This window comes from Pseudonocardia wallangbongensis, from assembly GCF_054486945.1.
This window is the reverse complement of the sequence record NZ_JBRERS010000005.1, coordinates 396,776-452,344: the sequence shown is the minus strand read 5'-3', so window position 1 is coordinate 452,344 and position 55,569 is coordinate 396,776. Positions and strand designations below refer to the sequence as shown.

The 55,569-nt window shown below is 72.9% G+C and carries 60 protein-coding genes and 1 tRNA gene (1 of these 61 running past the window's edge); 43 read left to right on the top strand and 18 right to left on the bottom strand.

The features are described from left to right. Positions 1–119: 119 nt before the first annotated feature. Positions 120–902 (bottom strand): alpha/beta fold hydrolase, encoded by a 783-nt coding sequence (locus tag ACU436_RS21170; protein WP_459027813.1) that lies wholly within the window; start codon positions 900–902, stop codon positions 120–122. Between the two features lie 60 nt (positions 903–962). Next, the gene (locus ACU436_RS21165; protein WP_459027811.1) at positions 963–2,327 is read right to left on the bottom strand and encodes a sulfatase-like hydrolase/transferase; all 1,365 of its coding nucleotides are present in this window, start codon (positions 2,325–2,327) and stop codon (positions 963–965) included. A gap of 240 nt (positions 2,328–2,567) precedes the next feature. Here ACU436_RS21165 and ACU436_RS21160 point away from each other — a divergent pair, with 240 nt between their 5' ends. Both ACU436_RS21160 and ACU436_RS21155 read left to right on the top strand, forming a co-directional pair. Further along, the gene (locus ACU436_RS21160) at positions 2,568–3,458 is read left to right on the top strand and encodes an aminoglycoside phosphotransferase family protein (protein ID WP_459027809.1); all 891 of its coding nucleotides are present in this window, start codon (positions 2,568–2,570) and stop codon (positions 3,456–3,458) included. Between the two features lie 70 nt (positions 3,459–3,528). Further along, positions 3,529–4,164: a LysE family translocator gene (locus tag ACU436_RS21155; RefSeq protein ID WP_459027807.1), complete on the top strand. Its 636-nt coding sequence runs from the start codon at positions 3,529–3,531 to the stop codon at positions 4,162–4,164. Here ACU436_RS21155 and ACU436_RS21150 read toward each other — a convergent pair. Both ACU436_RS21150 and ACU436_RS21145 read right to left on the bottom strand, forming a co-directional pair. Continuing rightward, positions 4,161–5,048: an alpha/beta fold hydrolase gene (locus ACU436_RS21150; protein ID WP_459027805.1), complete on the bottom strand. Its 888-nt coding sequence runs from the start codon at positions 5,046–5,048 to the stop codon at positions 4,161–4,163. The two genes, ACU436_RS21155 and ACU436_RS21150, sit on opposite strands and share 4 nt — an antisense overlap. Then, positions 5,045–5,476, bottom strand: a complete 432-nt coding sequence (locus ACU436_RS21145) for a nuclear transport factor 2 family protein (protein WP_459027803.1) — start codon at positions 5,474–5,476, stop codon at positions 5,045–5,047. Before ACU436_RS21145 ends, ACU436_RS21150 begins: the two co-directional genes overlap by 4 nt. 50 nt (positions 5,477–5,526) lie before the next feature. Between ACU436_RS21145 and ACU436_RS21140 the strand changes: the two genes are divergently transcribed. The 5 genes from ACU436_RS21140 to ACU436_RS21120 all read left to right on the top strand — a co-directional run bounded on the left by ACU436_RS21140 (position 5,527) and on the right by ACU436_RS21120 (position 9,124). Beyond that, positions 5,527–6,168: a TetR/AcrR family transcriptional regulator gene (locus tag ACU436_RS21140; protein ID WP_459027801.1), complete on the top strand. Its 642-nt coding sequence runs from the start codon at positions 5,527–5,529 to the stop codon at positions 6,166–6,168. An 18-nt stretch (positions 6,169–6,186) separates the two neighbouring features. Then, positions 6,187–6,579, top strand: coding sequence for a hypothetical protein (locus ACU436_RS21135; RefSeq protein WP_459027799.1), 393 nt, complete (start codon positions 6,187–6,189; stop codon positions 6,577–6,579). Positions 6,580–6,620: 41 nt separating this feature from the next. Beyond that, positions 6,621–7,247, top strand: a complete 627-nt coding sequence (locus tag ACU436_RS21130; protein WP_459027798.1) for an ATP-binding protein — start codon at positions 6,621–6,623, stop codon at positions 7,245–7,247. 260 nt (positions 7,248–7,507) lie between these two features. Next, positions 7,508–8,500, top strand: coding sequence for a serine hydrolase (locus ACU436_RS21125; RefSeq protein WP_459027797.1), 993 nt, complete (start codon positions 7,508–7,510; stop codon positions 8,498–8,500). Between the two features lie 39 nt (positions 8,501–8,539). Then, positions 8,540–9,124 (top strand): nucleotidyltransferase family protein, encoded by a 585-nt coding sequence (locus ACU436_RS21120; protein ID WP_459027795.1) that lies wholly within the window; start codon positions 8,540–8,542, stop codon positions 9,122–9,124. Here ACU436_RS21120 and ACU436_RS21115 read toward each other — a convergent pair. Then, positions 9,113–9,874, bottom strand: a complete 762-nt coding sequence (locus tag ACU436_RS21115) for a dienelactone hydrolase family protein (protein ID WP_459027793.1) — start codon at positions 9,872–9,874, stop codon at positions 9,113–9,115. The two genes, ACU436_RS21120 and ACU436_RS21115, sit on opposite strands and share 12 nt — an antisense overlap. A gap of 90 nt (positions 9,875–9,964) precedes the next feature. Here ACU436_RS21115 and ACU436_RS21110 point away from each other — a divergent pair, with 90 nt between their 5' ends. Beyond that, positions 9,965–10,474, top strand: coding sequence for a GNAT family N-acetyltransferase (locus ACU436_RS21110; RefSeq protein WP_459027791.1), 510 nt, complete (start codon positions 9,965–9,967; stop codon positions 10,472–10,474). 798 nt (positions 10,475–11,272) lie between these two features. On the opposite strand, the gene ACU436_RS21105 is transcribed toward ACU436_RS21110, so the two are convergent. Beyond that, on the bottom strand, positions 11,273–12,256 hold the full coding sequence (locus ACU436_RS21105) for a serine/threonine-protein kinase (protein ID WP_459027789.1): 984 nt from the start codon (positions 12,254–12,256) through the stop codon (positions 11,273–11,275). 210 nt (positions 12,257–12,466) lie between these two features. Here ACU436_RS21105 and ACU436_RS21100 point away from each other — a divergent pair, with 210 nt between their 5' ends. Beyond that, positions 12,467–12,940, top strand: a complete 474-nt coding sequence (locus ACU436_RS21100) for an ATP-binding protein (RefSeq protein ID WP_459027787.1) — start codon at positions 12,467–12,469, stop codon at positions 12,938–12,940. A gap of 100 nt (positions 12,941–13,040) precedes the next feature. Here the strand turns inward: ACU436_RS21100 and ACU436_RS21095 are convergent. After that, positions 13,041–13,113: transfer RNA gene (locus ACU436_RS21095), tRNA-Lys, on the bottom strand. A 412-nt stretch (positions 13,114–13,525) separates the two neighbouring features. On the opposite strand from ACU436_RS21095, the gene ACU436_RS21090 reads away from it, so the two are divergent. From ACU436_RS21090 to phoU (ACU436_RS21060), 7 genes are all read left to right on the top strand, one after another. Continuing rightward, positions 13,526–13,987, top strand: a complete 462-nt coding sequence (locus ACU436_RS21090; protein ID WP_459027785.1) for a superoxide dismutase — start codon at positions 13,526–13,528, stop codon at positions 13,985–13,987. A gap of 21 nt (positions 13,988–14,008) precedes the next feature. After that, positions 14,009–15,145, top strand: a complete 1,137-nt coding sequence (dusB, locus tag ACU436_RS21085) for a tRNA dihydrouridine synthase DusB (protein ID WP_459027783.1) — start codon at positions 14,009–14,011, stop codon at positions 15,143–15,145. Positions 15,146–15,202: 57 nt separating this feature from the next. After that, positions 15,203–15,973: a GGDEF domain-containing protein gene (locus ACU436_RS21080; protein ID WP_459027781.1), complete on the top strand. Its 771-nt coding sequence runs from the start codon at positions 15,203–15,205 to the stop codon at positions 15,971–15,973. 132 nt (positions 15,974–16,105) lie between these two features. Then, on the top strand, positions 16,106–18,745 hold the full coding sequence (locus ACU436_RS21075) for an LCP family glycopolymer transferase (RefSeq protein WP_459027780.1): 2,640 nt from the start codon (positions 16,106–16,108) through the stop codon (positions 18,743–18,745). A 244-nt stretch (positions 18,746–18,989) separates the two neighbouring features. Beyond that, entirely contained in the window at positions 18,990–19,541 is a 552-nt protein-coding gene (locus ACU436_RS21070; protein WP_459027778.1) for a dihydrofolate reductase family protein, read from the top strand. Positions 19,542–19,745: 204 nt separating this feature from the next. Beyond that, complete coding sequence (gene phoU, locus ACU436_RS21065; protein WP_459027776.1) at positions 19,746–20,402, top strand: phosphate signaling complex protein PhoU; 657 nt, start codon at positions 19,746–19,748, stop codon at positions 20,400–20,402. A gap of 64 nt (positions 20,403–20,466) precedes the next feature. Continuing rightward, complete coding sequence (gene phoU / locus ACU436_RS21060; RefSeq protein ID WP_459027774.1) at positions 20,467–21,126, top strand: phosphate signaling complex protein PhoU; 660 nt, start codon at positions 20,467–20,469, stop codon at positions 21,124–21,126. A 24-nt stretch (positions 21,127–21,150) separates the two neighbouring features. Here phoU (ACU436_RS21060) and pstB read toward each other — a convergent pair whose 3' ends face one another. From pstB to ACU436_RS21030, 6 genes are all read right to left on the bottom strand, one after another. Next, positions 21,151–21,930: a phosphate ABC transporter ATP-binding protein PstB gene (gene pstB / locus ACU436_RS21055; RefSeq protein WP_459027772.1), complete on the bottom strand. Its 780-nt coding sequence runs from the start codon at positions 21,928–21,930 to the stop codon at positions 21,151–21,153. A gap of 13 nt (positions 21,931–21,943) precedes the next feature. Then, complete coding sequence (gene pstA, locus ACU436_RS21050; protein WP_459027770.1) at positions 21,944–23,032, bottom strand: phosphate ABC transporter permease PstA; 1,089 nt, start codon at positions 23,030–23,032, stop codon at positions 21,944–21,946. Beyond that, positions 23,032–23,934 carry a phosphate ABC transporter permease subunit PstC gene (pstC, locus tag ACU436_RS21045; RefSeq protein WP_459027768.1) on the bottom strand — a complete coding sequence of 301 codons (903 nt, stop codon included), beginning with the start codon at positions 23,932–23,934 and terminating at the stop codon, positions 23,032–23,034. The genes pstA and pstC overlap by 1 nt, the downstream gene beginning before the upstream one ends. Positions 23,935–24,119: 185 nt before the next feature. Next, on the bottom strand, positions 24,120–25,244 hold the full coding sequence (gene pstS, locus ACU436_RS21040; protein WP_459028181.1) for a phosphate ABC transporter substrate-binding protein PstS: 1,125 nt from the start codon (positions 25,242–25,244) through the stop codon (positions 24,120–24,122). A gap of 241 nt (positions 25,245–25,485) precedes the next feature. Continuing rightward, positions 25,486–26,352 (bottom strand): mycothiol synthase, encoded by an 867-nt coding sequence (mshD, locus tag ACU436_RS21035; protein ID WP_459027766.1) that lies wholly within the window; start codon positions 26,350–26,352, stop codon positions 25,486–25,488. A 239-nt stretch (positions 26,353–26,591) separates the two neighbouring features. Further along, positions 26,592–27,383: a winged helix-turn-helix transcriptional regulator gene (locus ACU436_RS21030; protein ID WP_459027764.1), complete on the bottom strand. Its 792-nt coding sequence runs from the start codon at positions 27,381–27,383 to the stop codon at positions 26,592–26,594. 145 nt (positions 27,384–27,528) lie between these two features. On the opposite strand from ACU436_RS21030, the gene ACU436_RS21025 reads away from it, so the two are divergent. The 7 genes from ACU436_RS21025 (at position 27,529) to ACU436_RS20995 (ending at position 31,561) form a co-directional block, all read left to right on the top strand. Then, positions 27,529–28,389, top strand: a complete 861-nt coding sequence (locus tag ACU436_RS21025; RefSeq protein WP_459027762.1) for an alpha/beta hydrolase family protein — start codon at positions 27,529–27,531, stop codon at positions 28,387–28,389. Then, positions 28,386–29,183: an LmeA family phospholipid-binding protein gene (locus ACU436_RS21020; protein WP_459027760.1), complete on the top strand. Its 798-nt coding sequence runs from the start codon at positions 28,386–28,388 to the stop codon at positions 29,181–29,183. The genes ACU436_RS21025 and ACU436_RS21020 overlap by 4 nt, the downstream gene beginning before the upstream one ends. Before the next feature lie 54 nt (positions 29,184–29,237). Beyond that, a complete protein-coding gene (locus ACU436_RS21015; RefSeq protein WP_379588785.1) occupies positions 29,238–29,312 on the top strand; it encodes a putative leader peptide in 75 nt (24 codons plus the stop codon). Between the two features lie 139 nt (positions 29,313–29,451). Continuing rightward, positions 29,452–30,303, top strand: coding sequence for a sulfurtransferase (locus ACU436_RS21010; protein WP_459027758.1), 852 nt, complete (start codon positions 29,452–29,454; stop codon positions 30,301–30,303). Further along, the gene (locus ACU436_RS21005) at positions 30,303–30,602 is read left to right on the top strand and encodes a DUF1416 domain-containing protein (RefSeq protein ID WP_459027756.1); all 300 of its coding nucleotides are present in this window, start codon (positions 30,303–30,305) and stop codon (positions 30,600–30,602) included. Before ACU436_RS21010 ends, ACU436_RS21005 begins: the two co-directional genes overlap by 1 nt. A 210-nt stretch (positions 30,603–30,812) precedes the next feature. Further along, positions 30,813–30,944: a hypothetical protein gene (locus ACU436_RS21000; protein ID WP_459027754.1), complete on the top strand. Its 132-nt coding sequence runs from the start codon at positions 30,813–30,815 to the stop codon at positions 30,942–30,944. Continuing rightward, positions 30,941–31,561 (top strand): heme-binding beta-barrel domain-containing protein, encoded by a 621-nt coding sequence (locus ACU436_RS20995; protein WP_459027752.1) that lies wholly within the window; start codon positions 30,941–30,943, stop codon positions 31,559–31,561. The genes ACU436_RS21000 and ACU436_RS20995 overlap by 4 nt, the downstream gene beginning before the upstream one ends. Position 31,562: 1 nt before the next feature. Here the strand turns inward: ACU436_RS20995 and ACU436_RS20990 are convergent, their stop codons facing one another. Next, positions 31,563–32,858, bottom strand: a complete 1,296-nt coding sequence (locus ACU436_RS20990) for a hypothetical protein (protein WP_459027750.1) — start codon at positions 32,856–32,858, stop codon at positions 31,563–31,565. 45 nt (positions 32,859–32,903) lie between these two features. Continuing rightward, positions 32,904–34,811, bottom strand: coding sequence for a hypothetical protein (locus ACU436_RS20985; RefSeq protein WP_459027748.1), 1,908 nt, complete (start codon positions 34,809–34,811; stop codon positions 32,904–32,906). 260 nt (positions 34,812–35,071) lie between these two features. Between ACU436_RS20985 and ACU436_RS20980 the strand changes: the two genes are divergently transcribed. The 4 genes from ACU436_RS20980 (at position 35,072) to ACU436_RS20965 (ending at position 38,289) form a co-directional block, all read left to right on the top strand. Further along, positions 35,072–35,455 (top strand): Fur family transcriptional regulator, encoded by a 384-nt coding sequence (locus ACU436_RS20980; RefSeq protein ID WP_459028179.1) that lies wholly within the window; start codon positions 35,072–35,074, stop codon positions 35,453–35,455. Next, positions 35,452–36,516 carry a CAF17-like 4Fe-4S cluster assembly/insertion protein YgfZ gene (gene ygfZ / locus ACU436_RS20975; protein WP_459027747.1) on the top strand — a complete coding sequence of 355 codons (1,065 nt, stop codon included), beginning with the start codon at positions 35,452–35,454 and terminating at the stop codon, positions 36,514–36,516. Before ACU436_RS20980 ends, ygfZ begins: the two co-directional genes overlap by 4 nt. A 139-nt stretch (positions 36,517–36,655) precedes the next feature. Then, positions 36,656–37,846, top strand: coding sequence for an MFS transporter (locus ACU436_RS20970; protein WP_459027745.1), 1,191 nt, complete (start codon positions 36,656–36,658; stop codon positions 37,844–37,846). A gap of 239 nt (positions 37,847–38,085) precedes the next feature. After that, positions 38,086–38,289: a DUF3073 domain-containing protein gene (locus ACU436_RS20965; RefSeq protein WP_459027743.1), complete on the top strand. Its 204-nt coding sequence runs from the start codon at positions 38,086–38,088 to the stop codon at positions 38,287–38,289. Positions 38,290–38,346: 57 nt separating this feature from the next. Here ACU436_RS20965 and ACU436_RS20960 read toward each other — a convergent pair whose 3' ends face one another. Next, positions 38,347–39,075 carry a GntR family transcriptional regulator gene (locus tag ACU436_RS20960; protein WP_459027741.1) on the bottom strand — a complete coding sequence of 243 codons (729 nt, stop codon included), beginning with the start codon at positions 39,073–39,075 and terminating at the stop codon, positions 38,347–38,349. Between the two features lie 121 nt (positions 39,076–39,196). Here ACU436_RS20960 and iolC point away from each other — a divergent pair, with 121 nt between their 5' ends. The 13 genes from iolC to ACU436_RS20895 all read left to right on the top strand — a co-directional run bounded on the left by iolC (position 39,197) and on the right by ACU436_RS20895 (position 51,763). Beyond that, positions 39,197–40,147 (top strand): 5-dehydro-2-deoxygluconokinase, encoded by a 951-nt coding sequence (gene iolC, locus ACU436_RS20955; RefSeq protein ID WP_459027739.1) that lies wholly within the window; start codon positions 39,197–39,199, stop codon positions 40,145–40,147. Then, a complete protein-coding gene (locus ACU436_RS20950) occupies positions 40,137–41,012 on the top strand; it encodes a Cgl0159 family (beta/alpha)8-fold protein (RefSeq protein WP_459027737.1) in 876 nt (291 codons plus the stop codon). The genes iolC and ACU436_RS20950 overlap by 11 nt, the downstream gene beginning before the upstream one ends. Then, positions 41,009–41,878 (top strand): 5-deoxy-glucuronate isomerase, encoded by an 870-nt coding sequence (gene iolB, locus ACU436_RS20945; RefSeq protein WP_459027734.1) that lies wholly within the window; start codon positions 41,009–41,011, stop codon positions 41,876–41,878. The genes ACU436_RS20950 and iolB overlap by 4 nt, the downstream gene beginning before the upstream one ends. Next, positions 41,875–43,737, top strand: coding sequence for a 3D-(3,5/4)-trihydroxycyclohexane-1,2-dione acylhydrolase (decyclizing) (gene iolD, locus ACU436_RS20940; protein ID WP_459027732.1), 1,863 nt, complete (start codon positions 41,875–41,877; stop codon positions 43,735–43,737). The genes iolB and iolD overlap by 4 nt, the downstream gene beginning before the upstream one ends. Next, positions 43,734–45,230, top strand: a complete 1,497-nt coding sequence (locus ACU436_RS20935) for a CoA-acylating methylmalonate-semialdehyde dehydrogenase (protein WP_459027730.1) — start codon at positions 43,734–43,736, stop codon at positions 45,228–45,230. The genes iolD and ACU436_RS20935 overlap by 4 nt, the downstream gene beginning before the upstream one ends. Before the next feature lie 2 nt (positions 45,231–45,232). Then, positions 45,233–45,592 carry a hypothetical protein gene (locus tag ACU436_RS20930; RefSeq protein WP_459027728.1) on the top strand — a complete coding sequence of 120 codons (360 nt, stop codon included), beginning with the start codon at positions 45,233–45,235 and terminating at the stop codon, positions 45,590–45,592. Between the two features lie 53 nt (positions 45,593–45,645). Continuing rightward, positions 45,646–46,638, top strand: a complete 993-nt coding sequence (locus ACU436_RS20925; protein ID WP_459027726.1) for a substrate-binding domain-containing protein — start codon at positions 45,646–45,648, stop codon at positions 46,636–46,638. A gap of 63 nt (positions 46,639–46,701) precedes the next feature. Continuing rightward, the gene (locus ACU436_RS20920) at positions 46,702–47,763 is read left to right on the top strand and encodes an ABC transporter permease (RefSeq protein ID WP_459027724.1); all 1,062 of its coding nucleotides are present in this window, start codon (positions 46,702–46,704) and stop codon (positions 47,761–47,763) included. Positions 47,764–47,767: 4 nt separating this feature from the next. Beyond that, on the top strand, positions 47,768–48,583 hold the full coding sequence (locus tag ACU436_RS20915) for an ATP-binding cassette domain-containing protein (RefSeq protein ID WP_459027722.1): 816 nt from the start codon (positions 47,768–47,770) through the stop codon (positions 48,581–48,583). Between the two features lie 16 nt (positions 48,584–48,599). Continuing rightward, on the top strand, positions 48,600–49,622 hold the full coding sequence (locus tag ACU436_RS20910; RefSeq protein WP_459027720.1) for a Gfo/Idh/MocA family oxidoreductase: 1,023 nt from the start codon (positions 48,600–48,602) through the stop codon (positions 49,620–49,622). Next, a complete protein-coding gene (locus ACU436_RS20905; RefSeq protein ID WP_459027718.1) occupies positions 49,619–50,620 on the top strand; it encodes a Gfo/Idh/MocA family protein in 1,002 nt (333 codons plus the stop codon). The genes ACU436_RS20910 and ACU436_RS20905 overlap by 4 nt, the downstream gene beginning before the upstream one ends. Beyond that, the gene (locus ACU436_RS20900; RefSeq protein WP_459027716.1) at positions 50,617–51,498 is read left to right on the top strand and encodes a sugar phosphate isomerase/epimerase family protein; all 882 of its coding nucleotides are present in this window, start codon (positions 50,617–50,619) and stop codon (positions 51,496–51,498) included. Before ACU436_RS20905 ends, ACU436_RS20900 begins: the two co-directional genes overlap by 4 nt. Before the next feature lie 91 nt (positions 51,499–51,589). Next, entirely contained in the window at positions 51,590–51,763 is a 174-nt protein-coding gene (locus ACU436_RS20895) for a hypothetical protein (protein ID WP_459027714.1), read from the top strand. Positions 51,764–52,534: 771 nt separating this feature from the next. On the opposite strand, the gene ACU436_RS20890 is transcribed toward ACU436_RS20895, so the two are convergent. Continuing rightward, positions 52,535–52,828 (bottom strand): hypothetical protein, encoded by a 294-nt coding sequence (locus ACU436_RS20890; protein WP_459027712.1) that lies wholly within the window; start codon positions 52,826–52,828, stop codon positions 52,535–52,537. Between the two features lie 105 nt (positions 52,829–52,933). Between ACU436_RS20890 and ACU436_RS20885 the strand changes: the two genes are divergently transcribed. Beyond that, positions 52,934–53,128 (top strand): helix-turn-helix domain-containing protein, encoded by a 195-nt coding sequence (locus ACU436_RS20885; RefSeq protein WP_459027710.1) that lies wholly within the window; start codon positions 52,934–52,936, stop codon positions 53,126–53,128. A 106-nt stretch (positions 53,129–53,234) separates the two neighbouring features. Here ACU436_RS20885 and ACU436_RS20880 read toward each other — a convergent pair whose 3' ends face one another. Further along, entirely contained in the window at positions 53,235–54,224 is a 990-nt protein-coding gene (locus ACU436_RS20880; RefSeq protein WP_459027708.1) for a LacI family DNA-binding transcriptional regulator, read from the bottom strand. A gap of 77 nt (positions 54,225–54,301) precedes the next feature. On the opposite strand from ACU436_RS20880, the gene ACU436_RS20875 reads away from it, so the two are divergent. Continuing rightward, a complete protein-coding gene (locus tag ACU436_RS20875; protein WP_459027706.1) occupies positions 54,302–55,444 on the top strand; it encodes a phytanoyl-CoA dioxygenase family protein in 1,143 nt (380 codons plus the stop codon). Next, positions 55,444–55,569, top strand: the 5' portion of a protein-coding gene (locus ACU436_RS20870; protein ID WP_459027704.1) for an SDR family oxidoreductase. Its footprint extends 651 nt past the window's final position; the window shows 126 of its 777 coding nt (coding positions 1–126); the start codon lies at positions 55,444–55,446; the stop codon falls past the right edge of the window. The genes ACU436_RS20875 and ACU436_RS20870 overlap by 1 nt, the downstream gene beginning before the upstream one ends.

The window sequence follows — 55,569 nt, the reverse complement described above, 5'->3', positions numbered from 1 at the left end:
TTCACACACCCAGCAGTGGCTTCGCACAAGGCCGGCCATGTGTCAAGTCGGTACTGGGTGTGTGAAGTCTTGTCGGCGAGGGCTGACAGCACCGCCGGCGACACCACGCCCGGCGCGGGTCACGACGTGGCGGCTGCAACCAGGCCGGCGAGCTCGTCGGCCATCGGCTCCGGCCGCCAGCCATGTCGGGCACCGGGCACCTGCTTCCAGCTCGCATCGGGAACGGCCTTCGCGATCGACTCGGCAGCCGGACGCATGATGTCGTAGGTCTCGGCGCCGACCATCGCCAGCGTCGGGACGCGGATGCCGCCGAACAGCTCCGCGTGCGGGGCGGACTCCGCCCAGGCCAGCGAGTCGGCGTCGGCCTTGAGGCTGCCGGCCTGGTCGACCATGGCCGGGGTGCCGAGGACGTACTCCAGCAGCTCGGGGGGCATGTCGCGCATGTAGTGGCGCAACGCGCCCTCGAGGTCGCCCGCGTCGATGTGGCGGTTCACGGTCTCCGCCCATTCGCGCGCCCCGCTGTGCGGTGGTGCCAGCGGCGCCTCCCACAGCGCGAGCCCGGAGACGGGCAAGCCCGCAGCGGCGGCGTACAGGGAGATGGAGCAGCCGGAGGAGTGGCCGCAGAGCACCGCCCTGCCGCCGACGACATCGATGAGGGCGGCGATCGCGGCGACCTCGCGGTCGAGTGCGACCGCGCCGGGAACGAAGCTCTCCCCGCGTCCGACGCGGTCGTGGACGATGGTCGTGGCGCCCCGCCGGGAGAGCAGTTCTGCCGTCTCGGTCGTTGTGGGGTCGATGGCACGCCATGGTCCGGCGCCCGCGACGAAGATCAGCGCAGGGCCGCTGCCCCGGCGGTCGTAGGCGATCCGGTCCCCGGCGGCCGTCGTGACGAACTCACTCATGGACACTCCTTGCCGTTGGTCGACCTGTTCGCCCGTACAGACGCTCCGCGACCGTGAGATTCATCGGACGCCGGCGCGCCGCCGGTACGGCAACAGGTCGGCGGCCACCGCATCCCACCCGGCAGCCAGCTCGGCGACGACGTCCGGGTGCCGGCCCGCGAGGTCGTCGCCCTCCCCCGGGTCGGCCGCCACGTCGTGGAGCGCGTCCGGAGCCGATCCGGATCGCAGCAGCTTCCACGGACCCCGCCGCAGCGCACCGCCCGACCGGGTGCGCCAGAACAGGTCCCGCCCGGGCGGCGGAGCGGCGTGGAGGAGGTGCGGAACGAGGCTCGCGCCGTCGAACGGGTACGCCGGTGCGGCCCGTGCACCGGCCAGCTCGACGAGCGTCGCCGTCCAGTCCTGGCTGATCGTCGGCACGTCGCTGACCAGGCCCGGCCGGATGCGCGCCGGCCACCGCAGGATCGTGGGCACCCGGATGCCGCCCTCGTACAGGCTCCCCTTGTTCCCCCGCAGCGGCCGTTGGTACGACCACCGCTCCCCGCCGTTGTCGCTGGCGAACAGCACGATCGTGTCGCGCTCGGCGCCCGACTCCCGCAGCGCGTCGAGCAGCCGCCCGATCCCGGCGTCCATCGCCTCCACCATCCGGGCGAACGTCTCGCGTGACCCGCCGCCGCGGTGGCCGAGCGCCTGCCGCTCACCCGCCCGCAGCCGCGCGGTGAGGTCCTCGCTGACGGCGATGTCCCCCGGCGCCTCCCACGGCCAGTGCGGCGCGGTGAAGTTGACGTCGAGCAACCACGGGCCACCGTGGTCGGCGCGCACGAAGGCCGCAGCGCGGTCGGCGATCAGGTCCGTGTAGTAGCCCGGCACGTCGACCGGCACGTCGCCCTCGTAGAGGTCCGGCCCGCGCGCCGTCAGCTTGGAGTAGTAGTCCAGGGCTCCGCCGGCGTTGCCGAAGAACGTGTCCCAGCCCGACCTCGTCGGCCCGAACCACGGCAGGAAGCCGCAGTGCCACTTGCCGACCATCGCGGTCGTGTAGCCGGCCTCCTTGAGCAGCGAGGCGAGCGTGGGGTGCCCGGGCGGGATGCCGTGCCGCTCGTCCGGACGGCTGATCGGCTCCTGGAGCCCACCCTCCAGCCGCCCCGGGTACCGGCCGGTGTAGAGCGCGAACCGCGTGGGCGAGCACACCGGCGCCGCCGCGTACGCCGAAGTGAACCGGACGCCGTCGGCCGCGAGACCGTCGAGGTGCGGCGTGCGGACGTGCGGCGACCCGTAGCAGCCCAGGTCCGCCCACCCGAGGTCGTCGGCGAGCACGACGAGCACGTTCGGCCGGGACGGGCGGGCGCCCGCGCTCCCGGCCGCGGTGGACGCCAGTACGGCGCCCATGCCCGCGGCGATCAGGCGTCTCCTGGTGATCCCGCCCCGCATCTCCCCGATCCGTTCCTCGCCACCCGCAGGGACCCGCCGGTGCCCCCGACGCTGCCGGCGGGTCCCTTTCCGGGCCGCGTCCCGGCCCCCCAGCCCCGGACGCGACGTGCCTTCGGTGACCGGCACGGACGACCTTGCCGGGCCTTCCTGTCGACCGCTTCTCGCCCGCCTGTGCACGACCTGTGCGGGAACGCGAAATCCCGTCGCGCCGCGGATCCCGGCCCGCCACGATGGCTCGCGATGCACCGCGACGCGATCGACGCCGCCCTTGCGGCTCAGCTGGTGACCACGCAGTTCCCGGATTGGGCGGATCTCCCCGTCGTCCCCGTGGACCAGCCGGGCTGGGACAACCGCACGTTCCGTCTCGGCGACGCGATGTCCGTGCGGCTCCCGAGCGCGGCGGCATACGTGGCCAGCGTGGAGAAGGAGCACACCTGGTTGCCGCGGCTGGCGCCGCAGCTCCCGCTCCCGGTCCCCGTGCCCCTCGCGCTGGGGGTGCCGGGCGACGGCTACCCGTGGCCGTGGTCGGTCCGGCGCTGGATCGGCGGGCGGGTCGCCTCACGGGCGCGGATCCGCGACCTCGTCCCGTTCGCCCGCGACCTCGCCGGGTTCCTCGTCGCGTTGCAGCGCGCGGATGCGACCGGCGGCCCGGCGGCCGGCGACCACTGCTTCCACCGCGGTGGATCCCTGCGCGTCTACGACGCCGAGACGCACGAGGCGATCGCCGCGCTCGGGACGCGCATCGACGGCTCCATCGCCACCGACGCATGGCAGACCGCGCTGAAGGCCACGTGGACCGGCCCACCGGTGTGGTTCCACGGCGACGTCGCGGCCGGCAACCTCCTCCTCGACGACCGGGGCGACCTCGCCGCCGTCATCGACTTCGGCACCTGCGGCGTCGGCGACCCGGCCTGCGATCTCGTGATCGCCTGGACCCTGCTCGAGGGCGAGAGCCGGTCGCAGTTCCGGCGCCTGATGCCGGCCGACGACGCCATGTGGGCCCGCGCCCGTGGCTGGGCGCTCTGGAAGGCCCTGATCACGATCGACAACCCGTACGCGGGGCCGTGGGTCGCGGAGGAGTCGGCCCGGGTCGCGGAGGAGGTGCTCGCCGAACACCGCTCGGCGCGATGAGTCTGCGACGCGCTCGCGATGCCGCGCGTCCAGGGTGCCGCCGGAGCCCGGAACGTGCTGACATGGAGGCATGGTGTCCCCCGACCGTCTACTCGCCTTCGCGGCGATGTCGTTCCTGCTCATCGTCGTGCCCGGCCCGAGCGTGCTGTTCACCGTCGGGCGCGCCCTTGCCCTCGGCCGGCGCGCCGCCCTCAGCTCCGTCGCGGGCAACGCGGTCGGTGGCTACGTGCTCGTCGTGGCGGTGGCGTTCGGGGTCGGGGCGCTCGTGGAACGCTCGGTCGTCGCCTTCACGGTGCTGAAGCTGGCCGGCGCCGCCTACCTCGTCCACCTCGGCATCAAGGCATGGCGGCAGCGCGGGTCGCTCCCGGTCACGGTCGGCGGCGAGGCACCGCGGGGCGGCGTCCGCACCCTGTGGGAGGGCTTCACGGTCGGCGTGGCCAACCCCAAGACGATCGTGTTCTTCGCGGCGGTGCTGCCGCAGTTCGTCGACCCGGACCTCGGGCACGTCGTCGGTCAGATGATGCTGCTCGGCCTGATCTTCGTCGGGATCGCCCTCGCCTCGGACAGCGCGTGGGGCCTGAGCGCGTCCGTCGCCCGCGACTGGTTCGCCCGTTCCCCCCGCCGGCTCGCCGCGATCAGCCGGGTCGGCGGGCTCTCGATGATCGGACTCGGCGTCACGGTGGCGGTGACGGGGCGGAACGACTAACCAGCGCTCAGCCAGCCGTCGAGGAGTTCGGCGGTGCGCTCGGGTTGGTCCTCGGCCGTGTACGTGTACGCGTCGTTGATCGTCCACAGCTCGGCGCCGAGCGCGGTGGCGTACCGCTCGGCGTGGTCGAGCGGGAAGACGTGGTCCTCGGCGGCCCACGCGAGGAGCACCGGCCTGCCGAACGATCGCCGCAGCGTCTCCGCCGCGACCCTCGTGAAGCGCGGCGAGACGGCACCGATCGCCTTGCGCCCGTCGTCCCTGATGGCCGCCCGGGTGAGCACCGGGCGCACGTAACTGCGCATCGCCTGCGCATCGATCGGCCGCTTGGCGAGCCGGCCGTACGTGTTCGGCAGCCGCCACGTCGCCGGCAGCCGCAACGGCTGGTAGAGCGCCCGGTGCGTGGCCGGGCGCCGCGCCGCGGCCTTGAGCAGCCCGAAGCCGCCGGGGCCCGGCGGCCACGAGCACTCCGGGGTCTCGCAGGAGTTCAGCACCAGGCGGGCGATCCGCTCGGGGCGATCCGCGGCGGCGACCTGGGCGTACGCCCCGCCCGAGTCGTTGCCGACCAGCGTGACGTCGCGCAGGTCGAGCGCGTCGAGGACGTCCCCGACGAGCCGGGCGATCCCCGGCGGGGACAGGTCGGCGTCCGGCGCCATCGGCACCGCGTGTGAGCCCAGCGGCCAGTCCACCGCGATGCAGCGGTACGCGTCGGCGAGCAGCGGGACCAGCTTGCGCCAGATGTTGGCGTTCACCAGGTAGCCGTGGACGAAGACGAGGACCGGACCGTGCCCTACGTCGTGGTAGCGGATCGGCCCGCCCGGCAACCGAACCTCGCGTGCCGGGCCCAGCCGGGGGTCCCGCCACGTCTCCGCGTCCCGCGCGGTCACCGGCCCAGGAGGAGCCGAACAGCACCGAGCCACGCCGCCGGGCGGAGGAGCAGCGCGAGCGCGACCGGCGTGGGGTCGAAGAAGGCCTCGCGCCGCAGCACGCGCCCGTCCGGGCCGATCTGCAGCTGGTCGAAGCTGCGGAAGGTCAGCGGCTTGCCGCCCACCGTGCCGCGGAGCCGCACGTCGATGAACACGACGTCGTCGCGCCCGGCCCACGTCATCACGTCGCCCCGGAGGTCGGGCGCGAGCCGGAGCAGGCGACGCGCCGCCTCGTGCCAGACGGCCCGTCCCCGGCCGGACGGCAGCAGCGGCTGGACGAACTCCGCGTCCTCGGCGAGCAGGTCGTCCCAGGCATGCGGGTCGGGGCGGTCCCATCCCTTCTCGAAGAGATCGACCACCTGTTGGTGCACGCTCGGCCAGTCGGCCATGATCGGACCGTATCAGCTTTTGCAACGGTTGCAACAGAAGGTCGAGGCGCATGGCCGATCATCGGAAGGAACGGACCACGACCGCGCTGCTGAAAGCGGCGGAGACGCTCTTCCGGGAGCGGCCCGTGGACGACGTGACCGTGGAGGAGATCGCCGGGTCGGCGGGCGTGGCCGTCGGGTCGATCTACAACCACTTCGGCTCGAAGGCGGGGCTGCACGCCGCCCTCGTCGAGCGTGCGCTCCGGGCCGACCGCGACTTCATGGACCGGGCGTACGGATCCGCCGGCTCACCGGTCGAGCAGATCCACGCCGCGGCCGAGCAGTACCTCGCGTTCTACCTCGCCCACCCCGAGCACTTCCGGATGCTCGCCTTCCCCGGCACACCGGGCCGGTACGCCGCGGGTCAGGAGCTGTCCGAGCGGTTGGCCCGATCGGTCGACGAGCAGAACCAGCGGCTGGTCGAGGCGATCCGCCGCGGCGTCGCGGCAGGCGAGCTGCGCGCCGTCGACCCGGACCAGGTCGCGACCGTCCTGTGGGCGGCGTGGAACGGCATCATCAGCCTCGCCTGGCGCCCCGACTCGTTGCGCCGCGACCACGCCCAGCTGCGCACGCTGCTCGAGACCGCCACGGACGTCGTCGCCGACGGCCTCCGCGCACAGCGCCCCGGCGCTATGGCAGCCTGGGAGACATGACCTCGATCAGAAGGGCCCGTGCCGCGTAGGCCTCCAGCCCGCGTGCGGGCGCTCAACCGGCGCCGGTCCCGCCCCACCCCGATCCGCGGCGTACCGATCTCCACGAGCCGCGCCCTCGACCGGCTCGACCGGCCTCGGCTCACCTCCCTCGCGATCAACGACGAGCTGATCGTCTGGGGTCGCGTCGCGCAGAAGCCACGGGCCGTCCTCGCGAGGGAGGGCAACGACTGGATCCGCTTCGTCGGCCCGCTGGCGCGCGACCCGCTCGAACAGGCTATTCGCGCCCTGCCGCGACGACAGCGCGCGCCACTCCGTCGCCGAGTCGCCCGGCTCGACGCCCTGTTCGAGGAGAAGACACTCAACAACCCCCTGGCGGACCCGGCGCTGCCCTGGTGGTCCAGGCGGTGGTGAATCCTCGCGGAATCCCGCGGCCACGATGAGAAGGTCTCGTCGTGCCGCCCTCCGCTCGCCCGTGGCAGAGCACCACGCACCGCTGGGATCAGGCCGTCGACGAGCAGCACGTCGAGGAGATCCGCAGCTCGCTCGGCGTGTTCGCCGCCGGCGGCGTCACGCACCTCGTCCTGGAGGTCGTCGCCTACGCGGCGGACGAGGCCGCAGCCCAGGGCGTGGCCGGGCGGTGCGCCGTGCAGCTGCACGCCGACGGCTGCGTGCTGGTCAGCGACAACGGCCGCGGGACCGACACCCGCGTCGACCCCTCCGGACGCCCACTGCGGAAACCGATCATGGGCACGAAGGACCTCCGGTTCTTCGACTCACCCGACCCGCCCGGGCTTCCCGACGGCCGGCCGCGAAGGGGCATCTCGGTCGTCGCGGCTGCCAGCGAGTGGCTCGTCCACACGAACCGGCGCCGAGACGGGGCGTGGACGCAGGAGTACCGGCACGGCCGCCCGGCGGTCGAACTGGCGGCTGTCCCTCCGAACGGGACGACCGGCACGACCGTCCACTTCCGCCCGGACGACTCGGTCGGGACGGCGGCGGACGCCGATACGAGCGAGATCGCCGCGCTCACGCTCGCCTGGCGCCCGCACCTCGCCGTGCGGGTCGAGGACCTGAGGTGAGCGATCCTGCCGTCCCGGCAGCGGTAGAAGACGTGCTCGACGAATGAGATCGGCCGACCGGTGGCCGGTATCCGCCAAGGCGACTTCGACTCCAACTCCTGCCACAATCCCGATCGATGGTGGCGGATCGCGGCTCGAGGCTCCGGCGACCCGCCCTCCTGCTCGCCCTCATCCCTTCCTTCGTCATCACCGCGTGCGTCGGCCCGCCGGAGAGTCCGCCGGACGGCCCGTGCCCAGCGGCCGCGTCGAACGTGGCGACCGTGGACGGCTGGGTGGGCTACCTCGCCGCTCACCCTGCTGACGTCGCGCTGGTCGTCGACGACGGGCGCGGCACCCGCGTCGAACACCGGCCGCACGAGGTGCAACCGATGGCGTCGGCGAGCAAGGCGCTGAACATGGTCGCCTACGCTCGCGCCGTCGCCACGGGCGCCGTTTCCCCTGACGAACCGGTGCGGGTCGGCGACTGGGAACGCTGGGCGGTCGTCGGAGGCGGCGAGGACGCCCACACCCGCGCCCTGGACAACCTGGGCATAGCACGAGACGGCACGCACGCCCGCGATCCGGATCGGACGGTCACCCTCGACCAGCTGGCCAACCAGATGATCATCTGGAGTGACAACGCCGCGCCCGACTACCTGCGAGACCGGCTCGGAGACCAGGCGCTCGTCGACGCCGCCGAGTCCGTCGGCTGGGATGATCCGGAGCTCCCGAGCACGACGGGCCTCATCGCGTCGTTCTTCGCCCCGGAGCTCCTGCCCGCATCCACCGACCGCGCCGCACGGCGGACCGCGGAATGGCAGATCGCTCGTCGGTACGCCTACGACCCCGGGTTCCGGGCCGACCTGGACTCACGCCCGGTCCCGGCGGGTGCGGACGAGCCGGAGTTCGTCGACGGCGGGCCCGGCGGGACCGCTGCCCAGCTCGCCTCCCTCTGGTCGGCCGTCGGGCACGGCACCTTTCCCGGTGCCGACATCGCACGCCGGATCGCCGAACAGGATCCCGACCCGGGACCGGGCCTCCTCGGCGTCGGTGTCAAGGGCGGGAGCTCGCCGGGTGTACTGGCGCGCGGAACGGAGATCCGCCGCGACGACGGCACCGTCGGCGTCGCGGTACTCCTCGTCCGCAGGATGAGCCCGGACGACACGGCCACGATCACCCGGTCCAGCCAGGCGTTCAACGACTTCCTCACGGCTGCGGTGCAGGACCGGTCGACGTTGGAAGCGCTGCGCTGCTGGGCCCCGCAGCCCGGATGATCTCGATCCTCGACGGGGCGCTGCACCAGACTGCCGATCGTGGATCAGCGTGCCCGCTTCCTCGACCTCGTCCAGCGGAACCCGGTCAACGCGGCGATCCTCGAGCGCGGGCCCACGCTCGGCGCGCCGGACTGGTGGCTGACCGCCGGCGCGGTGTTCCAGACCGTCTGGAACGTCCTCGACGAGCGCGATCCCGGCGCCGGGATCGCCGACTACGACCTCTTCTACTACGACGCCTCGGACCTGTCCTACGAGGCCGAGGACGTGGTGATCCGCAGGGCCGCCGCGCTGTTCTGCGACCTCGGGGTGCCGGTGGAGGTCCGCAACGAAGCGCGCGTGCACCTCTGGTACGAGTCGCGCTTCGGTGTCCCGGGGGTGCGGTTCACCAGCTCGGCGGACGCCATCGATCACTTCGCCTCGACCACGTGCTGCTTCGGCGTCTCCCGGACGCCGGGCGGCGAGCTGGTCGACTACGCGCCCCACGGGTACGCGGACCTGTTCGGGATGCGAGTGCGTCCGAACCCGCGACTGGCGCCGCACACGGTCTACGAGGCGAAAGCGCGGCGTTGGCAGCGGGAATGGCCGAGCCTGGTCGTCGATCCCTGGCCCGGCTCATCCCGGTAGGGGAACGCACTCGGCCAGGAGGTCGACGATGTCGCGCCAGGCCCGCTCCGCGTGCATCTGGTGGTAGCCGACGCCGGTCAGCACGGTCTGGCCGTACGTTCCGTCGGATCGCAGCGTGCCGTCCGGGTTGGTGGGCGGGTGGTGGAAGGCGTGCAGGGCGCCGCCGTAGACCGTGAGGCGCCAGTCGACGCCCGCGGCCTGCATCTCGGCGGCGAACGCCTCCCGCAGCCCGGGCGGCTGGATCGGATCCTCCGACCCGACGCCGGCCCACACCGGGCAGCGAATCCGTGCTGCCTCGCCGGGCCGGCCCGTCAGCACCGCGTTGACCGTCCCGATCGCGCGCAGCTCGACCCCGTCGCGCCCGAGTTCCAGCGCGATCGCGCCGCCGGTGCCGTAACCGATGGCGGCGATCCGATCGGGGTCGGTCCGCGGTTCGGCGCGCAGGACGTCGAGCGCCGCGTGGCCGATCCCCCGCATGCGGTCGGGATCCGCGAGGAGCGGCATGCAGCGCGCGAGCATCTCCTCGGGGTCGGCGAACCACTTCCCGCCGTGGATGTCGAAGGCCAGCGCCACGTACCCGAGCTCGGCGAGGGCGTCGGCACGCCGACGCTGGAAGTCGTTGAGCCCCGTCCCCTCGGGCCCGACCAGGACCCCGGGCCGGCGGTCGGAGCCGGCGGGGATCGCGAGGTGCCCGACCATCGTCAGGCCGTCGGCCGGGTATGTGACCGTACGCGTCGTGACCTGTGCCATGAGCTGGACGCTAATGACCACCGAGGCCGGTCGGGCCGGGGTTCACCACCAGCAGAACGACGATCGGCGGACCCGGAAGGAGACGTCACGATGAGGCCCCGAGTCCCCGCACCGACCCGGCGGCTCTCCTTCACCGAGATGACACCGGACGACATCGACGACATCGCCGCGCTCCTCGGCGACCCTCTGGTGATGCGGTACTACCCGCGACCGAAGGACCGGGAGGAAGCTCGCGCCTGGATCGACTGGAACCAGCGTCTCTACCGGGAAGAGGGCTTCGGGCTCTGGCGGGTCACCCTCCGCGCGACAGGGGAGTTCGTCGGCGACTGCGGCCTGACGCCGCAGACGATCGAGGGCGTGACGGACATCGAGATCGGATATCACGTCTGCCTCCGCCTCCAGGGACACGGCTACGCCACGGAAGCCGCGGCAGCGTGCCGGGACCACGCCCGGGATCTGGGCATCAGCCGCCTGATCGCGATCATCCATCCGCGGAACACGCCGTCGCAGCACGTGGCGGAGAAGATCGGCCTCGGCTACGAGCGGCCGGCCTCGGCCCGCACGGGCCAACAGGTGTCCGTCTATGCGACGGCCCTGTGACGGGGGAGCGCTCCTCCGCACGCCCTTCACGACGAGCCGATGGCGCCCCGACCGCGCCTGGACCTGATCTCGCGCCACTCCGTCGTCTGGTGGCAGCGCGGGCCGTCCGCACCTTCGAGGATCGGCCGGTCCCGCGCGAGACCGTGCACGCCATCATCGACGTGGCGCGGTGGACCGGCTCGGCGCGCAACCGGGTCGCCGGAGGGTCCTGTTTCAGCCGACGTCGACACGAACGAGCGGAGTCTCGGCACATTCACGTCACGACGCGCTGCGGCGCGAATTCCCGCGGCCGCTGTTGCGCCATACGGGTCACATCGATCCAGCAGCACAAATCGCACTCCGCAACATGGGTGCCGATGATGTCGGCAGAAGTTCCGGGAGGCGGCATGTCGCGTTTCCGTGGGACGTTGGACGGGTATTCCACCGCTACGCGCGGCCAGTGGTCCCCCACCTCGTTCTGGCCATGCGTGGGATGTCTCGCCGCCCGGCGGTCCCCTCCCTCGGGCGGCGAGACGTCGCCACCGGCGGGCAGAACCGAGACCCACCACGATGCCCTGGCCACCACCGAGTCGGGCGCGGTTGCGGTCTGCCTATGACACGTCGCCCACCTGGTCGTCCCGGTACTCCGTGTCGAGCGGGCCGGGGTTCGCCAGAATTCGCTTCTTCTGCGCCGAATGAGGAGGCCCGACCGGCTCACCGCCCTCACGCATGGTGTCGTTCAGCGGGCTTCTGCTTTGCATTTCCCGGTCGGACAATTCGCGGGCCGTGCTGTCGGCGCTGTTCGCTCGCGGACGTGGTTCACAACCCACGGCTGGTGGCACTGCGACCGGCGGTACCGAAGGTGAGTCCGCGGAGCTGGTCGACGATCAGACCTTGCCGCCGCTGCAGATACCGGTGCCGGCGGTGGCGGCCCGCCGGTGTGACCGCCGGTGGCGCCGTCAGCTTCCTGGCAACCTCGGCGGCGGCCGGACGCTGCTCGGGATCGTCAGCGGTCATGGCCCGGATGAGCCGGCCGGGATTGGCCGGCACCGCCTCGGGAACCACCGGTGGCCGCTGTAGCCGCGCCAATGCCGACTCGACCAGCGGGCCCGGATACTCCCGGCGCCCGGTCAATGACTCCAGCAGCACGAGACCCAAGGCGTAGACATCGGCGGCGGGGCCGACACGTTCCCCGCGAACCTGCTCGGGGGACAGGTAGGCGGCCGTTCCGACCATGGCGCCGTTCGCCGTCGTGGCGGTGCGGTCGACCGAGACCGCGATCCCGAAGTCCGCCAGCCGCGCCCGCCCCTGGTCGAGCAGAACGTTCGCCGGCTTGACGTCGCGGTGCACCACCCCGCTGGTGTGCACGTACGCGAGTGCGTCGGCCAGCTCCGCGCCGATCCGACACACCATCCGAGGCGGCAGCACAGGGCCGGCGTGGATCCGCTCCGCCAGACTCGGTCCCTCCGCCAGATCGGTCACCACCCACGACACCCCTTGCTCGACGCCCGCGTCCCGCAACCGCACCAGTCCTGGATGACGCAACCGGGCGAGCAACGACAACTCCTGGGACTGCCGGCGCACATCCTGCGCTGACGCCCCGGGTCGAAACTGCTTGACCGCGACCACCGCTCGCGACCGCAGGTCGCTGGCCCGGCGGACCACCGCCGACGAGCCGACCCCGATCACCGGCCCCAGCGCATACCGGCCGTGCAGCACATCCCCTGGCACGGCCATGCCGGGTCCGGTCGTGTCAGGCGTAACCGCATCAGGCTGCTGCTCCAACTCATGATCGACGGTCATGCCGATCCGTCCCCCACCAGGTGACCACGTATGCGCCGCTGGGCTAGCCGCCCGGTCGAACGGTGTGGCAGCCGGGTCGAGCGGTCGTTCGTCGGCGCTCAGTGGACGACGAGGTCGAGGAACGGCTCGGCGCGCTCGCAGGAGCTCGCGGTCGGGATCCCGCGCCGTGAGGTTGGCGTAAGCCGCGTGGGAACCGGGAACGTCGAACACATGATCCGGCAGAGCGAGGAACGGCCAGTTCCGCACAGACCTTCGCCCGGCGCCGGTGACGAGGCGCCGGTGCTGCAGATCATGCTCGTGGCCGACACCGCAACGCCATCGCGGGTGCGACGCCGGTTCCGGCGTTGGCTCGATGGGCTGGGCTGGCCGCGCGACCACCGAGACGACATCATCGTGGCGGTCGATGAGGCCACGGCCAACGTCGTCGACCACGCCTACCTGGGCCAGCGGGCGGGGCCCATCTGGATCGTTGCGCGAGAGCTGGCCGCGGGTCTGCGCGGCCATCGGCATGTGGAGATCACGGTTCGGGACTGGGGGCGTTGGCGGCCGGTTCCTGCTGACCCGGGATTCCGTGGTCGGGGGATCGCCATGATGCAGGCATTCATGCGCCGGGTTGATCTCCGTTGCCGCGACGACGGGACCGAGATCGTCTTGCGCAGTCCTGCGGTGCAGTTCTCCCAGTAGGTCGGCGTCCAGCGCATCCGCGCGGCCCATCGGGGCGGCTGCACAGGGGCCTGCGTGGCAAGCTTGCCATCGACCAGGCATATCGCCTGCTCGCAGCCTGTGGGCCCCCAGGGGATCGAACCCTGAACCCGCGGATTAAAAGTCCGCTGCTCTGCCGATTGAGCTAGAGGCCCGTGGCACCCCAGCGTAGCCGCACGTGGCCGCCACCCCGGCGATCACCACGACCCGCACACCGGCGCGGCGCCGGCAGCATCGACGTGCTGCTCGCCGCGCTTGCGCGTGGCCGATGCCGCCCGAGCGGCCTTCACACGTCGCCCTGGCACCGGCGGCGGGCTGCTCGCGCCGATCATGCCGCCATTGGCCCAACGGCGGGCACGGACGGCAACCATCCACCGACCTGCGGATACCTCGGCCGGAGTAACGCAGGGTCAGTTTCAGCAACGCTTCGCAACCACCCATCCTGGGGATATGCGACCCCGTCACCTGCTCCCCGGCGTGCTCGGCGCCCTGCTCGCGGCCGGTTGTGCGACCCCGGAGACAGTTGTCCAAACGGCGGCCTCGACCACACCGTCACACACCATCCAGGTGAGTGAGACGTTCCAGAGCGGTATGGGCCCGGCCGTCACCTACGACGAGGGGCTGGTGCCGGCGGGCGCCCGCGGTGCGGTGCAGTCGCGGTCCGGGGAGGGCACGACCACGGTGATGCTGGCCGTGCGTGGGGTCGAGCGGAACCGCGTGTACGGCGCCCAGGTGTCCATGCAGCCGTGCGGCGCGGCACCCGACGACGCGGGCGCGCACTTCCAGTACTCCGCCGACCCGGTCCAGCCCAGCGTCGACCCCACCTTCGCGAACCCCCAGAACGAGATCTGGCTCGACCTCACCACCGACGACACCGGCGCGGGCAGCGCCGAGTCGACGGTCGCGTGGACGTTCCCGAACGACCGGCGCCCCAAGTCCGTGGTGCTGCACTCCGACCAGACCTCCTCCGAGCCCGGCGACGCCGGCGCGGCGGGCGCTCGCGTCGCCTGCATTTCCGCCGACTTCTGACGTCGGGGACAATGGGGCCTTGTGAGTGCCCCGACCGTCGTCCGTCCGCTGCGTATCGGATCGTTCGTGTCCGAGACGCCGGTGGTGCTCGCTCCCATGGCCGGCATCACCAACCCGGGCTTCCGGCGTCTGTGCCGCGAGCAGGGGGCGGGCTTCTACGTGTGCGAGATGATCACCTCGCGCGGGATCGTCGAGAAGAACCCCCTGACGTTCCGGATGATCGCCTTCGACGCGGACGAGCACCCGCGGTCGATGCAGCTCTACGGGGTCGACCCCGCCGCGATGGGGCTGGCCGTCCGCATGATCGTCGAACGGGATCTCGCCGACCACATCGACATGAACTTCGGCTGCCCCGTCCCCAAGGTCACGCGCCGGGGCGGCGGGGCGGCGCTGCCGTACAAGCGCAGGCTGTTCGAGCGGATCGTGCGGGCCGCGGTCGAGAACGCCGGACCGCTGCCGGTCACCGTGAAGATGCGCGTCGGCATCGACGACGAACGCCACACCTACCTCGACGCCGCGCGCCGCGCAGCGGACGCCGGAGTGGCCGCGGTCGCCCTCCACGCGCGCACCGCGGCGCAGCGCTACTCGGGCACCGCCGACTGGTCGGCGATCTCCCGGCTCCGCGACGCCATGCCCGCGGAGCTGCCGGTGCTGGGCAACGGCGACATCTTCAGCGCCGCGGACGCGCTCGAGATGGTCGCGCGCACCGGCTGCGACGGCGTCGTCATCGGCCGGGGATGCCTCGGCAGGCCGTGGCTCTTCGGCGACCTCGAGGCCGCGTTCGCCGGGCGCCCGCTCCCGGAGCCGCCCAGCCTGGGCCGGGTGGCCGCCACCATGCGCCGGCACGCCGTGCTCCTCATCGAGCACATGGGGGACCACAAGGGCATCCGCGACATGCGCAAGCACATCGCGTGGTACCTCAAGGGCTTCCCGGTCGGCCCCGAGCTGCGGCGCAGCCTCGGCATGGTGAGCAGCATCGGCGAGCTGGACGACCTGCTCGCCACGCTCGACCCCGACATCCACTTCCCCGCCGACGCCGACGGCCCGCGCGGCCGGCAGGGCTCGCCGGGCCGCGTGGTGCTGCCGGAGCACTGGCTGGACGACCCGGACGACCCCACCGTCCCCCTGGGCGCGGAGCTGGAGCATTCGGGCGGCTGACCGATCCGACGGGGTCGCGGCCTCAAGGAAGGGCGCTCGGGCGTCGACACAACTGGCATGACGATGCTGGACGCCCCCAGGCGGGAGCACGTTCCGTCCACGCCCGGAGCGGCAGGCGCGGCGTGGCACACGGCGGCGGCGGAGGACCTCGCCGCTGACGGCCGCTGGGAGCAGGCCTACCAGCACCTCCGCACGGCCGTGCGGCTGCTGAACGGTCGGTCCGGGGTCGAGGAGCTCGACCGGTTGCGCCGCGAGCACGCCGAGGCCAGGGAACAGTGCCGCCGCGACAGCCTCACCGCCACCTACAACCGCCGCTACCTCGACGAGCGGCTCGTTGCGCTGGTGGGCGAGCCGGGCGGCGTCGGAGCGGCCGGGATCGCGGTCGCGCTGCTGGACGTCGACCACTTCAAGCAGATCAACGACACCTACGGCCATCCCTTCGGGGACCGCGTGCTGCAACGGCTCGTCGCCGTGATCGACTCGAGCCTGCCCGAGAACGCGTTCTGCGCCCGGTACGGGGGCGAGGAGTTCGCGATCGTCATGCCCGGCTACGACCGCCACGAGGCGGTACGGGTGTGCGAGACCGTCCGGGAACGGGTCGACGGCCACCTGTGGCCGGAGCTGGCGCCCGGGCTCCGCGTGACCGTCAGCATCGGTGCCGCACACGGGTTCGGGCCGGTGACCGGCCACGACGGTCTGGTCGACGCGGCGGACCGGCTCCTGTACGCGGCGAAGCACTCCGGGCGCAACGCCGTCGCCTTCCACGACGCCCACACCGGGCACGCGCGGCTCGCCGGGGCGGCCGGTGGCCGCCGGTCGATACCGTAGGCACCGGTCGTCGCACCCCACTGCGGTCAGGGCACCCCCGCTCCGTAAGCTCGAATCGAGACGTTGAGGGGCGGGCTCGGGCGAGTTGTTGCCCGTGCCCGCCCGCCTTCTGTTGGTGCCGAGGAGGTGGGCGTGGAGGACGGTCCGTACCGTGCTCGGCGCCCCACCGGCGGGCGCAGGGGCGCCCAGGAGGATCCGCAGGACGTCCTCGCCCGGCACGGTCTGCTCGGCTCCGACCTCGACGCACCGCCCCCCGGAAGCCGCGCCGCCCGGCGGCGGGCAGCCGAACGGGACTCCTCCCCCGTCGGCGACAGCGGGCGGCATGCCGTCGACGTTCCGCCGGGCAGGCACGGAGCCCCGCGGGAGGACGGTCACCGGTACCGGGCCGACGCCCCAGTGGCCCCACCGGCTCGTGGTGGGGGTCGCAGGCACGCTCCCGAACCGTTCGACGCACCCGGGGGGCGCCGGAACGGCAGCGCCCCCGATCCCGACCTCCCCGCCGCAGGCGGCCGCAGGCGGCTCGCCGACGACTTCGACGAGCCCGCCGCGCCGCGCAGGCGCCGGGCAGCGGGTCCCCCGGACGAGTTCGCAGGGCCGCGCAGTCCCGAGCCCCCGCGCGGTCGGCGGCACCTCGATCCCGGACTCCGCGACGATCCCGGCGCACCACCCCGCCGGCGACGCGCCGACGACGCGGACGATCCGCCGGTGGCCCGCCGCGCACCGAGGGAACGGGCCCGCCCACCCGGCGTCGGCCCTCCCGCGCGGGCCGCCCGCCGCGACCCCGTCGACGCACCGAACGGCGAACGGCGCCGTTCCGTCGAGCAGTCCGCGACCACCGCCCTGCCCGCCACGGCCGCCGGTCGACGGCGCACCGCGGATCCCGACGCCGGTTCGCCCGCGACGACGGCCATCCCGACCGGCGGCAGGTCCCGGCCACGCCGCCCCGACTCCACGACGGACGCGCCCGCGGCCACCACCGCCATCCCCACGGCACCCCGCCGCCGCCCGAGCGAACCCGGCGCCACCCGCCGGCCCCCCGCCGAACCGCCGGACCGCGCCCCGGCCCGGGGTTCCCGCGCGCGCCCGGCCGAGCCCGCGACCACGGCGCTGCCGGCCAACGGTCGCAAGACCCGCACCGATGCACCCGAGCCCGCGGCCACCACCGCCCTGCCCGCCGCACGGAGCCGCCGCGGCGGCGCGACGAACGCGGAGGCGACGGTCGCGGCCCGCAAGGCCCCTGCGGACGGCGACGGGGACGGCCGGTCCGACCGAGAACTCGATGCGCGTACGCGCGCGATGCGCATCGACGAGACGCTCACGCGGATGACCGCCGCCCACGCCGGGGTGACCCTCGCCGTGACCGATCGTCCCGCCGAGGAGCCCCTCGCGCCGCCACCCCGGCGTGGGGCGGCCGCCACCGCCGGGCGCCTGCTCGCCGGGGCGCTGGCGCTCGTGGTGCTCGCCGCCACCGCATTCGGCTGGGGCACGAAGACCTGGCTGGGTTCCGCCGTCCGCGACGCCGACGCGCTGGATCCGAGCTCGAGCGCCGTCGTCGACGCCGCCGCCCAGGCCGGGGACGAGAACGTGCTGGTCGTGGCCACCGCACCGGCCTCCGACCCGACCGAGCCGCGGGCCGACACGGTCGCCGTCGCGCACGTCCCGGACAGCGGCGGCCCGGTCACCGTGCTCGCGTTCCCCCTCGACCTGGAGATCAACCGGCCGCCCTGCGAGACGTGGGACGCCGGCACTGCGACGTACCGGACCGAACCGGTGCAGGCGGAGGCCCGCACCCAGCTCGCCAGCGCCCTCGATCTCGGCGGACCGCGCTGCATCACGCGCGTGGTGCAGCAGCTCAGCGGCCTCGCCATCACCAAGTACGTCGGCATGAACCTCGCCGCCGTGCCGGCGATGACCGACGCGGTGGGCGGGGCCGAGATCTGCGTGCCGCGCCCGGTGCTCGACGGGGTGCTCGGTCCCGTCGTGCCGGATCCGGGTCCGAACCGGCTGGAGGGCGTGCGCGTCGCCGACTTCGTGCAGGCCGGCGACGTGGAGGGCGAGCCTTCCCCGGAGTACGGGCGCATCGAGCGGCAGCAGAAGGTGCTCGCCGCGGTGCTCGACTCGGCAGTGTCGGGCACCGCGCTGCTCGACGTCGGGCGGCTCATGGCGCTGCGCCCGACGCTCTCCGACGCCGTGCTGGCCGACGGGGCCGGTATCGACCAGGTGCTCGCGCTCTCGATGACGCTGCGGCGCCTCGACTCCGACGGCGTGCGGTACGCGGCGGTGCCGACCGCTGAGCGCAACAGCCGCGGCAACGCGGTCCTGCGCGACACCGACGCGGCCGCCCTGTTCTCGGCCGTGCGCGGCGACCAGCCGCTGCCCGCCGACGCCACGGACCCCGGCGCCGGAACCGCGGGCCCCACCCCGAGCGAGGTCACGGTGGAGGTCGTCAACGCCTCCTCGCGCTCCGGGCTCGCCGGCGAGGTGAGCGAGACGTTGAGCTCGCTCGGCTTCGACGTGGGCGAGCCCGGCAGCGCCGACCAGCCCACGTCCGAGACCGTGATCCGGTTCTCCCCGGACCAGGCGGCGGCCGCCGAGGTGCTGCGGGCCACCGTGCCGTCGGCCACCGAGGTGCCCGACCCCGGGAGCTCCAACGTGCTGCAACTGGTGCTCGGCCAGTCGTTCGACGACGTGGTCCGGGCCCCGTCGGAACCGATCGCGCTGGCCGCCCCCACCGACGAGGCGCCCACCGCGCCGGCCGTCACCTGCACGTGACCTACGAGCGCGCCCCGGCATACACCACCCCGCGTGCGCGGAGCACATCGTGGACGTTCGAGCCAGGCAAGAATCTGACGCTGATGGCGCGAATCAATCTTGTTGGACCGTGGCTCGGCCTGTCAGGCTCCTCGCCACCCAGGAGGTCCAACGACATCCGCTGATGACGACGTGGCACAGCGCGGCCGGCCCGCCTGGAGCACCCCTTTCCGACCCGCCGCCACCGACCGGGAGAAGCCCCGCCGTGCGCAAGATCATCACCTTCACCCACGCCACCCTCGACGGCTATATCGACGACCCGCACGAGTGGTCGTTCCAGTACTCCGACGAGGAGTTCCAGGACTACGGACTCACGATGACGCTTGCTGCCGACGCACTGCTGCTCGGCCGCATCACCTACGAAGGCATGGCCCAAGCCTGGCCCACCAGGGGCGGTAACCCCTTCGCCGACCACGTCAACTCGATCACCAAGTACGTCGTCGCCTCCCGGCCGGTCGATACCACGGCCTGGGATCCGACCGTGGTCGTCGCCGGCCCCGACCTGCTCGACGAGGTCAGCCGACTGAAGCAGGCCGACGGCGGCGACATCGTCATCTGGGGCACCGGCCGGCTGACCGACGCCCTCGCCGCGGCCGGCCTGCTCGACGAGTACCGGATCTGCACCTGCCCCGTCATCAAGGGAGGCGGCGAGCCCCTGTTTCGCCCTGCCAGCACCGGCACCGTCGAGCTCCTCGACACCAAGATCTTCGCCACCGGCGCCGTCGTCCACGCCTACCGGCCCACCTCAGCCCTCTGACCCGAGCCCGGTGGTGGCCGCCGCGGTCGTGGTCGAGCAAAGGCCCGTAGCCCGAGGAGCCGCCGCAGCCACCGTCCGACCTTCTGCGGGTCGCGGGCCGCCGCTCGCTACGGCCGGGTCCTTCAGCACACTCCTGGCCCGACGTTCACCGCGGGTTCACCCGCCCGCGCGGTCGTTCGTCCGATTCGGCACTACCCTTGGGGGATGCGTGACGTCTACCAGGAGCAGCTCGACGATCTGGCGAATGCCCTGGCGAGCATGTGCACCCAGGTGGCCGAGGCGATGAGCAAGGCCACGCAGGCGCTGCTGGAGGTCGATCTGCAGCTGGCTGAGGAGGTGATCTCCGAGGACATCCGCATCGACGAGATCCGCGCCTCCGCCGAGGAGAAGGCGTTCGCGCTGCTCGCCCTGCAGGCGCCGGTGGCCACCGACCTGCGGATCGTGGTCTCGGCCATCCACGGCGCGGGTGACATCGAGCGCATGGGCGACCTCGCGCTCCACGTCGCGCAGGCGGCCCGTCGCCGCCACCCGCACCCGGTGCTGCCCGCGGAGGTTGCGCCGTACTTCGCCGAGATGGGCCAGGTCGGCGTGGAGCTGGCGAAGAAGGCGGGCGACGTCATCCGCACCCGCGACCTCGCCCGGGCCGCGGAGCTGGAGACCGACGACGACGCCATGGACGACCTGCACCGGCACATGTTCACGGTGCTGATGGACCGCAACTGGAGCCACGGCGTCGGCCCGGCCGTCGACATCACGCTGCTGGCCCGATTCTACGAGCGGTACGCCGACCACGCCGTGGCCGTCGCGCGGCGGATCGTCTACGTCGTCACCGGCCAGATGCCGGGACCGCTCACCGTCTGAGTGGTTCATCGGTCGTTCATCCAGCCGCTGCTGTTGCCTGACCAGCTGCTCATAGGCTCTCCCCGTGCCTCCCGCCCCGTTGCCCCAACAGCTGACCGAGCTGTCCGAGCTGCTCGGCCGGATGTGCACGGCCGCCGCCGGCGCGCTCAACCGCGCCACCGCCGCCCTGATCGAGTCACGGGAGCGGCTGGCCGTCCAGGTCGTCGCCGGCGACGAGGTGATCGACGTGCTCCGCGCGCAGGTGGAGGAGCTCGCGGGCGACGCGCTGCTGTTCCACGGCCCCGTCGCGGGCGACCTGCGGGCGGTCGTGTCCGCGATCCGCACGGCGGGCGACGTCGAGCGGATGGGTGACCTCGCCCTGCACGTCGCCGAGGTCGTGCGGATGCGGCACCCGGAGCCGGCCCTGCCCCCCGAGGTGCGACCGGCGTTCGCCGAGATGGGCAAGGTGGCTGTGCAGCTCGCGCTCAAGGCGGCCGAGGTCGCGCGCACCCGCAACGTGATCCTGGCCGCCGAGTTGGACACCGACGACGACGCCATGGACGTGCTGCACCGCGAGATGATGGAGGTGCTGATGGACGAGCGCTGGCCGCACGGGGTCCGCGCGGCCGTCGACGTCACGCTGCTGGCGCGCTACTACGAGCGCTTCGCCGACCACGCGGTGGTGGTGGCGCGGGAGACCGTCTACGCCGTGACCGGCCAGGAGCCCGACACCCTCCCGATCTGAGGGCGCCGGCTTCCTGGATTGTGATCAGCCGAACCGGCCGGAGACGTAGTCCTCGGTGGCCTTCTCCGTGGGCTGGGAGAAGATCGTCTTCGTCTCGTCCATCTCCACGAGCTTGCCGGGCTTGCCGGTCCCCTCGATGTTGAAGAAGCCGGTGTAGTCGCTCACGCGCGCGGCCTGCTGCATGTTGTGCGTGACGATGACGATCGTGTACTCCATCTTGAGCTCGTTGATCAGGTCCTCGATCGCGAGCGTGGAGATGGGGTCGAGGGCCGAGCAGGGCTCGTCCATCAGCAGCACGTCCGGCTGGACGGCGATGGCCCGCGCGATGCACAGGCGCTGCTGCTGCCCGCCGGAGAGGCCCGATCCGGGCTTCTCGAGCCGGTCCTTGACCTCGTTCCAGAGGTTCGCGCCGCGCAGCGACCTCTCGACGAGCTCGTCGGTGGCGTCCTTCTTCAGCTTCTTGCTGTTGAGCCGCATCCCCGCGATCACGTTGTCGTAGATCGACATCGTGGGGAACGGGTTGGGCCGCTGGAAGACCATCCCGATCTGGCGGCGGACGCCCACCGGGTCGATGCCGGGCGCGTACAGGTCCTGGCCGTCGAGCTCGAGCTTGCCCTCGACCCGCGCGTTCGGGATGACCTCGTGCATGCGGTTGATCGCCCGCAGGTAGGTCGACTTCCCGCAGCCCGACGGCCCGATCAGCGCCGTGACCGTCTTCGGCCGGATCAGCATGTTGACGCCCTCGACCGCGCGGAACGAGCCGTAGTAGATGTTCAGGTCCTTGGCTTCGATCGCCTTGCCCATGATGTCTGGTCCTTTACCGGGTCTTCGGGGCGAACAGGCGGGCGATCGCGCGCGCCACCAGGTTCAGCAGCATGACGAGGATGATCAGCACGAGCGCCGCCGTCCACGCGCGGTCCACGGACGGCTCCGGCGGGACCCCGGGCTGCGTGTACGAGTAGTAGGCGAACACCGGCAGCGTGGACATCCGGCCGTCGAACGGGTTGAGGTTCAACCCGGTGGTGATCCCGACCGTCACGAGCAGCGGCGCCGTCTCGCCGATCACCCGGGCGATCGCGATCGTGATGCCGGACGCGATACCCGCGATCGAGGTGGGGATGACGACCTTGAGGATCGTGCGCCACTTCGGCACACCCAGCGCGAACGCCGCCTCGCGCAGCTCGTTCGGCACGATCTTGAGCATCTCCTCGGTGGACCGGACGACCACCGGGATCATGAGCACCGACAGCGCGACGGCGCCGGCGAACCCGAGGCGTGCACCCGGACCGAGCAGCAGCGTGAACAGCGCGACGGCGAAGAGGCCGGCGACGATCGACGGGATGCCGGTCATGACGTCGACGAAGAACGTGATCGCGCGAGCGAGCCGGCCCTTCCCGTACTCCACCAGGTAGATGGCCGTGAGGGCGCCGACCGGGATCGACATCAGGGCCGCGAGCAGCGTGATGATCAGCGTGCCCATGATCGCGTGGTAGGCGCCGCCGCCCTCGCCGACGATCCCGCGCATCGACCAGGTGAAGAACTGGGCGTCGAACCGGGTGATGCCGTAGCCGACAACGGTGATCACCACGCTGAACAGCGGGATGAGCGCGACGAGGAACGCCGAGGTCACGATGATCGTGACGAGCCGGTCGGTGGCCTTGCGCCTGCCCTCGACGACGCGGGAGAGCAGGTAGAGGCCGACGGCGAACACCACCACGGTGCCCACCACGAACAGGCCGATGCTGAAGCCGGTGATCGCGAGGAGCCCGCCGACGACGACGGCCGCCGCGGCGAGCGCACCGGGTGTGGCAAAGCGCGGGAGCTGCCCCTGCCGCTCGAGCCCCCGGAGCCCGGGCGCGAGGTCGACGCCGAGGTCGGAGCCCTTGCGATCGGTGTCGATGGACATCAGTTCGCTCCCGAGAACTCGCGGCGTCGGTTGACGATGTAGCGGGCGAGCGAGTTGACCGCCAGCGTGACGAGGAACAGCACCAGGCCGGACGCGACGAGCGTGTTGTTCTCCAGCCCCGTGGCCTCCGGGAACTCGAGCGCGATGTTCGCGGCGATCGTGGCCGGGTTGCCGTTTCCGATCAGGTTGAACGTGATGCCGCCCGACACGGACAGCACGATGGTGACCGCCATCGTCTCGCCGAGGGCGCGCCCGAGGCCGAGCATCGCGCCGCTGATGATCCCGGAACGCCCGAAGGGGATCACCGCCATCCGGATCATCTCCCACCGGGTGGCCCCCAGCGCGAGGGCGGCCTCCTCGTGGAGCTTGGGCGTCTGCAGGAACACCTCGCGCGACACCGCGGTGATGATCGGAAGGATCATCACCGCGAGCACCAGACCGGCGACGAACATCGTGCGCCCGGTGCTGGACACCGGGCCGGCGAACAGCGGGATGAACCAGAGGTACTCGTTCAGCCATGTGGTGAGCCCGACCGAGGCCGGGGCGAGCACCAGGATCCCCCAGAGGCCGTACACGATGCTGGGCACCGCGGCCAGGAGGTCGACGAGGTACCCGAGGCCCTGCGCGATCCGGCGCGGCGCGTAGTGCGTGATGAACAGCGCGACGGCCACCGCGAGCGGGGTGGCCACCACGAGGGCGATGAGCGCGGCCACCAGCGTGCCGAACACCAGCGGGCCGATGTAGGCGACGAGGCCGTTGCCGCCGGGGATCTCCTCGGCGGGCGCGACGATGGCCGGCACCGCTTCGACGATGAGGAAGGCCGCCACTCCGGCGAGGACGACGAGGATGAGAACGCCGGCCGCCGTGGCCGAGCCCGAGAAGATCCGGTCGCCGCGCTGCACGACGGGCTTCGCCGGACCGGATGCCGCGTCTTCTGTCGCCGGGGCAGGCCCCGGGCTGGTATCGGTGGTCACTTCGTCCCTTCCGACGACACCGTGATCGGCTCGCGGGTGGCGGCGCCGGAGAGCCCGGGCGGTTCCATGATGGCCACTGCCCGGGCTCCCCGACTACGTGATGGTGGTTGCACTCAGCTCCCGGCGGAGATGGCGTCCACAGCGGGCTGGTACTGGCTGCGCTGCGCGTCGGTGATCGGCGCGCTGCCGGCCGCGTCCGCCGCGGCCTGCTGGCCCTCCTCGCTGATCACGTAGTTCAGGAAGGCGTGCACCGCCCCGGCCTGCGCCTGGTCCTGGTAGGTCGTGCACGCGATCTGGTAGGAGACCAGCACGATCGGGTAGTTGCCCGACTCCGTGGTGTCGCGCGCGAGGTCGATGGCGAAGTTGTACTGCCCCTTGCCGGCGACCCGCTCCGAGCTCTCGACGACGGCCGCGGCCGCCTCCGGCGTCGGCGGCACGAACTCGCTGCCGACCCCGACGGACGCCTTGCCCAGGTCACCGGCCTGGCTCTCGTCGGCGTAGCCGATCGTGCCCTGGCCACCCTTGACCGCGTTCACCACACCGGAGGTGCCCTGGGCGGCCTCGCCGCCCTGGACCGGCCAGTCGCCGCTCGCCTCGTGCGGCCAGTCCGCGCCCGCCGCGGCAACGAGGTACTCCGTGAAGTTCTCGGTGGTGCCCGACTCGTCCGAGCGGTTCACCGGCGTGATCGCGGTGGCCGGCAGCTGCACCCCGGGGTTGTCGGCGGCGATCGCCGGGTCGTTCCAGGTGGAGATCTGGCGGTTGAAAATCTTCGCGACCGTGGCCGGCTTGAGCTTCAGGTCGGTGACGCCCTCGAGGTTGTAGACCACCGCGATCGGCGAGATGTACACCGGGATCTGGACGACGTTGTCGGGGCCGCCGCACCGCTGCTGCGCCAGCGGGAGCTCCTCGTCGTCCAGGGCGGCGTCGCTGCCGGCGAACTGCACGCCGCTGGCGACGAACTGGTCGCGCCCGGCGCCGGAACCGCTCGGGTCGTAGTTCACCGTGGCGTCCGGGGCCACCGAGTTGAAGGCCGCGATCCAGGCCTGCATGGCGGCCTGCTGCGAGCTCGCGCCCGCCCCGGAGATCTGGCCGGAGACGTCGCTCGCGGCAGGGGCGCTGCCACCACCGCCCGCGGGCGGCGCCGCGGCCTCGTTGGCCGCGCCGCAGCCGGCGAGCAGGATGGCGCCGCTGGCGGCCACGCCGACCGCGGCGAGTCGGGCACGGGAGCCGTGCCGCAGGGTGTTCACCTGTGTTCCTCCGTACGTGGATTCCCGTGCAACGGGTACGCGGCTCGGGGGCCGCACGCCGGGAACGGTAGGTAAGGCCGATGGACGGACCCCGCCGTTCAGGTGAACGAAGGATGAACAGGCCCCTCAAGTGAGGCAATGCACTCGCGGAGCGCAGATCGTGATCTGGCCGTGACCTGCGTCGACGTGATCAGCTCGATCGTCGCCGTGGTTGCCGCCGGGTGAACAGATCTCAGCGGCGGTACGAAACATCGGCCTGCCATCGGGTGAACCCCAGGCTGCCGTAGAGCCGCACCGCGGGCGCGTTGTCCGCCTCGACGTAGAGCAGGACGCGGGACTGCCCGCGGAGGCGCAGGTGGCGCAGGCCGGCGAGGGTGAGCGCGACGCCCAGCCGCATGCCGCGCGCCGACGGGTCGACACCCAGCACGTACACCTCGCCGATCGGGTCGGGGCCGGCGTGCACCTTGGTCCAGTGGAACCCGAGCAACCGTCCCGACTCGTCCACCGCCAGCAGGAACCCGGCCGGGTCGAACCACGGCTCGGCCTCCCGCAACCGCAGCTGGGCGCGGTCCCAGCCCCCTTGCTCCGGGTGCCAGTCGAACGCCGCGTTGTTGACGCGCAGGAACTCGTCGTCGTCCTGTCCCGGCACGAAGGCCCGCACCCGCACGCCCGCAGGCAGTTCCGGCTCCGCGATCGGGGCGAGCAGGCTGCGCCGCATCTGCCAGAGCTCCCGCACCGGGGTGAAGCCGAGGCGGGCGGCGAGGGCCACCGCACCCGGGTGCTGGCCGTGGGCCCAGACGCGGAGCTCGCCTCCCGCACGGGCCAGCACCTCCTCGACGATCCGCCTCCCGACGCCGGCCCGGCGGTGGTCGGGGTGCACCACGAGCTCGGCGACACCGTCGGAGTCGAGCTGGGCCACCCCGCGCAACGCACCGCCGTCGAGGGCGAGCAGGTGCGCCGCATCGGCGTCGGTGAGGTGCATCAGCACGTGCTCACCCAGGGGCGCCGTGCCGTCGACGTCCGCGGCCGCCGCAGCCAGCGCCTCGACCTCCGCGGCCTGCGCCTCGTCCAACCCCGCCCGCCACGACAGCTCGATCACCCGCACGACGCTACCCGGGAGAGGCCGAGGAGTGTGCTGAGCGGCCCGGTGGGCGCGCGGGGCCACCGGAGGCGGCCTCTTCGTGATCAGGTGTGGCTGGGCGCCCTCGGGTGGGCGCTGCGGCGAATCTCGGACCGATCATGACGAGTTGATCGTTGCGAGAGCGGCGGTCGAGCCGGGTCACCGATCCAGCGGCAACCCCATCTGCGGCTCGTGACGCGCAGTAGGTTCGGGGTTCCTCAGCGCGCTCCCAGGGGACGGCCCACGACGTCGGGTGCCGGGTGCGGGGCCCGGTCACCTTCCTCGTCGTCGCCGGGCGCCCCGTCGTCGTCGAGGAGCCCGACCGGCGCCGACCCGAGCGCGTTGCGGGTGGGCCGGACGAACTTGTAGCCCACGTTCCGCACGGTGCCGATCATCTGCTCGTGCTCGGGGCCGAGTTTCGCGCGAAGCCGTCGGACGTGGACGTCGACGGTGCGCGTGCCACCGAAGAAGTCGTAGCCCCACACCTCCTGCAGCAGCTGGGCGCGCGTGAACACCCGGCCCGCGTGCTGCGCGAGGTACTTGAGCAGCTCGAACTCCTTGTAGGTGAGCTCGAGGAGCCGGCCGCGCAGCCGGGCGGCGTAGGTGGCCTCGTCGATGACGAGCTCGCCGAGCACGAGCGCACCGCCGTCCCGGCCCGCGTCGGCGCCGGGCCGCGCCCTCAGCAGCCGCAGCCGCGCGTCCACCTCGGCCGGTCCCGTGGTGGGCAGGAGGATCTCGTCCACCACCCACTCACCGGACACGGCCACCAGCCCACCCTCGGTGAGCACGGCGACGACGGGCACGTCCGTGCCGGTGCTGCCGAGCAGGCGGCACAGGCTGCGGGCGGCGACCAGGTCGGTGCGCGCGTCGACGACGACGGCGTCGTGGGGGCCTGCGTCGAGCAGCGCCGCGACCTCGGGCGCCGCCGTCCGAACCCCGTGTGGGAGCAACGTGAGAGCAGGCAGAACCGAACCGGGGTCGGGGTCGGCCGTCAGCAGCAGGAGTTCCACGTGGTGTGCCTCCTCTCCCACCGGGAGCCGGGCCGCCCGCTGCGGCCGCCGCCTCCTGAAGATCACGGCGGGCAGCGATGACGCACCGATGTCACCCGCGTGACCCGGCGGGAACACCACACGCGGATCGATGCAGGATAACCGGGTGGGGGTCGATCACACGAGCTGCGCGGCGCAGGTCACGCCGGTGCCGGTCACCGCGACCACGGCCGACGGGGTTGCGCTCGCGGGCGTGCACCTCCCCCGGGAGGCATCGGCGGGCGGCACCGCGCTCGTCGTCGCGCACGCGTTCACCCACCACGTCCGGCACCCGATCACCCGCAGACTGCTCGCGGTGCTCGCCACCGAGGCACCCGTCGTCGCCTTCGACATGCGCGGTCACGGCCGCTCGGGAGGCCGCAACACCGTCGGCGACCGCGAGCTGCTCGACCTCGACGCCGCCGTGGCCGCCGCGCGCGCCCTCGGCCACGAACGGGTGGCCACGATCGGGTTCTCCCTCGGCGCCGCGGTGGCCCTGCGCCAGGCGGTGGGCGGGGCCGACCGACCGGACGCCGTGGTCGCCGTGAGCTCACCCGCCCGCTGGTACTCGCGGGAGACCGCGGCCATGCGCCGCGTGCACTGGCTGCTCGAACAGCCGCACGGCCGGCTCGCCGCACGGGCGCTCGGGGTGCGCCTCGACGGTGGGTGGGAGGTCGTCCCGCCGTCACCGGTCGAGGTCGTCGCCGACATCGAGGTGCCGCTGCTGGTCGTCCACATCACGGGTGACCGCTACTTCTCCGTGGCGCACGCCCGCGCGCTCGCCGCCGCGTCCCGCGGGCGGGCCGAGCTGTGGGAGGAACCCGGCGACGGGCACGGCGAGAGCGGCACGGACGCGGACCTCGCCCGTAGGATCGCCCGATGGGCGCTCTCTGCGTGCGCCCCAGATGACGGGCGGGAACGGGCTCGCTCTACCGTCGAAGCCTTCACCCCGGCAGAGTGCCGGGCCGCAAGGTCGGAGGTCGGATGAGGCGCCTGGTCATCGCGCTGCTCGTCCTGGTCGGGCTGTTCATCGCCGTGGACTACGGAGCGGCCGCGCTCGCCGAGTCCGCGGTGTCGCGTCAGATGCGTGAGCAGATCGGGCTCGTCGACGATCCCTCGGTGCGGATCAACGGCTTCCCGTTCCTCGTCCAGGCGATCTCCGGCGAGTACTCCAGCGTGGACGTCGAGGCCACCCACATCCGCCTGGGCCAGCTGCAGGAGCTGAGCGTCCGCGCGCAGCTGCACGACGTCGACGCGCCGCTGCCGATGTTGCTCGGGTCGGGTCCGAAGTCGCTGGCCGTGAAGGCGGTCGAGGGCACCGTCCAGATCCCCGCCTCCGACGTGCAGCGGCTCGTCCCCGGCATCGAGAAGCTCCGCATCGAGAACGTCGACGAGTACGCGCTGGAGCAGGTCGTCGTCGACGAGGGCGCCGACAAGTCGCTCCGCACGATCGACCCGGAGAACGCGGTCCGCCTCGTCGGCACCGCCACGGTGCTCGGCGAGGAGTCCGAGGTTTCGGTGATCGCCGTGCTCGAGCTCGTGGACGGGCAGGCCCAGATCATCCCGCGCGACATCCGGCTCGGCGGCAGCGACGCCGACCCCCTCCCCGTGGCGGTGCAGCGCACGCTGCAGCAGCAGTTCACGCTGCGGATCGACCCCGGCTCGCTCCCGCTCGCGGCCACGCCGACGAAGCTGCGCGCCGTCGGCGGCACGCTCGAGATCAGCGGGTACGCCGACGACCTCACCCTCGGCGACACCGCGGTCTCCGCCACCGGGTCGTGACCTGCTCCTCATCGACAGTGCCGGGATGCCCCAACCTCGGCTACCCTCACCAGCGTGTTCTGGCCGCTGACCCGTCGCCGCGCAGTTGACCTGTGCCGCGTCGGCAGCTGCCTGTGTCACGTCTCCTGAGCCCTTCGCGTCCTTCCACGCACCCCCCTCAGGAGCATCTCGCCATGTCCGCACCACCGCACCCGTCTGCCGTGCCCCGGGCCGGCAGCGCGCCCGTGCACGCCCTTCACCGCACCGCCGATATACAGGGAGCAAATGCATGAGCCGCCAGGACGTCCTGGTCACTGCCGACTGGGCCGAGAAGAACCTCGGTAGCGACGGGATCGTGTTCCTCGAGGTCGACGAGGACACCACCGCATACGACGGCGGCCACCTCACCGGAGCCGTCAAGATCAACTGGACGACCGAGCTGCAGGACGCGGTTCGCCGCGACATCGTCGACAAGGACCAGTTCGCGCAGCTGCTGTCCCTGAAGGGCGTCGGCAACGACGACACCGTCGTGCTCTACGGCGGCAACAACAACTGGTTCGCGGCCTACGCCTACTGGCAGTTCAAGCTGTACGGGCACGCCGACGTCAAGCTGCTCGACGGTGGCCGCAAGAAGTGGGAGCTCGACGGCCGCACCCTCACCACGGACGTCGCGGAGCGGCCCGCCACCACCTACACCGCGAAGGACCCGGACCTCTCGATCCGCGCCTTCCGCGACGAGGTCGTCGACGCGATCGGCGAGAAGAACCTCGTCGACGTCCGCTCGCCCGACGAGTTCTCCGGCAAGATCCTCGCACCCGCCCACCTGCCGCAGGAGCAGTCGCAGCGGCCCGGCCACGTGCCCTCCGCGATCAACATCCCGTGGAGCAAGGCGGCCAACGAGGACGGCACGTTCAAGTCGGACGAGGACCTCACGAAGCTCTACGCCGAAGAGGGCTACGACGCCGGCAAGGCCACCATCGCCTACTGCCGCATCGGCGAGCGCAGCTCCCACACCTGGGTCGTGCTGCACGAGCTGCTCGGGCACGGCGACGTCAAGAACTACGACGGCAGCTGGACCGAGTACGGCTCGCTGATCGGCGTGCCGATCGAGCTGGGTGCGCCCGCGAAGCAGGCCTCCTGATGTGCGGAGCGCCGGACCAGGCGGTCGCGCTCCCGCCCGGCACCGACCTGACCAAGGAGACCGTCCTCACCGGCCGCGTCGTGGCCGGCGATCAGCCGGTCGGCGGCGCCTTCGTGCGGCTGCTGGACGGCACGGGTGAGTTCACTGCCGAGGTGGTGGCGTCCGAGGCCGGGCAGTTCCGGTTCTTCGCCGCACCGGGCACGTGGACGGTCCGCGCGCTGTCCCGCGTCGGCAACGGCCAGGCCGAGCTGAAGGCCGACGGCCCGGGCGTCCACCGGGCGGAGATCGCGGTCGTCTAACCCCTTCCCGATTGCAGCCCAAACGCACTTCCGGGGAGCCACCGCCGCAGCGAAGCACGGCGAGGGCTCCCCGGGGACGGCACAGCCACTTTCACGCCACCACGTTGCGTGCCATGCATGTCCAGTGGCTGAACGCCGTCGCGTAGCAGGCGGACAGCCACTGGTGGCACGAGAGCGGCTTTGCTGCAACGGGGCACTAGGCTGCGCCCGGTGCAGTGGTTGTTCACCGGCGTGCTCCTCGCCGTCTGCGGCGGCATCACCCTATTCACCGGCTACCTGCTTCGCAGGCTGTTCACGACGGCCCCGGCGGAGCCCGACGTGCTCGCGGAGTCGAAGCCGTGACCGGCGACGAGCTGCCGGGCACCGTCGCCGGCCCGGCGAACGCCGCCTCCGACTCCCCGCAGCGCAACCGTCCGCGGTTCGACGACCTGCCCGTCCCGGACGACACCGCGAACCTGCGGGAGGGCCCCGACCTGCACGAGCTGTGCATCGGGCTGCTCCCGCTCGTCGGCGTGTGGCGGGGTACCGGTGAAGTCGTCTACCCGACGATCGACGGCCCCTACAGCTACGGGCAGCAGATCGTCTTCGCCCACGACGGCCGCCCGTTCCTCTCCTACGAGACCAGGGCGTGGCTGCTCGGCCCGGACGGCGAGGTGCTGCGGCCCGCGGCGCGCGAGACCGGCTTCTGGCGGCCGCAGCCCGACGGCGAGCTCGAGGTGCTGATCACCCACGCCACCGGGATCACCGAGATCTTCTACGGCCGGGCCCGCAACCTGACCTCGTGGGAGATCAAGACGGACGCGGTGGTGCGCACGGCGTCCGCCAAGGAGGTCGTGGGCTCCCACCGCCTGTACGGCCTCGTGGACGGCGGCGATCTGGCCTACGTGGACGAGCGGGCGATGATGGGCCAGCCCTTGCAGCCGCACCTCTCGGCGCGCCTCAACCGCATAGCGGGCTGAGTCAAGCCTCCTGCCCGGCGTGCGCCAGCAGCTCCTCGATCTCGGGCTGCGGCAGCCTCGCCAGCCGGGACAGCTGCTCGGGGCGCAGTCCCGCGGACGCGAGGCGGTGGAGCACGTCGCGCAGCGCCGCGCGCCCCGTGCGCACGGCGTCCGAGAGGCGGTCCAGCTCGCGGAGGCAGCTCTCCAGCTCGACGGTGGCGCCGACCGCCCGTTCCGGGTCGTCGAGCAGCACCGCGAGCAGGCGGTCCCGGGCGTCCGGGGACGGGCCGTCGCCGTCGGGGCGCGGGGCGGGCACCAACGCCGCCTCGGGCTCCGGCTGCTCCGCAGGCTCCGGCACGTGAGGTGGGGTCCACCCGGCGGTCGGGGTGGCCGGCCCGTCGCCGTCCGGAGCCGGTTCGGGCGACGGCTGCCAGCTCTCGGGCGGGCGGCCGTTGCCTTCGGGGCCGGGTGCTGCGGCGTCGGCGGGCCGATCGCCGTTCGTCCCCTGTGCGGTGGTGGCGGCTGCCCACACGTCCCCGACCGCTTCGGGGGCGGCCACGACCTCCGGCGTCTCGGCGGGGCCGGCACTCGGCACTGCGGTCAGGCCGCGACCGTCGGGGTCCGTCGTCGCGGCCGGGTCGACGCCGTCCAGCGCGGGATCCGCCTCGACGGGAGCGCCCGTCTCGACCCGCTCCTCGGCCACCGGCGGCTCCGGGATGCTCTCCTGCACGACCGGGACAGCGCCGTCGGGCGGCGGTGGGTTCACCGGCCGCTGGGCGGTGGACCCACGACTCGCGGCGGCCCGCACGGCGAATGCCTGCGCCACCGCCTCCGCGACGGTCTTCCCGGACCCGGCCTGGTAGTGGCGCTGTGGCTGCGGCACCGGCGAGAGCCCTGCAGGGGGCGTCCGGGCCGGCGGCACCTCCGCGGCGGGCTCACGGGGCGGATCCACGTGCGCGGAGACCTCCATCGGCCGCGGGGTCGCGGCGGCCGCCACGGGGCCGGCCAGCGGCTGCGGCTGCGGAATGGGCGGCGCGGCGGGGCCGGGCATGGTCTCGGCGGCAGGCACCGGGGCCACCGGGCCCACGTGCGGGGCCGCGTTCAGCGGTGCAGCGACCGGTGCACCGACAGGGGCGGCGCCGAACGGACCGGGGTGCGGTGCCGGCTGCTGCGGCATGCGCATGTCCGGGGGGACCCGGGTGGGGCCGCTCGCCGACTTACGCCTGCGCGCGATCTCCACCACGAGGATCGACGCGCCGACGAGAACTGCGCCCACGCCCAGCATGACCAGCGCGGACGCCGACAGGGGCAGCTGCATGGTTGCGAACCGTACGCCCTTTCAGCTCACGGTGCGCAATAACGATCACCCGGAGCGTGACGCCGATGCGGACCGGTCGGAGCGCTCGGCGCCGTTTCCGGTTTGCCCGGAACCCTCCTGCCCGGACTCGCCGGAAGCACCCTGCCCGTCCCGGCGAGGCTCGGGTCGAGCACCTTCCGGACGCGGGCCGGACGCAGGCCGGGGCGGGTTGCCCGTGGTCGACGGGCCGGAACCGGCGCCGCCCGCGGGCTTGTCGTTCGGGCGCGGCGGCGACACCTGCGAGGGCGGGATGGTCGGGACGAGCGCCGTGCGCTCCCCGACCGGGCGCGCGGGAGGCCGCTGTTCCCCGCCGCCACGCTTCGCCTGATCGGATGACCCCTGGAACAGGTCGCCACCCTCCTGCGGGCTCGCCCGTCGCTGGTCGGTGCCGGGCCGCGGCGTGGAGGAGGAACCCTGGCCGGACGGGCGCCCACCCGATGCCGGTTGCGCGCCTCCGCCCTGCTGACCGGGACCGTTGCCGCCCGGAGCGTTGCCGCGGGCCGCCGCCGGCTGCGCCCCACCGGGCCGCTGGGCGGGGCTGTTGGCCCCGCCCGACGGGTTCGCACCCTGGTTCGAGCCGGGCGCGGTCGTCCGGGGAGCCGACGGCGAGGCGGCGCCCGAGCCCCGGGGGGTCGAGCGCTGGCCGGCCTGCTGCCCGGGCGCGTTCGCCCCCTGGCTGGGGTTCTGGTTCTGCCCGCTCGGCCGCTGGGCCGGGGAGCTTGCGGGCGAGGCCCCGCTCCCGGCCGGACGGGATGCGCCGGGGGCGCTCGTGTTCTGCGCCGGGCGACTCTGCGCGCCCGACCCGGGCTGTTGCCACGACCCGCCCGCGGACGGCGCGGTGGAGGGTCGGGACCCGCCCTGGGACTTCCCGACGGGCGTGGATCCGCTCCCGGCCGCCGGCGGCTGGGCCGGAGCCGGCCCCGCGGGCGGCACCTGCGGTGCGGCGCGGGTGAGACCGTCGGCGGGAACCGGACGACTCGCGCCGGCGTCGGGCTTGGCCGCGGTGTTCGGCTTGGCGCCGGTGTTCGGCTTGGCGGCGGCGTTCCCGGCGTCGGCCGCCGGACGTGCGGGCGCCTGGCCCGGTGCGTCGGCCGACGGGCGCGGCCGCGGCGTGGGGCTGGCGGGCGGCCGCGCGCCGGACGGCGCCTGCGCGGGCCGCTGCGAGGACGGCTGCGGAGGCTGCGGCGCAGAACCACCCGATCGAGTGCCCGTCGACGGCTGTGCCGCCGGGGGTTGGGGCGCGGGGCCCGCCGTCCGGTTGCCCGCGGAAGGCTGGGACGGCTGCTGTGCGGGCTTCTGCTGGGACGACTGCTGCTGCGCAGGCTGTTGCTGGGACGACGGCTGGGGCTTTCCCGGGCTCGGCGGCTTCGCCGCGCTCGGGGAGGGCGAGGCACCCTGGCGCGCGGAGGCGCTGTCGCCCTTCGCGAGGTCGAGGCGCCCGGTGGGAGCCGCGAGCATGCCTTCGAGCTGCCCACGCATGCGCGTGAGCTCCTTCAGGAGGGCGTCGCGCTGCCGCACGAGGTCGGCGAGCTGCGCGCGGACCTTCTCCTCCTCGGCACGTGCGGTCGCACGGGCCTTGTTGCGGATCTCGGCGGCTTCCTCCTCCGCGGCCTGCAGGATGCTCTGCATGCGGTCGGTGAAGCTGCCGACGACGTCGGGGCCGTCGCCGCCCCGCTGCGGCGGCTGGCCGGGGTGCGGCGGCCGCTGCGGCGGCCGGGGGCCGCCCGCGGCGGGCATGCCTCCGGGCGGGGACACCAGGGGAAGGGGGTGGCTGCGCGCCATCTCGAGGTCGGCCCGCATCCGGGACACCACGCGCTGGAGGCGGGCGACGTGCTCATCGACCTGCTTGCGGTCGTATCCCCGGAGGACGACGTCGAAATTGGGGGCGCCGAGCGCGCCCGCATCACTCGTCATCCGTGGTCCCTCCCGAGCGTCATAGCCCTTCCACCCGCCGAGGGTAGGTAGGTCCAGGCTCCCAAACCTGGTCGTTCACCCTGACGGAGCATACCGACGGCACCCGATCCTCGGGTATCGGCGAGCGCAACCCCTGCTTCGTCCACCCCGCCACACCGGGCGCCCGAGCGCCTACCATCGACTCGGTGGACACCACGTCGGGATCCGTGGAGAGCGGGCCGACCGCGCTCCGGCACACCCTGCATCAACGCGGCCTGCGGATGACTCCGCAGCGGCAGCTCGTGCTCGACGCCGTGCGCGATCTCGGGCACGCCACCCCCGAGCAGATCTGCTCGCAGGTGCAACAGGCGGCGCCGGCCGTCAACATCACCACGGTGTACCGCACGCTCGACCTGCTGGAGCGCATCGGGATCGTGCGCCACACCCATCTGGGGCACGGCGCGCCGACCTACTCGGAGCAACAGCACCAGCACGTCCACCTCGTCTGCCACTCGTGCGGCACGGTCACCGAGTCGCCCACCGACCTGATGGACGGCCTCGCGGAGCGGTTGCTCGCCGAGTCCGACTTCGCGCTCGACCCGTCCCACGTCGCGCTGTCCGGCCGGTGCCGCGACTGCCGCGACTCCGAGGAGGCCCAGCCGTGACGGAGCTGCCCGGGGCCGACACCGACCAGGACGTCGCCGTCCACCGGGGCGACCCGCTCGCCGAGCAGCGGGCGATGAGCCGGGCTGCCGCCGTCGTCGACCGCAGTCACCGCGGCGTCATCGCCGTCACCGGGCCGGAGCGGCTGAACTGGCTGCACCTGCTGCTCACCCAGCACGTCAGCGAGCTGCCACCCGACACCGGCACCGAGGCACTGGTGCTGGACATCAACGGGAGGGTGCTGCACCACATGGTGGTCGCGCACACCGCCGGCACGGTGTTCCTCGACACCGAGCCCGGCGACGTGCCGGAACTCCTGGACTACCTCCGGAAGATGGTGTTCTGGGCGAAGGTGGAGCCCCGCGACGCCACGGCGGAGCTCGCGGTGCTCTCCGTCGTCGGGCCGGACACACCGGAGGTCCTCACCGCGGTCGGCGTCCCGGTCCCGGAGCGCCCGCACGGTGTGCTCGCCCTGCCCGACGGCGGCGTCGTCCGGCGCATGGACTGGCCCGGGGCCGACGCCGCCGACCTGCTCGTGCCCCGCGATGCGCAGGCCGCATGGTGGGAGCGGCTCGCGGCTGCGGGCGCCCGCGCGGCGGGCACCGTCGCGTTCGAGGCGTTGCGGGTCGAGGCGCTGCGGCCCCGCCTGCACGTCGACACGGACGACCGCACGATCCCCCACGAGGTGGGCTGGGTCGGCTCGGCCGTGCACCTCACCAAGGGCTGTTACCGGGGCCAGGAGACGGTCGCCCGCGTGGCCAACCTGGGGCGGCCGCCGCGGCGCCTCGTGCTGCTGCACCTCGATGCGGGCGACGAGACGCTGCCGGTTCCGGGTGACCCGGTGCTGCGCGACGGCCGCGCCGTCGGCCGCGTCGGCACCGTGGTGCTGCACCACGAGCTGGGCCCGGTGGCCCTGGCCCTGGTCAAGCGCAACGTCCCGGTGGACGCGCAGCTGACGGCGGGCGCGGACACCCCGGCGGCGATCGACCCGGAGAGCGCCCCACCGGAAGCGGACGCCCCTCCCCCCGGCCGAGCCGCCCAACTGCGCGGCGGCATCCGCTAACCGCCACTTCGCACACCCAGCGGTGACTTCGCACAAGGCCCGCCTTGTGCGGAGTCAGTGCATGCTGCGCGGAGTCGCGCGCTTCTCAACATGTGGGAGATCGGTCCCGTATTTCGGTACGCAGACCTATCGTCGGGCCATGGGTTCAGGTCCTCGGTACCGGTGGGTCGTGCTCCTCGTCGGCACGGCGGCCCAGGCCGCCACGGCCTACTTCCTCGGGCTCGCAGCCGTCACACCCGCGCTGCGCGAGCACTACGGGCTGGGCATCGCCGGCGTCGGCGTGCTCATCGGGCTCGCCTCCGCGGGTCTGATCCCGACGCTCATGGCGTGGGGCAGCGCCGCCGACCGGTTCGGGGAGCGCTGGGTGATGGCGTCCGGGCTGCTCGGGGCGGCCGTCGCGCTCGGCGTCCTCGCGCTCGTCGACCACCCGGTGGCCGCGGGCGCCCTGCTCGTCGTGGCCGGGGCCTGTGGCGCGAGCGTCAACGCCGCCAGCGGGCGCGCCGTGCTCACCTGGTTCCCGGCGACGGGCCGGGGCACGGCGATGGCGATCCGGCAGACCGCGGTGCCCGTGGGTGCGGCGATCGCGGCGGTGGCCCTGCCGCCGATCGCGGACGCCGGCGGGGTGCCCGCGGTCTTCGCGGCGCTGGCCGTCACCTGCCTGGCCGCGGCGGCGGCCGTCGCCGCTTTCATCCGCGAACCGCCGGGCCGGCCCGTCCGGTCGGGACAACAGACGGCCCGGGCGCGCGACGTCCTGGCCGACCGGCGGCTGCAGCGGCTGAGCCTGGCCGGGCTGCTGCTCGTGGTGCCGCAGTTCCTGGGCTCGGTGTTCCTGGTGGAGCTGCTGCACGGCGGGGCCGGACTCACCCTGCCGGTCGCCGGGGCGCTGCTCGGCCTCACCCAGGTGCTGGGCGCCGCCGGGCGGCTGGCGAACGGCGCGTGGTCGGACCGCGTGCGCAGCAGGCTCGGCCCGCTGCGGATCGTCGCCGTCGCCGTGGCGGCGGGCTTCGCGCTGGCCGCCGTCCTGCGGCCCGGCCCGGGCGCACTGCTCGCCGCCGCCCTCGTGCCGGCCGTGGCGCTCGCGATCAGCTGGAACGGGCTGGTGTTCACCGCGGCGGGCGAGCTCGCCCCGAACGGGCGCGCCGCCACCGCCATGGCCATGTCGAACACCGCCAACTACGCCTCCGGCGCCCTCACGCCCGCCCTCGGCGGGCTGGTGGCCGACCTCGCGGGCTGGTCGGCGATGCTCGTGATGGGCGCGGTCGCCGCGCTCGGTGCCGTCGTCGCATTGCGCCACCTGGTGGAACCCACGGCGGAGCCGCTGCGCCGGTGATGTCGGAGCCCCCCACCCGAACGTGTGATGGATCCGCAGGTGGATGCGCGCGACCCTGGGGTGCCGACCCGGTGGCGCCAGCCCAGCGGGTGACCTCACACGCGTCCGACGTCACATCGCCGGTGCCACGTCGCACTCCTGCCGGTTCGCAAGGTACGGTGAACACCACGAGATTGTTGAGATGAATGGGGCCGCCGAGACATCCGGCCGCCCCTTCCCTGTTGTAAGGGGGACCAGCCATGGGGCGCGGACGAGCCAAGGCCAAGCAGACCAAGGTGGCTCGAGAGCTCAAGTACAGCTCCCCCACCATGGACCTCGACGCGCTGCAGCGCGAGATCGGGAGCGCGGAAACCCGCAACGGTGAGGCGGAGGACGACTACGCCGACCCTTACGCTCCCGTCGAGGTCGACGAGGACGAGGCCCCGCAGCGGCGTTACCGCTGAGCTGGGGGTTACCTGCAGCCCGGTGGGGGGCGGCGCAGGTGGGCCGACTCACCCGGGTCAGCTGGAGAGTGTGAGCGCGAAGGAGTACCGGCTCGCGCGGTAGATGTGCGAGCCGTACTCCACCGCACGGCCGCCGGCATCCCATGCCGTGCGCGTCATCGTCAGCACCGGGGCACTTCGCGTGTCGTCGAGCAGCCGGGCTTCGGCCGCCGTTGCCGCGCGGGCACCCACGAGCTGGTCGGCCATCCGGGGCACGTAGCCCGCGGCGCGCAGGAGCTCGTAGAGTCCGCGCGCCTCGAGGTCGTCGCGGCGGAGCGGGAGCACGTCCACCGGCACCGCGTTGTGCATCAGTGCGAGCGGTTCGCCCGCCGCGAACCGGATGCGCTCGAACCAGGTCACCTCGGTGCCCTCGGGAACACCGAGGGCCTCGGCGACGTGGTCGGGCGCCGGGCGGACGTCGAGGTGCCGGATCCGCGTGCTGGGCCGCTTGCCCGACCTGGCCAGGTCGTCGTACAGGCTGGAGAGCTCCACCGGCCTGCGCACCTTCGGGTGCACGATCTGGGTGCCGATGCCGCGCTTGCGCACGAGCACGCCGCGCTCCACGAGGTACTGGATCGCGCGGCGCACCGTCGGCCGCGACACGCCGAGCCGCTCGGCGAGCTCCACCTCGTTCTCGAGGCGGCCGCCGACGGGTAGCCGCCCGGCCTCGATGAGCTGTTCGAGCCGGCCGGCCACCTGGAAGTAGAGCGGCACCGGGCTGGTGCGGTCGAGCGCCGAGACCTCCACACCCATCTCCTACGACGTTGCGCACTATGTCCTGACAAACTGTTGACAGGTATGGCGCGTCAGAGTACATCTGAGCCGCGTGTCCGGGGTCCCTTCCGGCACGGACGCGAAGGGGAGGCGGATGGCGCTCGAGGTGCTCACCATGGGCCGCATCGGCGTGGACGTGTACCCGCTGCAGACCGGGGTGTCACTGCGCGAGGTGCAGACGTTCGGCAAGTACCTCGGGGGCAGCGCGACGAACGTGGCCGTCGCCGCGGCGCGCCACGGCCGGCGCAGCGCGGTGATCAGCCGCACCGGCCAGGACCCGTTCGGCGAGTTCATCCACGACGCGCTGCGCGGCTTCGGCGTGGACGACCGGTACGTCACCCCGGTCCCGCACCTGCCGACGCCGGTGACCTTCTGCGAGATCTTCCCGCCCGACGACTTCCCGCTGTACTTCTACCGCTTCCCCAAGGCCCCCGACCTGGAGATCCACCCCGGCGAGCTCGACATGGCCGCCGTCCGCGACGCGGGCATCTTCTGGGTCACCGGCACCGGGCTGTCGCAGGAGCCGAGCCGCGAGGCCACGCTCGCCGCCCTGCGGGCGCGGGACAAGGCCGGGTTGACGGTGTTCGACCTCGACTACCGCCCGATGTTCTGGCCCTCTCGCGAGGAGGCCCGCCGCTGGTACCGGGAGGCGCTGCAGCACGTCACGGTGGCCGTCGGCAACCTCGACGAGTGCGAGACCGCGGTCGGGACGCGGGAGCCGTACGCCGCGGCGAAGGCGCTGCACGCGGCGGGCGTCGAGCTCGCCGTCGTGAAGCAGGGGCCGGCCGGCGTGCTCGCCTCGGACGGCACCTCCCAGGTGGTGGTGCCACCGGTGCCGGTCGAGGTGGTCAACGGGCTCGGTGCGGGCGACGCGTTCGGCGGCGCGCTCTGCCACGCCCTGCTCGCCGGCTGGGACCTGGAGCGCGCGATGCGGTTCTGCAACGCGGCGGGGGCGATCGTCGCGGGCCGGCTGGCCTGCGCGGAGGCGATGCCCACGACCGAAGAGGTCGAAGCCGTGCTCGGGGAGGCCGTCGGTGCAGGCTGATCGTCTGCAGGAGCTGGTGGAGCTGCGGGTGCGCCGTCCGGAGGCGGTTGCCGCGGCCACGCGGCGGCGACGCAAACCCGACTCGCTGCTCGGCGAGCACGGCAGGCTGATGATGATCGCCGCCGACCACCCGGCCCGCGGCGCGCTGCGGGCAGGCGACCGGCCGCTCGCCATGGCCGACCGCGGCGACCTGCTCGACCGGCTGTGCCTCGCGCTGTCCCGCCCGGGCGTCAACGGCGTGCTCGGCACCCCCGACGTGATCGAGGACCTGCTGCTGCTCGGCGCCCTCGACGGCAAGGTCGTCGTCGGCTCCATGAACCGCGGCGGGCTGGCCGGCACCGCCTTCGAGATCGACGACCGGTTCACCGCCTTCGACTCCGGGAGCCTCGACGCCGCCGGCTACGACGGCGGCAAGATGCTGGTCCGGATCGACCCGGCGGACCCCGCCACCGCGGCCACGCTCGAATCCTGCGGCCGGGCCGTGAGCGCGCTGGCCGCGCACCACCTGATGGCGATGGTCGAGCCGTTCATCTCCCATCGCGTCGACGGCCGGGTGCGCAACGAGCTGACGGCCGAGGCCATGACGCGCGCGTCGACGGTGGCGGCCGGCCTCGGCAACACGTCCGCCTACACCTGGCTCAAGGTCCCGATCGTCGAGGAGATGGAGCGGGCGATGGCCGCCACCACACTGCCGGCGCTGATCCTCGGCGGGGAGGTTGCCGAGGACCAGGACGCCGCGTTCGCGAGCTGGAGCAAGGCCCTCGCCCTGCCCACGGTGAAGGGTCTCGTCATCGGCCGGTCGCTGCTCTACCCGCCCGGCGACGACGTCGCCGCGGCCGTCGACACGGCGGTGGGGCTGCTGTGACGAACGACCACGTGGTGCGCGCAGGCAAGACGGGTGCCGGGCCGTTCTCCCTCGTCGTGACGCCCGAGACGGCCGGGTGGGCGTACAGCTCGCTGCGGGTGCTGGAGCTGCCGGTGGGGGGCAGCGCCACGTTCGCGACGGGCGAGGACGAGATGGTCGTGCTCCCGCTCTCGGGGGGATGCCGGGTGGAGTGCGACGGCGAGACGTTCGACGTCACCGGCCGCCGTAGCGTCTTCTCCCGCGTGAGCGACTTCGCCTACGTGCCGCGGGACGCCGATGTCACCGTGTCGTCCGCGGGGGGCGGACGGTTCGCCCTCCCCGCCGCCAGGGCGACCCGGCGGCTGTCCGCGCGCTACGGCCCGGCCGAGGGCGTGTCGGTGGAGCTGCGCGGTGCCGGCCAGGCCAGCCGGCAGGTGAACAACTTCTGCAACCCGCAGACCTTCGACGCGGACAAGCTCATCGCCGTCGAGGTGCTCACGCCCGGCGCCAACTGGTCGTCCTACCCGCCCCACAAGCACGACGAGGAGCGCGAGGGCGAGGCCCGGCTGGAGGAGGTCTACTACTTCGAGGTGGACCGCGACGGCCCGGCCTACCAGCGCGTCTACACCTCGGGGCCGGGCCGGGAGATCGACGTCTGCGCCGAGGTGCGCAGCGGCGACACCGTGCTCATCCCGCACGGCTGGCACGGCCCGTCGATGGCCACGCCCGGGTACGACCTCTACTACCTGAACGTCATGGCCGGTCCGAGCCCGGACCGGGCCTGGCTGATCTGCGACGACCCGGCGCACGCCTGGGTGCGCGGCACCTGGGACGACCAGGAGGTCGACCCGCGCCTCCCGCTGACGACGACGGAGGAGAAGCCGTGAGGCTGACGGTGGCCCAGGCGCTCGTGCGGTTCCTCGCGAACCAGCACAGCGAGCGCGACGGCACGGCGCATCGGCTGGTGCCGGGCTGCCTCGGCATCTTCGGGCACGGCAACGTCGCCGGGGTCGGGCAGGCGCTCCTGGAGGCCACGCGCACCGGCGTCGACCTGCCTTACCACCTCGCCCGCAACGAGCAGGGCATGGTGCACACGGCCGTCGGCTACGCGCGGATGCGCAACCGCCTCCAGGCGATGGCGTGCACGGCCTCGATCGGCCCGGGCTCGACGAACATGGTCACCGGCGCCGCGCTGGCCACCACCAACCGGATCCCGGTGCTGCTGCTCCCGTCCGACGTGTTCGCCACCCGCGTCGCGAACCCGGTGCTGCAGGAGCTGGAGGACCCGCGCACCTACGACGTCTCGGTCAACGACGTGTTCCGGCCGGTGTCCCGGTTCTTCGACCGGGTCTGGCGGCCGGAGCAGCTGCCGTCGGCGCTGCTCGGCGCGATGCGCGTGCTCACCGACCCGGCCGAGACCGGCGCCGTGACGATCGCGCTGCCGCAGGACGTGCAGGCCGAGGCGTTCGACTGGCCGGAGGAGCTGTTCGCGCCGCGGGTCTGGCACATTCCCCGCGCGGTGCCCGATCCCGCCGCGCTGGCCAGGGCCGCGGAGCTGATCCGCTCGGCGGAGCGCCCACTGGTCGTCGCAGGCGGCGGGGTGCACTACAGCGAGGCCACCGACGCGCTGCGCCGCTTCGCCGAGGCCACCGGCATCCCGGTGGGCGACACGCAGGCCGGCAAGGGCGCGCTGCTGTGGGACCATCCGCAGGCCGTGGGCGGCGTCGGATCCACCGGCGCGCCGGTGGCGAACGCGCTGGCCCGCGAGGCGGACGCCGTAATCGGTGTCGGCACCCGCTACAGCGACTTCACCACCGCGTCCCGCACCGCGTTCCAGAACCCGGACGTGCGGTTCGTGAACCTCAACGTGGCGGCGTTCGACGCGGCCAAGCACGCTGGCGAGATGCTCGTCGCCGACGCCCGGGCCGGGCTGGAGGCCCTCACCGATGCCCTCGCCGGCTACCGCTGCTCATCGACCTGGGACATCGGCGCCTGGAACCGCACGGTCGACGCGGCCTTCCACCTGGGCCACCAGCCCCTCCCGGCGCAGACCGAGGTGCTCGGCGCGCTCAACGAGGAGATCCACGCCACCGACGTCCTCGTGCAGGCCGCCGGTTCGATGCCCGGTGACCTGCAGATGCTGTGGCGCGCGCGGGACGCGAAGCAGTACCACGTGGAGTACGCGTACTCCTGCATGGGCTACGAGATCGCCGGTGCGCTGGGGATCAAGATGGCGGCCCCCGACCGCGAGGTGTTCGCCCTGGTCGGCGACGGCTCCTACCTGATGATGGCGAGCGAGATCGTCACCGCCGTGTCCGAGGGGATCAAGCTGAACCTCGTCATCGTCCAGAACCACGGGTTCGCCTCGATCGGCGCGCTGTCGGAGTCGGTGGGCTCGCAGCGATTCGGCACGGCGTACCGGTACCGCAACCCCGACACCGGCCTGCTCGACGGCGCGACGCTCCCGGTGGACCTGGCGACGAACGCCGAGAGCCTCGGCGCCGCCGTGATCCGGGTGCGGACGATCGAGGAGTTCCGCGCCGCGATCGCCCGCTCCCGCGCGTCGGAGCGCACCACCGCGATCCACATCGAGACCGACCCGCTCGCCCCCGCGCCCGACTCGGAGAACTGGTGGGACGTGCCGGTGGCCGAGGTCGCGCAGCTCGACAGCACCACCGCCGCCCGCAAGTCGTACGAGACGCACAAGGCAGAGCAGCGCCCATTGATCGGAGGCACTCCCCGATGAGGACCGTCACGCACTGGATCGGCGGCAAGCCCGCCACCGGCGAGTCCACCCGCACGGCGCCGGTCTGGAACCCGGCCACCGGGGAGCAGCAGGCCGAGGTGCTGCTCGCGAGCCCCACAGATGTCGACACGGCCGTGCAGGCGGCTGCCGCGGCGTTCCACGCCTGGTCGCAGTCGTCGCTCTCGCAGCGCACGAAGGTCCTGTTCAACTTCCGGGAGCTGGTGAACTCCCGCACCCAGGAGCTCGCCGAGGTCATCTCCGACGAGCACGGCAAGGTCGTCTCCGATGCCCGGGGCGAGGTGCAGCGCGGCCTCGAGGTGATCGAGTACGCCTGCGGGATCCCGACCCTGCTCAAGGGCGGGTACTCCGACCAGGTCTCCACCGGCATCGACCTGTTCTCGTTCCGCAGCCCGTTGGGTGTCTGCGCCGGCATCACGCCGTTCAACTTCCCCGCCATGGTGCCGATGTGGATGCACCCGGTGGCGATCGCCTGCGGCAACACGTTCGTCCTCAAGCCCAGCGAGCGCGCCCCGAGTGCGTCGCAGCTGGTGGCCGAGCTGTGGTCGGAGGCCGGGCTGCCCGACGGCGTGTTCAACGTGGTGCACGGCGACAAGGAGGCCGTCGACGCGCTGCTCGACCACCCACAGGTCGACGCCGTCTCGTTCGTCGGCTCGACCCCGATCGCGCAGTACATCCACCAGCGCGCCACCGCGAACCGCAAGCGGGTGCAGGCCCTCGGCGGCGCCAAGAACCACGCCGTCGTGTTGCCGGACGCCGAGCTCGACTACGCCGCGGACCACCTCGTCGCGGCGGCGTTCGGGTCCGCGGGCGAGCGCTGCATGGCGATCTCCGCCGCGGTGGCCGTCGGCCCCGCCGGCGAGGACCTCGTCGCCGCCGTCAGCGAGAAGGCGCGCTCGGTCAAGGTCGGTCCCGGCCGGGACCCCGACAGCGAGATGGGCCCCGTCGTCACCGCCGCGGCGAAGGACCGGATCGTCGGGCTGATCGGCCGCGGCGCCGAGCAGGGTGCCGACCTCACCGTCGACGGCCGCGGCCTCAGCGTCCCGGGCCACGAGAACGGCTTCTTCGTCGGCCCGACGGTCATCGACCGGGTGCGTTCCGAGATGGACGTCTACCAGGAGGAGATCTTCGGTCCGGTGCTCTCGGTGATGCGGGTGGACACCGTGGACGCGGCGATCGAGCTCGTCAACTCGAACCCGTACGGCAACGGCACCGCGATCTTCACCTCGTCCGGGGAGGCGGCGCGCCGGTTCCAGCGCGGCGTGCAGGTCGGCATGATCGGCATCAACGTCCCGATCCCGGTGCCGATGTCCTACTACTCCTTCGGCGGTTGGAAGGACTCGCTGTTCGGCGAGCACCACGTCCACGGCCCGGAGGGCGTGGACTTCTACACGCGCGCGAAGGTCGTCACGTCCCGGTGGCCGCACGTGGAGCACCCCATCGACGCCAGCTACCACTTCCCGACAGCAACCTGATCATGGCTCCGCCGGACCGGCTCACCCTCGGCACCGCGCCCGACTCGTGGGGCGTGTGGTTCCCGTCCGACCCCCACCAGGTCGGCTGGCAGCAGGACCTCGACGAGATCGCGCAGGCCGGCTACCTGTGGACCGGGCTGGGCCCATCCGGTTTCCTCCCGCAGGACCCGGTGCAGCTGCGCGACGAGCTGGACGCCCGCGGCCTGCGGGTCTGCGGGGGCACGGTCGTCGCCGGGCTGCACCGCGGGGCCGAGGCGCTCGACGAGGCGGTCGAGCCGAACATCCCGCTGCCGATCGGGGCGCCCACCGCGGGCTACTTCCGGGGCTGCGGCCTCGGACCCGTCCGGCGCTGGCCCTACTGACCCATCCCCAGCCCGCCGCTGCGGCCGGCTGTGCACTGGAAGGAAGCTCAAAGATGAGTACCAGGAAGACGATGCGCGCACTGGCGGTGGTCGCGGCGCTCGGCATCGCGCTGGCCGCGTGCAGCAGCCAGGGCGGCGCACAGGAGGAACAGGGCGGCGGGGGCCCGGAAGGCGGCAACGTCGGCGGCGAGCGCTACACGATCGCCATGATCACCCACGAGCAGCCGGGCGACACGTTCTGGGACCGGATCCGGGCCGGCGCGGAGGACGCGGCGCGCGCGAACAACGTCGAGCTGAAGTACTCGAACGCCCAGGCGGGGCCCGAGCAGGCCACGCTCGTCCAGAACGCGATCGACAGCCAGGTCGACGGCATCGCCGTCACGCTCGCGTACGTCGAGCAGGTCGGCCCGGCCGCCAAGGCGGCGGCCGACCGCGGCATCCCGACCGTCGCCTTCAACGCGGGCAAGGACCAGTACCAGCAGTTCGGGGCGAAGATGTACTTCGGCTCGGACGAGGACCTCGCCGGGCAGGCCGCGGGCCAGCGCCTGGCCCAGGACGGCGCGCAGAAGGCGATCTGCGTCATCCAGGAGCAGGGCCACGTCGCGCTCGAGGCCCGCTGCGCCGGCGTCGCGAAGACCTTCCCGAACACCGAGGTCCTGTACGTCCAGGGCACCGACCTCGCCCAGGTGCGCTCGACGATCGGCGCCAAGCTGCAGGAGGACCCGTCGATCACGCACGTCCTGACGCTCGGTGCCCCGTTCGCCCTCACCGCGCTCGAGTCGGTGGGCGACGCCGGGAGCTCGGCGAAGGTCGCGACGTTCGACCTGAACGTCGACGCGGCGAAGGCGATCCAGGACGGCCGGATCCTGTTCGCGATCGACCAGCAGCCCTACGTGCAGGGCTACATGGCCGTGACGTCGCTGTGGCTGAACCTGTCCAACGGCAACGACATCGGCGGCGGCGGCCCGGTCCTCACCGGCCCCTCCTTCGTGGACAAGTCCAACATCGACCAGATCGTGGTCTACGCGCAGAACAACAAGCGCTAGTTCCCACCGGGGGGAGCCGGCGACCCGGCTCCCCCCGATCCATCCGAAGCTCTGGAGCGGGCCATGACTTCTCCCGTGGCGACCCAGCCCCCACCCTCGCCGCCCACCGAGGTGGCGCGGCCCAAGAAGCCGCTGCTGTCCACCCTGCTGACCCGTCCGGAGGTCGGGTCGTTCGCGGCGGCGATCGCGATCTTCATCTTCTTCTTCGCACTCGCGGAGCCGTTCCGGACGCTTCCCGCCCTGTCGACCGTGCTCTACGCGAGCTCGTCGATCGGCATCGTCGCCGTCGGGGTGGCCCTGCTCATGATCGGCGGGGAGTTCGACCTCTCGGCCGGCGTGTCCGTGGTGACCGCCGCACTGACGGCGTCGATGTTCAGCTTCCAGCTCAGCGCGAACCTGTGGGTCGGGGTGTTCGTCAGCCTGATCGTGATGCTGGCGGTCGGGTTCTTCAACGGCTACCTGGTCGTGAAGACCGGCATCCCGAGCTTCCTGATCACGCTGGGCACGTTCTTCATGCTGAGCGGCATCAACCTCGGCGTCACGAAGCTCGTGACCGGCACGGTGGCCACCGACAACATCTCCGACATGGACGGCTTCGCCTCGGCGCGGGCCGTCTTCGCCTCGGAGTTCGACCTGGGTGGCGTGACCATTCGCGTCACCGTGCTCTGGTGGATCTTCTTCGTGGCGCTGGCGACCTGGATCCTGCTGCGCACCCGCCTCGGCAACTGGATCTTCGCGGTCGGCGGGAACGCGGCCAGCGCCCGCGCGGTCGGCGTGCCGGTGAACAAGGTGAAGATCGGCCTGTTCATGGGGGTGGCCTTCACGTGCTGGTTCTACGGGATGCACCTGCTGTTCGCGTTCAACACCGTGCAGTCCGGGCAGGGCGTCGGCAACGAGTTCCTCTACATCATCGCCGCGGTCGTCGGCGGCTGCCTGCTCACCGGCGGGTACGGCTCCGCGATCGGTGCGGCCGTCGGCGCCTTCATCTTCGGCATGACCACCCAGGGCATCGTGTTCGCCGGCTGGGACCCGAGCTGGTTCAAGTTCTTCCTCGGCGTGATGCTCCTGCTCGCGGTCCTGCTCAACCTCTACGTCAAGAACTACGCCCTGAACCGCAGGAGCTGAACCCATGACCGACACGATCGTGGAGCACGCGGACCGGGAGCTGCAGGTCGGCACCCCGCTCGTCGAGATGGAGGGCGTCGGCAAGGCCTACGGCGCCATCCGGGCCCTCGAAGGCATCGACCTCACCGTCAACGCGGGCGAGGTCGCCTGCGTGCTCGGCGACAACGGGGCCGGCAAGTCCACCCTCATCAAGATCATTTCTGGCCTGCACCCGCACACCGAGGGCACGCTCAAGGTGGACGGGCAGGAAGTGCACTTCGGCTCGCCGCGCGAGTCCCTCGACCACGGGATCGCCACCGTCTACCAGGACCTCGCGGTCGTGGGCCTGATGGAGGTCTGGCGCAACTTCTTCCTCGGCTCGGAGATCAGGAAAGGCTCGTACCCGCTCGCCCCGCTGGACATCAAGGGCATGCGGGAGATCGCCGACGACGAGCTCCGCAAGATGGGCATCACCGTCAAGGACATCAACCAGCCCATCGGCACGCTCTCCGGCGGCCAGCGCCAGTGCGTGGCGATCGCACGCGCGGTCTACTTCGGCGCGCGCGTCCTCATCCTGGACGAGCCGACGGCGGCCCTGGGCGTCAAGCAGTCGGGCGTGGTGCTCAAGTACACGGCGGCGGCGCGCGACGCCGGGCTGGGCGTCGTGTTCATCACGCACAACCCGCACCACGCGTACCTGGTGGGCGACCACTTCATCATCCTGAAGCTCGGCCGCCGGGTGCTGGACAAGAAGCGGACCGAGGTCTCCCTCGAGGAGCTCACGGCCGAGATGGCGGGCGGGCAGGAGCTCGCCGAGCTGTCCCACGAACTGAAGCGCTGAGAAGGGAACCTCTTTCGTGGCACTCAACGTCGGCGTGATCGGCACCGGCATGATCGGCCAGGACCACATCAGGCGGCTCACCTCGGTGCTGTCGGGGGCCCGCGTGGCCGCCGTGACCGACGTGGACCGCGCCCGCGCCCGCTCGGTCGCCGACGGCGTACCGGGCTCGGTCGTGCACGACACCGGGCAGGCCCTGATCGACGACGCGGGCGTCGACGCCGTCGTCGTCACGTCGTGGGGCCCGACGCACGAGGAGTACGTGCTCGCCGCGATCGCCGCAGGCAAGCAGGTGTTCTGCGAGAAACCGCTCGCCACCACCCGCGAGGCGTGCGACCGCATCCTCGACGCCGAGGTCGCGGCCGGGCGGCGGCTCGTGCAGGTCGGGTTCATGCGCCGGTTCGACCCGCAGTACCGGGCGATGAAGGCCGTGGTCACCGGCGGGGAGATCGGGGCGCCGCTGCTCATGCACGCCTCCCACCGCAACCCGTCGGTGCCGGACTTCTTCACGAGCGACATGACGATCAACGACAGCACGGTGCACGACATCGACGTGGCGCGCTGGATGTTCGACGACGAGCTCGCCGCCGTCACCGTCCTGAAGGGGCGGATCAGCCGCAAGGCGAAGCCGGGGTTCCACGACCCGCTGCTGGTCGTGCTGGAGATGCGGAACGGCCTGCTGGTGGACGTCGAGGCGATGGTGAACGCGGGCTTCGGCTACGACATCCGCGGCGAGGTGGTCTGCGAGGACGGCACCGTGGAGCTCTCCGAGAGCGCGGGCGCCGTCGTCAAACGGGCCGGGCGGTACGCCGGGCGCGTCCCGGAGAACTGGAAGGAGCGCTTCGTCGGGGCGTTCGACCTCGAACTGCAGGCGTGGATCGACGCCGTGAGCTCGGGGGGTAGCACCGGCCCGAGCGCATGGGACGGTTACGCCACCACCGTCGCCTGCGAGACGGCCCTCGCCGCGCTGGGCAGCGGACGGCGCGAGGAGATCGTCCTGCGGGCGCGGCCCGACCTGTACGCCAAGGATGCAGGCGCGTGAGGAAGCTCGGGGTCGGCGTCGCCGGGGTCGGGCGGATGGGCCGCATCCACGCGGTCGACCTCGTCTCCCGCTGCGCGCGGGCCGGGCTGGCCTGCGTCTACGACGCCGACGGCGAGCGCGCGGCCGCCCTGGCCGCCCAGCTGCAGGTGCCGGCGGCGGCGAGCTTCGACGAGCTGCTGGAGCGCTCCGAGGCCGTCGCGATCGCCACGCCGACCGGCACGCACGCGGAGCTCTCGGTCGCGGCGGCGACCGCCGGCCGACCGGTGTTCTGCGAGAAACCGGTATCGCTGGACCGCGCCACGACCGTGGCCACCATCGAGGCGGTCGAGGCCGCGGGCGTGGTCTTCCAGGTGGGTTTCCACCGCCGGTTCGACCCGGACTGGGTCACCGCGGCCGAGCGGATCGCGGCAGGCGAGCTCGGTGCCGTCACGCTCTTCCGCACGTCGCTGCGGGACATGAACCCGCCGGACCCGGCCTACCTCGCGGGCTCGGGCGGGTTCTTCGTCGACGTCACCGTGCACGACCTGGACGTCGCCCGCTGGCTGGTGGGCGAGGTCGTCGAGGTCAGCGCGCACGGCGCGGCGTCCGACCCGGCCTTCGCCGAGCTGGGCGACATCGACACCGCGGTCGTCGTGCTGCGGTTCGCGAACGGCGCCCTCGGCGTGATCGACAACAGCCGCGGGGCCCGCTACGGCTACGAATGCTCCACCGAGGTGATGGGCACCCTCGCCACCGCCCGGATCGACAACCCGCACCGCACCGGGCTGGAGTGGCGAAGCCCCGGCGTCTCGGCGCGCGATCTCGTGTCCGACTTCGAGGAGCGCTACCCGCACGCCTACGCCGCCGAGCTGGACGCCTTCGCCGACTGCGTGCGCACCGGTGCGGCGCCCCGCGTCACCGGCCGGGACGCACTCGCCGCGTTCGACCTGGCCGTGGCCGCCGACGAATCGTGGCGCACCGGCCGTCCCGTCATCCTTTCGCAGGAGGCTTCCGCATGACCGTCGATCGGATCGCCGGCGCTCCGATCTCGTGGGGTGTGTGCGAGGTGCCCGGCTGGGGCTACCAGCTGCCGCCGTCGCGGGTGCTCGCCGAGATGCACGACGTCGGCCTCGCCGCCACCGAGCTCGGCCCGGACGGCTTCCTCCCCGCCGACTCGGGTGCGATGGCCGACGTCCTCGCCCGGCACGACCTGCAGGCGATCGGCGGGTTCACGCCGCTACTGCTGCACGTTGCCGGCCAGGACCCGCTGCCCGACGTCGAGAAGCTGCTCGCGACCTACGCCGCGACCGGGTCCGACGTGCTCGTCCTGTCGGCTGTGACCGGCCTCGACGGGTACGACGAGCGCCCCGGCCTGGACGTCGAGGGCTGGCGCACGCTGCTCGGGAACCTCGACCGGCTGGACGCGCTCGCGTCCGCCCACGGCGTGCAGGCCGTGCTGCACCCGCACGTCGGCACGATGGTCGAGAACGGCACGGAGGTACAGCGGGTGCTCGACGGCTCGTCGATCGCGCTCTGCCTCGACACCGGGCACCTGCTGATCGGCGGCACCGACCCCGCCGACCTCACCCGCCAGGCCCCGCACCGGATCGCGCACACCCACGTCAAGGACGTCGACCTCGGCCTCGCCCGGCAGGTGCAGTCCGGGCGGCGGACCTACACGGAGGCCGTGCGCGAAGGCATCTACCGGCCGGTGGGGCAGGGCGACGTCGACTTCGCCGCGATCGTCGGCCACCTGCGCGCCGACGGCTATCCGGGCTGGTACGTGCTGGAGCAGGACACGATCCTCACCGAGGAACCCCGCGGCGAGGGCCCGCTCACCGACGTCCGCTCCTCGGTCGCCGCACTCCACGAACTTCTCGGCGCCCCGACGGAGTGACGCAGGCCTCACCCCGGAGCGACACACTCGGGGCCGCTGCGACGATAGTCCCCTCAACGGTTGAGACCGAGGCTCCGAGGGGGCGACCGCCATGATCAATATCTCTGTGTCCTCGCGGTCGCTGGCGGCCGCCCGCCGGGTCGACCCGAACGTCTCCCCCGCCGCCGTGCACGCCGCCGTCGAGGCGGCGATCGCCGAGCACACGCGCGAGCAGGGGAGGCGCCCCGTCCAGCCGCCGGAGGAGCTCGAGGGCCCCGACCTGTAGGTCCCAGCACTCCCTGGGCTCGCGCGGATCTGTGCCTGGTGATCGATCCGAGATGCGGGAAATTGCCCTCACGAGGGCGTTCGGCGTCGTCTCGTAGCGATCAAGCCCGCATGATCGGTCCGAACTGCGCCGGATCGCCCTGCCCGGGGCGCTGGGTCGCATCCCGCAACGATCACGTCCGGGAGTTCATGGTCATGTCGACTCCTCGAGGGTTCGATCTCGATCCGAGACACGTGGGGTCGACCCGATCATGAGACGGGCAGCTTGGCGCGCCGTCCCCCGACACCCCGCGCCGGACGGCCGCCGCACCGGCCCCGGCCTCCCGTGCGGGACACCTGCGCGTATCGCCCCGTCACGTGCCGAGTGGGTCGGGTGGGCGGAAGTACCGAACCCCGTGGTGGCGTGGGCGGCCGTCCCCGGCGCGGGGGCACACCCGTCCTGGACGAGTCCGTCCCGCCGGGTGCCCACGCCACTATCCTGTGGCCCCGATCCGCGACCGCGGATGACCACCGGACAGTCGCCCTGCTACCCCGGTGACGTGCTCGTACGCGGGTCCGGGAGGCAAGGCGAGCATCTCGCAGAGCGCCCACCGACTCGGTGGTTCTTCAACCCGGCCCAGTCCGTACCGGCCGCGCGCAACGCGCCGCTCGCCCACTCGCGCACCCGACGCGAAGCCACGACGGCCTGCCCGACCTCCCGAACACATCTCCGAGCGCCCGACGTGAGGGCACCCGAGAATCGCGCCAACCCCACCACCCCGCGGCAACCGAGCTACGCGGGAGGCAGCGTCCAGAGGCCACGCGGCTTCCGGTGATGCGTCCCGCGGAACGGGCGGTTCACCGCTTCCTTCACGAACCACCACGCCTCGTCCTCGGTGTCCGCCCACCCGTGCGAGGTCTTGCCCTCGTCCAGCACCACCGTCCACCGGTACCGGCCGGAACGCTCGTGGAACGTCACCGACACCCGGCCCTGCCTGCGGGCGATCATGAGCCGCGCCTCCGCCTCGTCCGGTGCCTCGCCCATCGCGAACCCGCCCCCAGGTAGCTCCGTCATCCAGAACGCCACGCGGGCCAGCCTACTAACGACATCCGTGGACATTCAACCTGTGGTGAGGACTTTCAACCCCACTCAAGGTCATCGAGCTACCTCCGGGCCAATACCCGACCTAGCGTGGACAACGTGCCACCCGGATTGCTCACGACCGCTCAGCTCGCGAAAGAGCTGAACGTGTCCACGAAGACGATCCATCGCTGGGTGGCCGCCGAGAAGATCCGGCCGACTCTCACGACCCCCGGCAATCAGTTCCGATTCCGGCTGGACGATGTACTCGAACAACTGGGCCAGCCGCGGAAGCGGCCGGAGTAGCCACCGGGCGCGGGTCGCGCAGGCGAGTGGGCCGACCGCTACGTTCGCTCGCACCTGGCGTCCGAGGGTGCCGTTCGCTCCACCTGGGGCGGCTCGTGCGGGCGGCTCAGCGCGGTGGGGCCGTCGTGCCCCGGACCACCAGGTGCGGGGTCAGGATCGCCTCCACCGGGTCGGTGCGGTTCCCGTCCAGGCGGTCGACCGCCGCGGCCACGGCTCGGCGGGCCTGCTCCCCGGCCTCCTGGCTCACCGTCGTGAGGTCGATGTGGGCGAGGCGGGCCAGCTCGCCGTCGTCGTAGCCGACCACGGAGACGTCCTCGGGCACGCGGACGCCGGCGCGCAGGAAGACGTCGAGGAGGCCGAGCGCGCAGCGGTCGTTGGCCGCGACCACCGCGGTCGGCAGCACCGGGCCGGCGAGGAGCGTCCGGGCCGCGGCCGCGCCCGCCGCCTCCACGTATCCGCCCGGGAGCACGCGGCCGTCGAGGTCGTGGCGGCTCAGGGCGGCGAGGAAGCCGGCCCGGCGGTCGGCGGCCATGGCCGCCCCACCCCCATCGACGTGCACGATCTGCCGGTGCCCGAGGCTGACGAGGTGGTCGACGGACTCGCCGACCCCTGCCTCGTCGGCGACCCGCACGACGTCGAATCCGCCGGGGGCGACGTGCCGGGCGACCACGACGACGGGGGCGCGCGCGCCGAGCGCCGCCAGGTCGGCCACCGGCAGCTCCGGGGCCAGCAGCAGCACGGCCTCGCAGCGCATGTCGAGCAGCGCGTCCACCACCCGGGCCTCGTCGGAGACTGGGGTGATCGCGCTCAACGCCACGGCGTAGCCGCGCGCATCCGCGGCGACCTGCACCTCCTCGGCCATCTCGGTGCGGAACGCGTCGCGCAGGAGCACCGGGACACCGAGGAGCCGCGTGCGGCGGCGGGCGAGGAGGCTGGCCGTGCGGTCCGCCCGGTAGCCGAGCCGCTCGGCGGCCGCCAGCACGCGCTCGCGCGTCTGCGCGCTCGGCCCGGGCACGTCGCGCAGGACGAGGGAGACCGACGCGGTCGATACGCCCGCCTCGGCGGCGACGTCCTCCAACCGCGGCCTGCGGTGCAACGCCCACCCCCTTGACAGCCATCGGCGGCGCGAGGATCGTAGCGCAGGTCTAAAGCGCTTTAAAACCGGGAGCCGCCATGGCAACGACGCACCCGCCCGACATCCGCTGGACCGAGGCCACCTGCCGCCTCGAGGACCTCCTGGAAGTGCTCGCCGAGCGCACCGAGCCGCACGCGTTCCCGCTGGCCACCGAGGTCGTCGCCGAGGTGCTGGTCTACGACGCCGCCCGCCTGCTGGACGCACCGCCAGAGGTGGCCCGGGCGGAGCTGGTCCGCGCGTTCGCCGACGGCCCCGGCGTGGTCGTGGTGCGCGGCGCCCACCCGGACCTGGCCGTCGTCGACCGCGCCACCGCCGCATTCGAGGAGATGATCGCCGAGCAACGCGCGAGCGGGGTCGTCGCAGGCGACCACTTCGCGAAACCCGGCGCGAACGACCGCGTGTGGAACGGCCTCGAGAAGCTCGCGGTGCGCGCACCGGAGGTCTTCGTCGACTACTACGCCGACCCGGTGCTCGCCCTCGTGTCGACGGCCTGGCTGGGCCCCGGCTACCAGGTGACCTCGCAGATCAACGTCGTCAACCCGGGCGGGGCCGCCCAGGTCGGGCACCGGGACTACCACCTCGGGTTCCTGCCGCCCGCGCGCATCGAGCAGTTCCCGCCGCACGTGCACGTGCTCTCCCCCGTGCTCACGCTGCAGGGCGCGGTGGCCCACACCGACATGCCCGTGGAGAGCGGGCCCACGATGTACCTGCCGCACTCGCAGAAGTACGGGCCCGGCTACCTCGCCACCGGCCGTACCGAGTTCGTCGAGCACTTCGAGCGCCACCACGTCCAGCTCCCGCTGCGGAAGGGCGACGCCGCGTTCTTCAACCCGGCGGTGATCCACGGTGCGGGCACCAACCGCTCGGCGGACGTCCGCCGGATGGCGAACCTGCTGCAGATCTCCTCGGCATTCGGGCGGGCGATGGAGAGCGTCGACCGGGACCGGATCTGTCGCGCCGTCTACCCGGCGCTGCAGGCGCACCCCGCGCCCGAGCACGCCGTCGCCGCGGCCGCCGAGGGCTACGCGTTCCCCACCAACCTGGACCGCGACCCGCCGGTGGACGGGCTCGCCCCGCCCAGCCAGGCCGACCTCGTCCGGCGGGCGCTGGCCGAGGGCTGGACGTCCGAGGCGTTCGAGGCCGCGCTCACCGAGCACGCCGACCGCCGCCGGACCGCGTGATGGCACTCCTCACCGATCGGGTCGTGCTGGTCAGCGGGGGCACGCAGGGCGTGGGGGCCGGGGTCGCGCGCGCCGCGGCCCGGGAGGGCGCGACCGTCGCCGTCACCGGGCGCCGCCGGGAGCCG

Bases quoted from the DNA above. Each gene is read 5' to 3' on its own strand.
- ACU436_RS21170 (WP_459027813.1), bottom strand. From the start codon at position 902: ATGAGTGAGTTCGTCACGACGGCCGCCGGGGACCGGATCGCCTACGAC.
- ACU436_RS21165 (WP_459027811.1), bottom strand. From the start codon at position 2,327: ATGCGGGGCGGGATCACCAGGAGACGCCTGATCGCCGCGGGCATGGGC.
- ACU436_RS21160 (WP_459027809.1), top strand. From the start codon at position 2,568: ATGCACCGCGACGCGATCGACGCCGCCCTTGCGGCTCAGCTGGTGACC.
- ACU436_RS21155 (WP_459027807.1), top strand. From the start codon at position 3,529: ATGGTGTCCCCCGACCGTCTACTCGCCTTCGCGGCGATGTCGTTCCTG.
- ACU436_RS21145 (WP_459027803.1), bottom strand. From the start codon at position 5,476: ATGGCCGACTGGCCGAGCGTGCACCAACAGGTGGTCGATCTCTTCGAG.
- ACU436_RS21140 (WP_459027801.1), top strand. From the start codon at position 5,527: ATGGCCGATCATCGGAAGGAACGGACCACGACCGCGCTGCTGAAAGCG.
- ACU436_RS21115 (WP_459027793.1), bottom strand. From the start codon at position 9,874: ATGGCACAGGTCACGACGCGTACGGTCACATACCCGGCCGACGGCCTG.
- ACU436_RS21110 (WP_459027791.1), top strand. From the start codon at position 9,965: ATGAGGCCCCGAGTCCCCGCACCGACCCGGCGGCTCTCCTTCACCGAG.
- ACU436_RS21105 (WP_459027789.1), bottom strand. From the start codon at position 12,256: ATGACCGTCGATCATGAGTTGGAGCAGCAGCCTGATGCGGTTACGCCT.
- ACU436_RS21100 (WP_459027787.1), top strand. From the start codon at position 12,467: ATGATCCGGCAGAGCGAGGAACGGCCAGTTCCGCACAGACCTTCGCCC.
- ACU436_RS21080 (WP_459027781.1), top strand. From the start codon at position 15,203: ATGACGATGCTGGACGCCCCCAGGCGGGAGCACGTTCCGTCCACGCCC.
- phoU (WP_459027776.1), top strand. From the start codon at position 19,746: ATGCGTGACGTCTACCAGGAGCAGCTCGACGATCTGGCGAATGCCCTG.
- pstB (WP_459027772.1), bottom strand. From the start codon at position 21,930: ATGGGCAAGGCGATCGAAGCCAAGGACCTGAACATCTACTACGGCTCG.
- pstA (WP_459027770.1), bottom strand. From the start codon at position 23,032: ATGTCCATCGACACCGATCGCAAGGGCTCCGACCTCGGCGTCGACCTC.
- ACU436_RS21020 (WP_459027760.1), top strand. From the start codon at position 28,386: ATGAGGCGCCTGGTCATCGCGCTGCTCGTCCTGGTCGGGCTGTTCATC.
- ACU436_RS21010 (WP_459027758.1), top strand. From the start codon at position 29,452: ATGAGCCGCCAGGACGTCCTGGTCACTGCCGACTGGGCCGAGAAGAAC.
- ACU436_RS21005 (WP_459027756.1), top strand. From the start codon at position 30,303: ATGTGCGGAGCGCCGGACCAGGCGGTCGCGCTCCCGCCCGGCACCGAC.
- ACU436_RS20990 (WP_459027750.1), bottom strand. From the start codon at position 32,858: ATGCAGCTGCCCCTGTCGGCGTCCGCGCTGGTCATGCTGGGCGTGGGC.
- ACU436_RS20985 (WP_459027748.1), bottom strand. From the start codon at position 34,811: ATGACGAGTGATGCGGGCGCGCTCGGCGCCCCCAATTTCGACGTCGTC.
- ACU436_RS20980 (WP_459028179.1), top strand. From the start codon at position 35,072: ATGACTCCGCAGCGGCAGCTCGTGCTCGACGCCGTGCGCGATCTCGGG.
- ACU436_RS20970 (WP_459027745.1), top strand. From the start codon at position 36,656: ATGGGTTCAGGTCCTCGGTACCGGTGGGTCGTGCTCCTCGTCGGCACG.
- ACU436_RS20965 (WP_459027743.1), top strand. From the start codon at position 38,086: ATGGGGCGCGGACGAGCCAAGGCCAAGCAGACCAAGGTGGCTCGAGAG.
- iolC (WP_459027739.1), top strand. From the start codon at position 39,197: ATGGCGCTCGAGGTGCTCACCATGGGCCGCATCGGCGTGGACGTGTAC.
- ACU436_RS20935 (WP_459027730.1), top strand. From the start codon at position 43,734: ATGAGGACCGTCACGCACTGGATCGGCGGCAAGCCCGCCACCGGCGAG.
- ACU436_RS20930 (WP_459027728.1), top strand. From the start codon at position 45,233: ATGGCTCCGCCGGACCGGCTCACCCTCGGCACCGCGCCCGACTCGTGG.
- ACU436_RS20925 (WP_459027726.1), top strand. From the start codon at position 45,646: ATGAGTACCAGGAAGACGATGCGCGCACTGGCGGTGGTCGCGGCGCTC.
- ACU436_RS20920 (WP_459027724.1), top strand. From the start codon at position 46,702: ATGACTTCTCCCGTGGCGACCCAGCCCCCACCCTCGCCGCCCACCGAG.
- ACU436_RS20915 (WP_459027722.1), top strand. From the start codon at position 47,768: ATGACCGACACGATCGTGGAGCACGCGGACCGGGAGCTGCAGGTCGGC.
- ACU436_RS20900 (WP_459027716.1), top strand. From the start codon at position 50,617: ATGACCGTCGATCGGATCGCCGGCGCTCCGATCTCGTGGGGTGTGTGC.
- ACU436_RS20895 (WP_459027714.1), top strand. From the start codon at position 51,590: ATGATCAATATCTCTGTGTCCTCGCGGTCGCTGGCGGCCGCCCGCCGG.
- ACU436_RS20875 (WP_459027706.1), top strand. From the start codon at position 54,302: ATGGCAACGACGCACCCGCCCGACATCCGCTGGACCGAGGCCACCTGC.